Here is a 57,671-nt window from a genome sequence, read left to right as displayed (position 1 = left end):
AATCTCTTTTTTGAATAAGGAATGGATCTGGGAAATGGAATAAACCTCTTTGATCTGAGGATTATGGATGAAGTAATCCATCTCGTTAAAGATCTCAATGATCCGGTTTGCCGTTTCCGCATTTGAAAATAAAAGTTCTATCAATGTTGAAGGAACTTCATAATATTTTCCGTTCAACTTTGCCTTCTTTTTGAGAAGTCCGATTGCGGAAACTAACGCGCCGAATCCGGAACCTTGGCTTAAGGAAGTCCTGATATTTGAAATTAGATATGCACTTTTAGTCTGAAGATCCTTTCGGATCAGATCTTTTCGAAAAGAGTTCCAGTCTAGATCTCCTTGGATCTTATTAAACCTTTCCGTTTCCAGATCATCCTGAAGTAGATCCAATTCCCAATTCTCCTTCATATGCATCAAGGTCTCTGTGATCTCACTAGGAGAAGTTTCTTGGATTGCAATACAATCGAAGGCACCTAAACGTAATGCTTTTACGATCGTTCTTGCATTCGGATTTTCTAGACCCAAGATGAAGATCGGATTCCTTTTAGAGTTGGAGAATTTTTTTGTAAGAGTCTCGAAATCTGAGATACTTAATTCACAATAAACGATCCCGAATTCAACATCCAACTCTAGGCGATCGACAGAGTCAGAATGGAAGAATGTAAGTCCCACTCTCTCGCAAATTTTTGCAAGAAGATCCGTTCGTTCCGGATTTGTTCCAACCAACAAAATATTTTTTTTAGCACGCCTTTCAAATCGACGTGCTTCTTTGTTTTCTATTCCAACGTTCGTCATAGACGAGATCCATCCAAAAAGCGTTTCCTAAATCGGAAAAATTTTATATATCGGCTTTTTATTTGATCCTAACTCTAGAATAACGTAGAAAAATGAAATATTAAATTTTCTACGTTTTGTATACTAAGATAAGAAAAACGAAAAAAAATATATTTATAAACAAGTATATCGAATTTTCTTAAAATAATTTTATGTAAAGTTATACACGATAATTCTTTCGGTGTATATTAAAAAATTACAATAGAGAGAATGTGTTATTCTATTTTTCTTATTTCGTAATAAAAAAATTATACATAAGTTGATAAAAAAAATAGGATTGGCCGCCTTTCGGCACAGATCATGAATTCAACTTTCTCGGGTTTGGCGAAAGGTTCGATTGAATTTGGAGCGCATTCTAACGAGAATTATACGAACGAGATAGATCCGTATATTGCGTTATATCGAGGTTTGGTGAAGATTTGGAAATAAAAAACGCCGTTCCCTTTCGGAAAACGGCGTTCGGAAATTCGAAAAAGAAAGAAATTAGATTTTTTCGATCACTGTTGCGATTCCCATTCCCCCTCCGATGCAGAGGGTGATGAGTGCATAACGTTGATTTCTTCTTTCCAGCTCATCTAAAGCTGTCCCTAAAAGGATAGCTCCTGTAGCTCCAAGAGGGTGGCCGAGGGCAATAGCTCCTCCATTCACATTGATCTTTTCCAGAGGGATCCCTAGGCTTTTTTGAGTATAAAGGACCACGGAAGCGAATGCTTCATTGATCTCCCAGATGTCGATGTCTTCTACTTTTAACCCCGCCATTTGAAGCGCTTTTTTAGAAGCGGATACCGGACCTGTAAGCATGATTGTAGGATCTTCGCCTGTAGCAACAGTAGATAGGATCTTTGCTCTTGGTTTAAGTCCGTATTTTTTTACTCCTTCGTCATTCGCGATCAGAACGGAAGCTGCACCGTCCACGATCCCGGATGAATTGCCGAGGGTATGGATATGATTGATCTTGCCTACGTCCGGATAGGATCTTAGAGCGATCGCATCTAATTCTCTTTCGCCTACGGTCTTAAAAACCGCTCCTAAGCTGGAGAGGAATGCATAGTCGGACTCGATCCGAGGGTTTTCATCGGTATCTACGACCGTACCATCTTCTAATTTAATTGGGATGATGGATTTTTTGAAAACACCTTCTTTGATCGCTTTATCCGCTTTTAATTGAGAGGATTCTGCGAATTTATCAGCTTCTTCTCTGGAGATATTATATTTAGTCGCGATCAAGTCTGCGGAAATCCCTTGCGGAACAAGATTATAATGTTTTTGAATATTAGGATTTCCTATATTAAAATCTCTATCCCCTAAATCTGCTCCCATTTTTACGCGGCTCATGGATTCAACCCCACCGCCCAAACCTACGGCCATTGCTCCGGACTGTACGTGGTTTGCGATATTGTTTACTGCTTGTAATCCGGACCCGCAGAAACGGTTTACAGTATAACCTGGAACGGAATTCGGCCATTGTGCAGCCATAACCGCATAACGTGCGATACACGCGGCTTGGTCATCTACTTGGGAGACGCATCCTAAAACTACTTCTTCTACTATTTCGGGTTTTAATCCATTTCTTTCTTGGATCGCGTTTAAAGTAGAAGCGGATAGTTCTTGTGGATGAACTGAGGCAAGGGTTCCTCTTTTTTTACCTTTACCACGAGGGGTACGGACCGCATCGATTACGTATGCGTTGGACATAGTATTTCTCCTATAACGAAAGCCGTTCGGTTATTCTTGAACCTATGTTCAAAAACGAAATATGCTTCCGGCTTGAGTTTAGTAGAAAGGGGGGAAATGCAAGTCGTTTTGTTAACCGAAAATCACCCGATCAAAAACGCGGAAATACCAACAGTCTCCTTTTAGGTTTTCGTAAAATCCGTTATGACCGCCGTATTTTTGGATAAATATTTTGAGCTTCGAACCTTTAGGAATTTCTTCAAATTCATCCGGACGAATGATCGGATCGTCAGCGGAAGTAACGATTGTAAGATCCACTTTTAATTTTTCGAAATCTTTCGGGCCTAAGGTATAAGAATTAAAATAGTCGTCCGTATTCTTGAATTGGGACGTGGAAGCTACAATACGATCCGTCATTTCCATAACCGATTTACCTTCCATGATGCTTGGATACGGATGAAGATCCGGATAATGCACATTCTTCTTTGCTAGGGATTGTTTCCATTTATCCAAGAAATATTTTCCGATGATCAGTTTTGAATCCATCATTTCTGTAGCTGACTTTGGATGAAGAGGTGGGCTTACCGCGATACAATGTTTTAGATTCGGGACCATCTGCTTATTTCTAGAATGTTCTCTTGCAACCCGGATCGTAAAATTTCCACCCATCGAAAATCCTGCAAGATATACCGGCAGTTTCTGTCCGAATTCTTTTGCGATCTTACGAACCGCTTCATAAGTTTCTCTAATCAAACTACCATTGAATGGTTCGGGATTCAAATGATGAGTATCCCCATGGTCTCTTAAGTTCAGTCTAAAGATAGATACTCCCTTATCATAAAATCTCCGAGAAGTTCTTTGGATATAATTTGAATCCATACTTCCTTCCCAACCATGAATGAGGATCAATAAAGCCTTATTCTCGGAAGATTTGGAATAATGCCCTAATAGTTTTACTCCTTTGCCTGCGTCGATGACGACTGCCTTGGCGTTCTTATCCATAGGATGATCAGGTGCTTTTTGTCTCATCAAAGAAGCGAGAACGGTTTGGATGAAAGGATGTCTGAGATGAAATGGCGGTTTAAAAGGATGGAGTGTATCCATGCCGACATTTTTTCCGAGCTCTGCTTTCGAAGGCAAGCGATTCGTTAGAGAAAATCGGAAAGAACTTTATAGAGTTGTTTCGGTTGGAAAGGTTTGCCGATAAAACCTTCTATTCCGTGTTGAGTACATTTTTCAAAAGTTTCGGAGAAGGAACTCGCGGTCACTGCGATGATCGGGATCTTTGAATTAGAAGAATCTAAAGAATGTATTGCGTCTGCAGTTTGGTATCCGTCCATTTCAGGCATTTGAAGATCCAATAAGATCAGATCGTATTTTTTTCCTTCTGTGTTTAACAGTTCTAATGCTTCTTTTCCGCTTAACACAGTATCAGATCTTAATCCTGTCTTACTGATCTGTTTAGATAGGATTTTGAGATTAATTTCGTTATCGTCTACGATCAAAACAGAGCCGGAAGGAAATACAGGCGGGGCTTCCGGTTCCACTTGAGAAACGTTTTTGCTTTTATCCACATCCAATTTTAAAGGAAGTATTACTGAAAATTCAGAGCCAAATCCAGGTTCTGAATCTAATCGGATCTCTCCATGCATGACTGAAGTAAGCCTTTTTGCAATATAAAGCCCGAGCCCTACGCCTTTATGTTTTCTTGTATCTGCTAGATCTTCTTGATGGAAAGCGTCAAAGATCCTTTGTCTTGCTTCTTCTTTGATCCCAATTCCAGTATCCTTAACCTTGAATATAATGGAATTCTCTCCTTCCAGATCTACGCTAACTGAGACGGATCCAATTTCCGTGAACTTTAGAGAGTTTGTAAGAAGATTTAGAACGATCTGTTCTATCCTGGTCCTATCCCCGATGATCTTTGGCGGGACTTTCGGAGAGATGGAAAGTATGAGATCTATATTTTTTTCTTTTGCTCTCGGTTCGGTAAGTATTTGAATGAGATCCATCATCGCCTTTATATCGAAGGTCTCTTCTCTAATTTCCATTTTCGCGGAATCTAAAGTAACTACTTGTAAAAGATCATCTATTAACCTGGAAAGGATCTCAGTAGAATCTAAAAGATCCTTCATATATTCTTTTTGTTCAGGATCCAGATCCGAAGAGGATAGAAGGGAGGCCATTCCTGTGATACCGTTCAGAGGAGTTCTCATCTCATGAGAGATCATTCCTAAGAACTCGGATTTAGCCTGGTCAGCCTTTTCTGCCTTTTCTTTTGCTTCTTCCAAAGTTAACTCGGTCCTTTTAGCTAAGGAGATATCTGTATGAGTTCCTACAATTCTAGTAGGATCCCCGTTCTCATCTTTCAGAATAAGAGCTCTGGAGCGGATGAACATATATTCTCCGTCCTTTCTTTTAAATCTTAGGACCTTATCGAATCTTTCCGTCTGTTCCGTTCTATGTCTTTGGAATGCGGAGAGCGCGATCCTAAGATCGTTTCGATGTACTAATTTTCTCCATACCTGAGGATCGTCGGAAGAGACCTCCTCATCCGTATAACCGAGCATTGTTTTCCATCTCTCCGAAAGGAAAAGTTTTTCGGTTCTCATATTATAATCCCAGTATCCGTCAGTGGACGCAAGGTATGTAAATTCTAACTGTTCTTTTTGGATCCTAAGTTGGTTCTCTACATTCCTTACTTCGGTAATATTCTTATTACTGATCACTAAACCTTCATACACTCTGCTGATCTGAAGTAGATAAAATCCCGGGTTTCCGTTCTTGGAATTTATTTCGTATTCTTTTTTCTCAGCCTGTTCAGTTAGATAAACTTTCTTATATAGATCGAAGGTCCCCATTTCCAAGTTTTGAGGAAATAATACGCATAATTTTTTGCCGATCGCGACATCTTTAGACATTCCGATCTCAGCTTCCGCTGCCGGATTTAGATCCTTATAACAGAAATCTGTAATATTTCCATTGCTGTCAAAGAGGGGCTCTAAGTAATAGATCGCATCCTCGTTCCTATAAGCGGCTTCTCTAAAAATATCCTTTTCTTTGATCTCTTGGTTTAAGTCTTTTGCTATAGAGATGACCCAATCGTCCTGAGGACATATGATCGTAGAGTCGAAATATTTTCCTGAAATTGCAGATTGGCGGATGCCTCTCCATTCTGAGCCAGCTTTACTGATCGTATCCATAAACTGGCCTAGTTCTGGCTTACTTTCGAAATGGCCCGGTTTTATCTCGGTATAATTTTTACCGATGAGTACATCCTTCTCCATTTTCAAAAGTTTTGCACCCTGCTCGTTGCAGTAGTTCAACTTCATGTCTACGATCTTACCATCCTCGTTCCGAATGAGGTGGTTGACGAACACAGAGGTTCCGTCTGAATTTTCAAAAAATTTAATAAAGGTAAGAATATCTGTCGGGATCTCGGTCGTTATCATATTCTGAACCAAAACGCGCCGGCATGTAAATTAGGCCGGCGGATTCGCTTTTATAGGACGTCCCGAATCCTAAAAAATGCCCGGGATTTTTTTTGTCCTAAAACGGCATTAAAGTGATCAGAATTTTTGGATTTCGTCTCGAACGATTTATGGTTGGAAGAAGTATTTTTGTAGGAAGAGGAGAAGGACCTTGGCTATAGAACTTCTCCATCTAACTCAGAATTTATGCCTTCTAGTTCCGAGTTTTTGGATGGAAGATTCCAAATTTCATTCCGAGAGGGATACGATTCCCTAGGTTCGACTTCTTTTTGTATAGATTCCAGCTTCCTGCAGAGGTCCAGAAATGGATGGCGGAGGGAGGAGGCACCACGTATGCTCATGCACAGATTTTTATATAATGAGACTCAATATCAATAAATTCTCGAGATTTTTGAAATTTTTCTGTTGACGTGGGAAACAATAAAATGGGATTTTGTTTCCTATGGGTGGGAAACAAAATATACTATAAATGTTTCCTATTGAATCTTATGAAACAGAAACAGAATCAACCGTCATTTCGTTCCCTTCTTTTTGTAGGGATATTCCTGAGCTCCTTCTCCGTTTATGGAGAAAGCCAGGAGGAGTTGGAGAGAGAAGGAGTCTGGACAACTACTTCTCTAATTCGTTATTCGTTGGAAAATTCAGTGCAGGCAAGGATGAGCCGCATGGATTTGGATAACTCCGAATACGATTGGGAAAAGGAGAATGGTAAGTATAATTTTATCGGGACATTAACTGCCAATACCCAAAAGACGAATAACTTACCTCTTCCTCAATATACCTTACAAGGTAGAGAGATCACAAGTAATACACTTTCGGCAGGTCTTTCTAAACAGTTCAGCACAGGGACTTCTGCAAGCCTTACCGTTTCGGATAATAGATACGAGACTGACGCAGGAAAGAGGCCTGAACAACAGGGCACGATCGCACAACAATTTGCCCAGCCTAGTTTACATTTTGCGAATCTAGGATTTACGCTCAAACAGGAATTGCTGAAAAACATTTTCGGGTACCAACAGAGAAGATCCTTAGAGATCAGCAGGAGAAGTTCCGCAGTCAGAAGATTGGATGCGATGAATAATCTCTCCAGGAATGTTGTTCAATCTTTATTAGCATTTTGGAATTTATCTTTAGCGGACGAGAACCAGAAAACCGCTGAACTTCTGGTAAAAAGTGTGAAGAATGTAAAAGAGATCACTTCTTCCAAAGTTCGCTTGGGTGTGGCAGAAGATTATGAGTCCGGACAATGGAATGCTCTTCTAATTACTGCAGAAAATCAATTAAGACAGACAAAACTGGAGAAGGACAGAGTTCGCAGGGATTTGCTTGTTTCTTTGGGAAAAGATCCTGAAACCAAAGTGGGATTTTCCCTGGTTTTGGACGAGGCTCTTCCCGTTTTAGGAGCGGAAGAATCGGAAACTGAAGAAGCTTTCAAACATAGATACGATTTCAAAAGTCTTGCATTACAAAAACAGAATGCAGGGGCCGCTTTGGAAATTGCTAAGAACGGACTTTTGCCTTCTCTTTATATCAGTGGAACATATAATTCCAGGGAATACGATCGGAATTTTCCGAATAGTTTTGATGGGATTGGGACCGGTAGATATACTCAGAATTCTGCAGAGATCAAAATGGATTATCCTCTAGGCAATGATACTGCAAGAGCGGAATTCAGGAATTCACAAACACAAAGTAGAAAAATGGACCTGCTGATGGAACAAACCAAGGAGCAGGTTAAAACGGACGTAAGACAAGGACTTCAGAAGATCCGTACGACTCATGAAATTTTAGAAGAATCCAAGAAGAATCTTTCTCAAGCGGAGAAGTTTTATGCAGGAATTCTTCCAAGATATAGATACGGAAGAGCCACATCCGTAAACGTAAAGAACGCATTAGACCTGGTAGCTCAAGCTAGATACGGACTGATGCAGGCAAAAGTGAATTATAACTCAGCGCTAGTGCAATACGAACTCTCCAAGGGTACCTTATTCCGTAAATACGGAATGGATTCCGAGGAAGTTCTGAACCAAACCACCGGAGACCAAAAATGAATTTTGCAGAATTGTCGATCAAACGACCGATATTCATCACTTGTACGGTCCTCATCATACTTGTTTCAGGTTATCTTTCCTTAAACAAGTTGGGAGTAGATCTTTTTCCTAACGTAACAATTCCGGTAGTCACAGTGACTGTGCCTTATCCGGGTGCTGCTCCTAACGAGATCGAAACCTTGATCGCAAAACCTGTTGAGGATGAGCTTTCTACGATCTCCGGAGTAAAACGGATCCGTTCCACTTGTAGTGAAGGTTCCGGAACAGTAGTCTTAGAATTTACCTTAGAAACAGACGTTAAATACGCGGAACAACAGGTAAGAGATAAGGTCTCTGCAGTAAAACCTAAATTACCGAATGATATCAAAGAACCTGTTATCAGAAGGATAGACCCTGCGGACCAACCGATCATCATTCTTGCATTGAATGCTGACTTGAACGAGGCTCAGATCTACGATATCGCGAATGAAGAGATTAAACAAAATCTTCTAACTGCTAAGGACGTGGGAAATATCACGATCTATGGTGGAAGAAAAAGAGAGATCCATGTAGCCTTAGATCGACAAAAACTAAAACAACATATGATCCCTGCTTCCGTGGTTTCTAATCGTTTAGCTTCCGGTGGAACGAATATCCCGGCAGGAAAAGTAAGTAAGGCTGATTCTGAGTTAGTTTATAGGACCATTAATGAATTCAAATCCCCTCAAGAGATCCGAGATACTCCTATTTCCTTATTCGGGAATGAGGTTCCTGTTCGGATCGGACAATTAGGAGAGGTCGTAGATACTTTAGAAGATGAAAGCACTCGCGCGTATTTTAACGGTAAAAAAGCGGTCTTCTTGTTAGTATTCAAACAATCCGGTTCCAATACTGTTGCGGTTGCCCAAGAGGTGAAAAAAAGGATCGAAGATCTGAACAAGGAACTCGCGAGAAGAGAGGGAGGAGCAGTTCTTTCCATCGCAAACGATAACTCCATTCAGATCGATGATAATATCTACGACGTAAAAGAGACAATCATCATAGGGATCGCGCTTACGATCGTTGTGGTGTTACTCTTCTTAGGAAGTGTTCGTTCTACGATCATCACGGGCCTTGCGTTACCGAACTCACTTTTAGGTGCATTCATTTTGATGGCGGTTGCTGGCTTCACAGTAAACGTGATGACACTTCTTGCATTGAGCTTGGCGGTAGGGCTACTCATCGACGACGCGATCGTTGTTAGGGAGAATATTTTCCGCCATAGGGAAATGGGAAAAACCGCAAGAGAAGCTTCTACAGAAGGAACGAAAGAAGTTACCTTGGCAGTAATCGCAACTACTATGACAGTGATCGCGGTATTCTTACCGATCGCTTTCGTAAGTGGTGTGGTGGGACAGTTCTTAAGAGAATTCGGGTTAACAGTCTGTTTTGCTCTTTTGATCTCTCTTTATGATGCGCTAACCATCGCTCCTATGTTATCCGCATACTTTGGTGGAAAAATTTCAGGATCTCATGCAGCGAAAACTTCTCATGGTTCTGCGTCTGCTGAATTCACAAGTCTTCCTGAGAGTGGAAAAAAGAGAAAGAAAACTGAAACTACTCCTTTGGAAGAGATCGCATTCTCTAAGATCAGAGCTCAAGAAGCTCCTAAAGGAATTGTGGCTCGTGCTTTCGGGGCATTGATCGAACTTCTGAAACTTGTCCTTAGGGTTTTGGGTGCAGTTCTTTCTCCAGTGGAAAAAGGTTTAGATTCAGTATTATCCTGGTTTAACGTATTCCAAACTTGGTTGGAGAATATATATGCAGGAGTTCTAAAGTTCACTTTAAAACGACCTGTATTCATTTTGAGCGGTGCGGTATTAATTTTCGTAGCGAGCTTGATGCTGACCAAATATATCCCGAAAACTTTCTTACCTGCTCAGGACCAAGGAAAGTTCCAGGTAACCTTGGATATGCCTCCTGGTACTTCAGTTCAACGTATGGCAGATATCGCTCAAGAAGCGTACAAACAGATCGCCGCTCATAAGGAGATCAAATTGGTTGCGATGTTCAATACGAACAGAACGACCACTATGTTCGTAGAAATGGTCCCTGCGAAACAAAGGAATATGAACACTTCTCAGTTCAAAGACCTTATGCGTAAGGAATTAGAGAACTTCTCCTACGCGAATCCGATCGTAAAAGATATAGATAACGTAGGTGGAGGGCAGAGACCTTTTACCTTAGTAGTTAGCGGACAAAACGGTAAGGTTGTAGAAGAATATTCCAGAAAACTTTTCAATAAATTAAAAGAATCTAAAGCTCTTTTAGATGTGGATACAAGCTATAGAGCGGGAGCTCCTGAGTTCAGAGTTGTGCCGGATCGCCAAAGAGAAGTTTTACTTGGGATCCCTGGAACAGTGATCGGAACAGAGTTGAGAACTCTTGTCGAAGGAACTACTCCTGCAGTATATCGCGAGAACGGAGTGGAGTACGATATCAGGGTCCGTTTGAAAGAAGGGCAAAGAGATCTAAAGGAAAACTTCTATAGTTCTTTTGTTCCAAACTTCAATAATATGATGATCCCGATCCAAAACGTTGCGAAAGCAGAAGAGACAACAGGTCTTGCGACGATTAACAGGATGAACAGAAATCAATCCGTGGAAATTTACGCAGACGTAAATCCGGATGGGCCTGGAATGGGCGGGGCAATGGAAGAAGTTGCAAAATTGACCCAAACAGAACTTCCTCTTCCTCCAGGCGTTCGTATCGGATATACAGGGCAGGCGGAAAACTTCAAAGAGATGGGAACTTCTCTAGGGATCGCAATGGGGCTCGGAGTATTATTCATCTACATGGTACTTGCTTCCTTGTATGAAAGTTTTATCACTCCGATCGCGATCATGTTGGTCCTCCCACTTGCGCTTTGTGGAGCGTTTATCGCTTTATTCATGACCCAAAAGTCTTTGGATATTTTCTCCATGATCGGGCTAATCATGCTCATCGGGGTGGCTACCAAAAACTCGATCCTACTCGTGGACTTCACGAACCAGTTGATACAGAAGGGTGTAGAGATGAAAGAAGCGATCATAGAAGCGGGAAGAGAACGTCTTCGTCCGATCTTAATGACTTCATTCGCTTTGATCGCAGGGATGGCGCCGATCGCTATCGGGTTGAACGAGGCTTCTAAACAAAGAACTAGTATGGGAGTTGCGATCATAGGTGGTTTGATCTCTTCTACCGTCCTGACTTTGGTAGTGGTTCCGGCTGCATTCTCTTATATAGAAAAATTGAATCAGATGGTCCGCAGGAATTCTCCGAATCCGGATGCATGAGAATATCATGAAATTCTCCGAGAAAAAAAACAGGCTCCGCTTATTACGCGGGGCCTCTCGGGTCTTTCTCCGGAAAGGATATGCGAAAACTCGAATGGAGGACTTTGTAGAAGAGTCCAAGATCGGAAAGAAGACCTTATACGAATATTATTCCAATAAGGAAGAAGTTTTAAAGGCGGCTGCCGAATACCGTCAAAGTAAGGCCGCCTTTAAGATGCAAAGGATCCGAAAAAACCGCTTCTTGGACTTTCCAGGGCGATTCATCAGGATGAGGATAGAGCTATTGGATGTTTGGAAACCAAGTCATTTCTCTCTTTGGAAAGAATTACAGGATCAAATCCCTGAAATTTGGAGAATGGTGAAGGAGAAAAGGGTCCAATTAATAGATAGGGAAATTACATACTTATTAGAAGAAGGGAAAAAATTAGGAGAATTCAGAGCGGACTTGCACCCTGACTTGTTCATTATGGCTTTATTAGCCTGTTCAGATGCAGTCTATCAGTCGGGAGAATGCCCGACCGATCGTCGGGCAGGAATATCCGAACTGGACAATATTTTCCTTTATGGCATAATACGCAGAGGAAACGAAGATGTTTAATCGTCTTCAGATTGAAAAATCGTTTCCTAAGCGGAAGGGGGATAATAAAGTGCATAGCGCCGTGGAACAGGAACTAACCCAAGAGAAGGACGAAGTCCGTCAGAGAATATTCGAGAAATCGTTCGAACTATTTTTGCGATACGGTTTTGCGAAAACTCGAATGGAGGAGATCGCCCGTACACTTCGGATTAGCCGCAAAACACTTTATAAACATTTCGCTAACAAACATGAATTGTTAAAAGAAGTGATGACTGATAAACATCTCAGGATCCACGGTCGTATCGAAGGGATCTTCCAAGACCCTGAAAAATCCATTAAAGAAAAGATCGCGGCTATGAGAGGTTGTCTCTCTTCCGAGATCCCTCACGGAATGAACGAATTCTTAAGAGAGATCCGCGACCAAGCTCCTGATATTTGGAAACAAATCCAGTCTCTAAAAGAAAAAAATATAAATAGAACAATGAGAAAGATGATCGAGACCGGGATCAAGAACGGTGAAATTCGTTCCGAAGTAAATCCGGATATCGTACTTTTGATCCACTCAGCGGCTTCAGAAGCTATGTTTGATCCGAACTTTCTTGCTCAAACACCATATTCAATCCGAGATCTAGTCCAGGAATTGGATAATATCATCTTCTATGGGATCGTAAAACGGGACGATATTTGAGTTTTTAACAAAAACTCGGACGTTAGGTTTTCATTCCAAAATATATCTTCTTTTTTCAAAAAGATTCGCCTAGTTTTGAATTCTTTCGGAATATACCACTTATATCCGATTGAAATCATATGATCGTTCTTTTATTCTTCTTAGGCTGGATCTTCTCTTCTATTCCCTTCTATTTCCTTTTTTCTCGATTAAAAGAACTTAAGAGGATCGGGCTTCTTCTCTTATCCTTCATTTGCCCGTTATTATATGTAGGGCTTATCGCTTTAACTCTTACTGCCTTGGGGATATACAGTATCCAGAAAATACTGACCTCCTTGTTTTTACTTTCCGGATCAGGATTTATTTTCAGACAGATCTTAAATAAAAAAATATATCGAAAACAATCCAATTCATCGCAACGATCCGAGTTTGGAAAAATTGAGACTGTTCTTTTAGTCGTTTTCGCCTGCTTTGCGTTTTATTTATATTCCGCTTTTCCTACTTATTATTTGGATGGCGGAAGGGATCAGGGACAGTATACAATTTTCGGGATCGTAATCGCTAAGACCGGCGGATTACATTTGGAAGTTCCGGACACTAGATTGATTGAAGATATTTTCGAAGATTCGGTTTTAGTGGACTATCAATCCATTGCATCCGAATTCCAAATCGGTTTATCAGATTCTGAAACTTACAGGTCTCCTAGATTTTTTCATCTTTTGCCTGCATATCTAGCGCTCGGTTATGATCTGTTTGGTTTGGACGGTTTATTTAGAGTTAATGCAGTATTTGCGTTTTTGTCCGTTTTTCTATTTTACTTAATTTCCAGAAGAATGCTCGATCCTTGGTTAGGATCCGTCGCGACGGTTTTATACGTATTAAATCCTGCTCAATTATGGAACGTAAGATCCACTCTATCTGAAACGATTTCGCAATTTTTAATATTACTTACGGTATATTTGATCCAATTATTTTTTAGAAAAAAAAGTCCGATCTACATGTTAATGGTCGGATCTGTTTTCGGGATCAGCTCATTCGTAAGAATAGATAGTTATATATATTTTCCCACACTAACTTTATATTCGGTTTTTCTGTCTTTGTATACAAAGGATAAATATAAGAATTTTCTGTATTTTCTTCTCTCATTTCTTGTTATATCCTTTCTATCTTTAATTTACGCTTATTTCTACTCTAAGTTGTATCTATTTAATTTATGGGAATTCGGTTTTCTGAAGATAGTTCTTATCGCTTGGATCCTTTCTGCAGGAATTTTAATAACTCAATACGTTATCCATACGAGATATTATTTCTTGATAGACCGTATCAGGATTACCTTAAGTAAGAATAAAAAAAACTTAAGATATATTTTATTTTCCCTTTTTATATTCGTGTTTTTGTTCGCCTACTTCATAAGGCCAGGGCTTAAGATCGATATAAATGGATCCGGAAATTTGAAATATCTGGCGGCAAATTCTTTATCGATCTTCTTTTGGTACGTTCCGTTTTGGTTATTCTTTTTCCTTATCTTTGCCTGCGACTTATTTCTGATTAGAAAAAAGAATATAATCTCTTCTTTCATATTTTTTATCGGAATATTTTTACTCTTAGTGTATTTGTTAGATCCGGGGATTGCGCCGGACCATTTTTGGGCGTCTAGAAGATGGATGCTCTTTTCTATCCCGTTTGCCATTTTAGGAGCTTTTATTGGAATTCGTTCTTTAGAGATCCGTAATGCGATTTTTAAACTAACATTGGTTTTTTCACTTTCGATTCTCTCGATTATTTATACAATTTGGAGATCAGAAATGATCCTATTTCAAACAATGATGGAAGGTTATCCGAAAGGATACGGATCCTTCGCAAGTGTAACTCCTAACGAAAATTCTTTTTATTTTACTACAAAACGTTCGATAGCAAGCCCTCTCAGATACATCTACGGAAAGAATATTTATCTTATTAATGACACTGAAGAGTTTCTGAAGAAGGTCCCGAAACTTTTGCAATTAAACAAACAAGTTTTTATCATTCAAAACGGAGGTTTTTCCGGAGCTGATCGTGATCTTAAATTCACTCAGATTGCGAATTTAATTCTAAACGGGAAATTTCCGGTGGAATCCATTCATAGATATCCTGAATTTTTATATCATAAAAACTTAAATCTTCAGACTTTCAGGATCGAAAAAGCGGACCCCAAGGTTTCCCCAGAACCGATCGAATTTGATTGGATCCCTGCAGGGGGTGGGTTTTTGTCCAGAGTTGGGAAGATCGAAGAAGACGGGACGATCTCCGCGACTAGACATCAAGGGCCTTTAGTATTTGGACCCTTTCTGACTCTCCCAAAAGGGAGATACCAGATTGAATGGATCGGCCGGAATATAAATAATGCTGAATTCGATATCACTTACAACGGCGGATCCTCCCTTTTGCATCCGAGACAAAAAGGAAAACTTGCAGATTCTGAAACCTTAAATTTTGAAATTCAGGATCCGGTTATAGACGACCTAGAGTTTAGAGTATTTGTAGAAGGAAAATCTGGAGTTCATATTCAAAAAATCCGATTAAAAAGGATCCTATGAAGTCCGTATTTGTTCCTAGCTGAATATATTAAGTAAATCAATAAGATATTAGGGACTGAAAATGAAATACGTTTATCTTTATTTAATTTTGATTCTTTTCTCTTTGAATTTATCCGCCGGTGATAAGGGAAAGGGAGACAAATGTACGATGGATATTCAATGCGGTTTTGGACTTCAATGTAGCGGCGGAGTTTGTACGAAAAAGCAAGAGTTTGATCATGGAAGTTCAGGAAAATCCGGAAACCAATGCAATTCGGATGCCGATTGTATCGGCTCTGGGTCCTGTGTCTCCGGTACTTACGGAAAAAAATACTGCTCCGGCAGTTGATTTGATCCGACCGGAGAGGATTTCGTAAAATGATTTGAAGCCTGGAAGAGTTGGCAAGTATTAGCGATTCTGCAAATACTTGTCCTTTGGACTTTCTAAAGCTCTCAACTTTTCCAATTCGGACTGAATTTCCTGAATGGATAATTCACCTCCGCCTGAATTCTCTGACAAATTTTTCAAAACAGGCTGAAGTTTCGCGGCCTCTTCTTTACTTATAGAGATCCCTGATTGCATTAGGATTTCATAAACTGCGGATTTACCGGATTGGCTTGTAAAAGCGATCCTATCTCCTTCGGGCCTACCGATCAAGTCAGCATCAAATGCTCTATACGCTCCTTTTTTCAGATCTTTCGTCTTAGATACGCCGTCTTGATGAATGCCACTTCTATGAGCTACAACGTCGTCTCCTACCAATGGAGCCTTTTCCGGAATAGGAACACCGGACATACGGGAAACGATCCTAGAAGTCTCATAGATGGATTGCAAATTTAAGTCCACTTTCACTCCGCAATTATGTAAAGCGATCGCGACCTCGTAAGTGTTTGTATTCCCGGCTCTTTCGCCCAAACCGTTTAATGCAGTCTCTAGTTGAGTTGCACCTGCAAAAAAACTTTCCACAGTGGTTGCGGTTGCCATTCCCAAATCGTTATGAGTATGCACCGAAATCTTACTGCCTTGGGGAAGTGCTTCCGCTACTTTTCTGACCATTGCTACAAAAAGATAAGGCCTATATCTTTCCACAGTATTCGGAAGATTGACTACGTCCGCGCCTGCGTCCAAAGCCGCCTGAAACGCTTCCACGGCAAATTCCATATTCTCCAAAGAATCTCCGAAATGTTCACCGGAAAATTGGACCTCACCGTAATTTCCTGCAAGTTTACGGGCATAGGATACGGAACGTATTATATTTTCTTTAACTTCTTTTTCAGAAATTCCCAAAACATTCCGGATCGTAAAATCGCTGATCGGATAAACGATATGTATTCTCGGTTTTGGAGCTTTTCTGATCGCTTCCCAAGAAAGATCTATTTCTTTTTCTACGGCTCTAGAAAGGCTTGAGATGGAAACATTTTCGGGAGCTAAGGATGCAAGATACGAACATGCCTCGAAGTCTTGGCGACTTGCGGAAGCAAATCCAACTTCTATCCCTTGTACTCCTAATTTCAAAAGTCTTTTGAAGATGATCTCTTTTTCTTCCAAGTTCCAAGGTTTACGAAGAGCTTGGTTCCCATCTCTTAAAGTCACGTCCATAAAGAAAGGAGACACCGGAGGAGTTTTTAAACCTTGCCCGGGCACGATCATGTCTTGGATGGATGGGTATTGGGTCGCGTTATTCGCGTTTATTATTTGTTCCATGTGGCCTCTTTTTTTCCGATCTCTCCGAGAGGGATTTTGTCCGGAAAGAAGCCCAGATACAAAAAAACCCGCTCAGAGGAGCGGGTTTTTGCTCACGCAATATCCTATGCCCCTCTAACTCCAAAGTAGGAGAAGGAGGAGTCCGAGCAAGTTTGCTTGAAAGGAATTCTGCGCCATAACTATACTTTTAGACTCGGCAAATCCAGAAAAGAAGTCAAGTATAAAAGAAAAAAGAATTTGGGGTCAGCTTTTAAAAGTTCGGGGCGACTTCTTCGCTACGCTCGAAACGCGCTGCTTCCGGGCTTCGCTAGCGCTTCGGTCTCTTCGAGACTTCCCCTGCGCATCGCTGTCGCGGTTCTTTGATCAGGACTCTTCTTCTTTTTTAAGGAAACTCCAGATGCCGCCTTGTTCGAATTGTTTCTCTTCTAATAATTGTTTTAATTGAAGATATTCTTTTTTGACCTGATCCGGGACCCCTACGATCTCTAATTTGCGAAAAGTCTCTCTTGCTTCTTCGAAACGGTTCGTTCTTACATAACAAATCGCTAATGCATATAATGTGGGAGAATCGGATAATTCAGACTCAGGTAGATCCTTTAGTAGATCCAGTGCTCGATCGAATTTAGAGGCTCCTGTATAAACCGCAGCAAGATTCTTTTTAGCAAAAACATCCGTATCATCCAATTCTAATGCCTTGGATAGATGGAATTCCGCCTTCGGTTTATCTTTTTTGCGAGCGAATAAAACACCTAAACCAACCCAAGCTTGGACATGGGCAGGTTCTAAACGGATACATTCTTGGAGAGCCGATTCTGCGGGAGCCATTTCTCCTAATTGAGAAAGGCACATTCCTAAATGAAAAAAAGAGTTCGGATTATTAGGTTCCGATTCCGTCCAGGAGATCAATACGGACTTTGCCGAATTCGAGTCTCCTCTTTTCAGATAATCCAACGCGGTTTTCAATCTTGGATCCATTCTTTTTCCATTTCTTTTCTTCCTTATGGATACGACTATCTTTTTCCTCTTTAGTTTCTCTGTTACAATGTTGGGCGGATGCTTTCCATTCCCAATCCGCGTTGATCTTGATACGTTCTTTGTCTATCTGATATTTTTCCATAAGAGTATCCAAAAGCCGAACGTCTTCCCAATCATCTGCGTTTACGAAATGGTTGGATTCTTTCATGAATTCTTCTTTCCAATTGGAAACGAATACGTCCAAATGATCTTCCTTAAAATCTTCCAAGCTGTCTTCGGAGTTGGAGCATTCATTTATCAGAAATTCGACATGTTTCTTTCTCAGTTTTTCTTCTGAAGTTTCAGTTATTTTCTTATAACTCACATAAATAAGTCCGACGGTCAGGGTGGTTTCGAATGCAAAAGGTACAGGAGTAATTGCCGCGATCGCTAAGACCCCGCCTAATCTTCTCACAATAGAGCTACTATCTTTCTTTAATTCAGAAGTATAAAGGGAGACTTCTTTGATCCGATCCAAATATTTTTGTTTTTGAGGCTCTATGAATTCCGATTCGAATTTTTCAAGATCAGACAACGCATCCTTATATTTCGTTTTAAGACTTAAACTTGCGTGATAAACATTCCCGTCTTCATTCGTATAAAATAAGGAATATTGATGCTCTCTAGATATCAGTGACTTGTCTTTTCTGGGAAAAGAAGAACAGTAAAATGACATTAGAATGAAAATGAACGGAAGATATTTGGATCTTAATGGAAAAAACATTAAAAGAATATAATGATTTGATGATAAAAAACGCATTTGGCGCCGCCTTAGGCATTAGCCTATTTATGCAAACCTGAAATATATCTGGGGTCTTTTACAATCCGGACACCTGAAATAAATTTCTTATGTCGAAATTGGGTGAAAGCTTTTAGATTGGCTGTCCGTCTAACTCCGCTTTTTGCTGGACAGAAATTCTTTAGAGGCTTTCATAGAAGGGCGGAATTAAATATGAACTCTTTTCTAAAATATACTTCTATCCACCTGGTCTCAACTTTTGTGTTTATTCTCTCCTGCTCAAGCGCCGAGAAAAAAAAGGAAGAAGTTCAGGTCCCTGCTTCGGGAGAACTAAGAGCCGAGATGCCAATTCTGATCCAGTTTGAAGAAGATCAGGATTATGATGTAAAAACTTTGATGGCTACTTTTGCGACCGGAACGGAAGGCAAGGATAGAAGATTAGATAGGGAATACGCAAAATTCCCGATCTTAGTCGGAACCGGAGCAAGATCCAAAGAGCTGGAATTGGAAGGCACTGTAACCCGAAGGATATCATGGAGTAGATCCGAAAAAAAAGAAGTACTGATCTCAATAGAAGGAAATAAGATCTCGCATAATTGTGGTTTGGGGATTACTGATAAATCTCTTAAAGTTTCAGATCCTGGCAAAAAACCGTTTCGTGCAGTTCGTATCTATTTTAAAGGAACAGGAGAAAGAGACTCCTCTTCTACCGGACTTGCTTGGGTCTTAGGAGCTGGAACTTATCTATTATATCCTCTAATTTATAGCGGATTCGTGGTGGAAAAGTTGGATTGTGGCTTGGTTCTCGAAGGTTAATTTTGCTTTTCTAATTCGTCTAATTAGAAGAATATAACAGAAAGGAAGAAGAATATGCCGTATATGGCTGTCGGTTCCCGACAAATCCTGTATTCCGATTCTACGGCTCCTGCGATGGTGGGGGACCAACCTAGAGAAGTAGCTTCCGTTTCGGACAATCCGATTGTCCAACCACAAACATTAGTGGTTCCTCCTGGCGGGTTGCCTCCTCATCTAGGACAGTTCCTAGATTCTACAGTTTAAGGACATTGATGTACAGACTGCTTTTCTCCATTTTACTTCAGTCTCTGGTTGTTGTATTCGTTTTCCCTTTGATCGATTCCGGTTTTAGGATCAGCAATAGTGTTTGGGACGTAGTAGTAATCGTTCTATTTTTTGGATTCCTGAATTTTCTTTTAAGATGGTTCTTAGTGATCATGACTTTGGGACTTGGATATCTTGTGTATCTTCTCTCTTTGGGGCTTGCAGGACTCGTGGTAAATGCGATCGTGCTTTCTTGGATCGGAGATATATTCCCGGATAAGATCGTAGTCCCGGGATTTTGGCCTGCGTTTTGGGGAGGAGCAATCCTTGCTTTAGCCAATTATGTGGCTAAGAAGGAATCCCAGGACAGCGGACATCATCGTTCCGATCGTAAAAAGAAAAAGTAATATTAAATTTCTATAATGATTCGGGAAATCCAAGCAATTTTCAAGAACGATCCTGCCGCAAGGGGAATGGAATTTATACTTTATCCAGGTTTACATTCCATTCTAATGCATAAGTATATCGCTTACCCTTTGCATAAAATAGGCCTGAAGTTTATCGCACGTTTCATTTCTCAATTGAACCGTTTTTTGACAGGAATAGAGATCCATCCCGGAGCAAAAATCGGAAAGGGACTTTTTATCGATCATGGTATGGGAATCGTGATCGGGGGAACAGCTGAGATCGGAGATGATTGTATTCTCTTCCACGGAGTAACTTTGGGCGGGACCGGAAATCATCAAGGCAAACGTCATCCTAGCGTGGGAAATAATGTTCTGATCGGAGCTAGGGCCACGGTACTCGGTCCGGTAAAAGTAGGGAATAATGTTAAGATCGGAGCGGAAGCAGTAATTATAGATCATGATATCCCGAACGATTGTACCGTCGTAGGAGCACCGGGAAAAATAGTGAGACTAAAGGGAAAGAAGGTAAGGAAAGCTTTACTTAAGACTAAAATAGTTTAGATCTTTATAATATATTTTTAAGCTGGGATAACATCTCTTCTTCTAATTCTATAAAATATTTAGGATCATGGGTCATCACATAAAATTGTGAATTTCCTTGAAATAATTTCAAAAACAGTTCCGCTTTACTTCTAGAATTGAAATTTTGAGGTAATAAAAATTCCTTTTTACTTTTATTGAAATAATTCTCTAAACAAGAGATCCAGCTCTCTAATACATCCGAACTCTGTCTTGCCCATTCTATATCGGGTCTATCCAAGCTTCCCATAAATCGAGCTAAGGGGCATCCGAAATATTTTCCGGATTTCACCTGCTTCTTTAAAAGTGCCATCCAACGATGGATAAACTCTGTTGGATTTTCGGATCTTTCCATAAGTCTTTCCCAGGCCTCTCTAAAATCTCTACCCTGCCTATCTATGTATTCTTTTCCTAAGTCTTCCTTCGTTTGGAAGTATCTATAAAAACTTGCCTTATGAGATTCGGATTCATCGATTACCTGATTGATAGAAGTTCCGGCATAACCTTGAGAATACATAAGCCTGACAGCAGTGGATGCAATCCTTTCAAAAGGACCTTCCGACTGGTGGTTTTCCGGTTTTCGTTTGCTCATCAGGCTAAAATAAAATGATAGACTAACCGGTCTATTCTATTTTTATAAGGCAGATTTGCTTATAGACCAACTGGTCTATTGAGGTGAGATTATGCAACAATTGCAGTTTATAAAAAGAAATCAAATAAATTGGGTAGAAGTTCCCGATCCTAAAATTTCTGGCAAGAACCAGGCCTTAGTGAGACCCCTTGCAGTCGCTAGATGCGATCTGGATCTTCCTATTTTAAGAGGGCAGACATTGTTCCGACCACCTTTTCCATTGGGGCACGAGTTTGTGGGAGAAGTTATAGATATTAGCGAAGATCTTTCTTCTATTTATCCGAAAGGAACAAGGGTAGCGGTTCCATTCCAGATATCCTGTGGACATTGTGCGAATTGTGAGACTGGCCTTACTAAAAGTTGTAGCACAGTTCCTCATACGAGTGCCTACGGAATGGGGAAGGGTGCAAAAGAATTCGGAGGGGCATTATCCGATTCTGTTTTGATACCATATGCAAGTGAGATGCTTATACCTTTCTCTACTAAAACCGATCCGGCAGCGATCGCAAGTATCAGTGATAATATAGTAGAAGCCTGGAAACTTGTAGGAATACATTTAAAAGAAAATAAAAACAGATCGGTATTGGTATTAGGAGGATTTGCTTCTAGTATTGGGCTCTATACGGCTGCTCTAGCAAAACATATGGGGGCTGCGGATCTGATCTATTTAGATACGGATAAAAAACGTTTAGAGATCGCTGAGTCTTACGGGATAAAAGTAGAACAGATCGATCAATTCCCGAAAAGTTTCGGTAAATTCGATATCGTAGCAGATGCGAACGGAACAGCGGAAGGTTGGGATTGCGGTCTTCGTTCTCTAGGAATAGAAGGAGAATTCGGTTCTGCATCCATCTTCTGGACCAATACTGTGCCGATCCCTTATTTAGAATTATATAATAATGGAGCAACGATCCGTTTAGGAAGAGTTCGATCCAGAGAATGGATCCCAGAAATTTTACGCTTAGTCGAAGAGGAAGGATTTGATCCTTCTAAGGTTACCACAAGAAAAGCTTCTTGGTCGGATGCGGCCGATGCGTTTTTGGAAGAAGAAACGAAATTGATCGTAGTGAGATAAAAGCCTATCTAGGCTCTTGAAGCCCGTGACTTAGTATTACTCGGTGCTCTAAGTTTTCGGACGAATTATAAAGTACATTGGCTTAAGGACGAGGAAACTCGTCCTTGTTTTTTAATATAGTCCGATAGATCTGAAATAATCCCCTAAAAGGCCGTCTACCTCTTCAAAGGAAGAGTATCCTTTCGTTAATATTCCTCGATCCAAACCATCCGAAAATACTAAACAAGGAAATCCTGAGACCCCTAATATGTATCCGTAGTTAAAATCGTTTCTCGTTTCCAATAGGGTTTCTTCTCTATAGTATAATTCTTTGAATTCATCCTCAGGCAGGGAAAGTTCTTTTGCGATCTCAGCGTAAGTCTGGAAATCATTCGGATCCTTTCCTTTCGCGTGAAAACTTTCTAATAATTTATCTAAGAACGAAAAAGTGAGAGAAGGATTTAATCTTTGGGCAGTGATGACTGCCCTGGATCCGGGTTCCGAGTCGTAACGGATAAATCTGTCCTTAAGTATTTCATATTCGAAATTTCTTTTGGATGTCCTTTCCACTTCTTTCCATAGGTATTTAAGCGTTTCTGTAAAACCTTCCGAAAATACTTCCGTATCTGAGCCGTATTTTAATCCACCCAGCACTAAGGTGAAATCGATCTTGTCAGAATATTTTTCCCGGATCTTTTCGAAAACCGGGGCGAAGCCGTAACACCAGGCGCAGATCGGGTCGGCGACATAGATGATGGAATGTTTTGTATCCGGACGTTTTACTTCTAGACTCACAGATACATGGATAATTCTTCTTTTATCTTTTCCAACTAATAAAAAAGGCGGGAACTAAGTCCCGCCTTCCATTCCTTTTCAAATAGGAGGATCTTTTTTAGATTTCGTTCGGGTGTTTGACGTAGTAGAGCGACAGCCATACTACCCCGAAAAGTACCCCCGCGTAAGCTAGGATCGCAGTTGCGATGTCTATCATCGGAAGAACAGCAGCAATTGGTGTAACTTTAGCTGCTGTGATCTTCGTAGCTTCACCTAGAATTAGGAAAAGACCTCCTAATCCGATTAAGTGATAGCGATTCATCGCATCCTTGGATACTCGGGCAAACCGGGCAAACACAGGAACAGCCAAAAGCGCTAATGCGAAGATGGTCACTGTATCCATGTTCATACCTCCTTAAGGTACTAGGTTAGACCGCTCGATGGTTCTGCACATTTCATATCTTTCTGAAAAATAGTTTAAAAAAACATCATGTAATATAACGAGCGGTTTAAAATAAAAACTACGATGTAGTTCTTAAGGGTTAAATTTATTTTTTATTCTATTTATCATGAAAGTGATAGTTTATCTTATTTTTTAATAATATTCATTAGTATATTATAATAATTTAATTATTAATGAGCGAAGTCTTCGGATTGCGGGACATCACCTATTTTTGGCCGGGTTCTGTAGGAAGAAATCGAGAGTAAGAAGTGATAAATCGAGCCATAAGATTCATCGAATCGTAATCTAAAAGAAAGAATTTTTTTGGACCGGAAAGCCCCACCCAAAGTAGACATTATAAAAGTGGATGTATTATCATACTATTTGGAAACATACGAAGCCTGTAGAAAGGCCTTTCTTTCCTATAAAAAACAATTAAAAGCCAAGTTCTCCCGCTTCGAATATGATCGTCTGGAAATCCCTAAAGACGGTGGGGAAGTTGATATCTTCTATTTAGGCGAAAAGAAAAAAAGCGCCAAAAGGCTTGTGATCATGAGTTCTGGGATTCATGGAGTAGAGGGTTATGCAGGTTCTGCATTCCAACGCAGATGGATTGAGGAGTTCCTACTCGATGATAAAAACCCTTATCAACTTCCCAAAAATTCGGATTTTCTGATCCTACATGGGATTAATGCTTTCGGTTTTAAAAACTTCCTCAGGGTGAATGAGAGAAATGTGGATTTAAACCGGAACTTCGCTCTTAAGAGAGAAAAACTCCATAAAAAATTTAAGAATAAGAATTACAGAAAGATCCAATCCTTCTTAAACCCTGCTTCAGAATTCGGAGGATTCTTTTTCGAATATATTTTCTTTATCATTCGATTCATAGGAGTGGTGCTTAGATTCGGAGCGAAATACGTTTTGGATGCCGCCGTAAACGGACAATACGAATTTCCGAAAGGGATCTATTACGGAGGAAGAAAACCAGAACCTGTTGTAAGGACCCTTAGAAAGTATTTCAAAAAAGTTTTAAAACCTTATGATCGTATTTTGATATTGGACTTTCATACCGGATACGGAGCGAAAAACGGGATTAGTCTCATGCAGAATGCGGAGAAAGGCTCTAGAGAAGATAAAAATTTAAAAAGAGTATTCGGCGATTTCGGTTTGTTATTAAACGAAGGGGAAGAAGACTTTTATAGAACTTCCGGAGATTTTACAGACTTCTTCGGAAAAATATTAGCAAAGGAAAAGGACCTATTTCCGATTACTGTCGAGCTCGGAACATTCGGTAACTTGAGTTTTCGGGGCGCTATTCGAGGAAGTTTTCTAATGATCAGCGAAAATCGTATCCGATTTTTCGGCGCGAGATCCGAATCTGAGGCGGAAAGAGTTAAGGAAGAATTTAAGGAAATGTTCTATCCTAGTAGAGAAGATTGGAGACTCGCTGCGATGGATCATGTTTTTGGGATCCTTCCAGAAACGATCACTCGATTTTCAAAATTATAAACTTATTTTATTTCTAAAGAATGAAGTCCGATCTTCTCTTCTAAAAATTGGGAGAATTTTCGGACTCGTTTCGGTACATTTTCGGAAGGAAACAGGATACATCCCATTGTTCCCGAATCCAGGATTACATTCGGTAAAACTCTTTTTAGTTTTCCGGAACGTAGATACGGCTCTACATCCCAATAAGATCTGAATAGAATACCTCCGCCTCCATTTGCCGCGTATTCGCAAAGAAAAGTGGCATGGTTCGATTTGATTTGCCTTTCTCCACTCAAGTCCTGCAGTCTTTTTTTAGTTTTTGGAACTTCGATCCTAGAATGCTCTTCTACATACATGATTTTATGTTTGGAAAGGTCGTCCAATCGTGTCGGAACTCCAACACGATCCAAGTAATTAGGATTCGCTACTGCAATTACGGGATTTTCTAATACTGTAAGACATTTTGATCCTCCGTTAGGTTTCATGATCCGAAAGGCAAGATCCAATTGTTCCGATATTAAATTGGATTTTTCGTTAGCGAAGATCAATTCTACTCCGATCTCAGGATATAAATTTGAAAACTCGGAGATACATTCGGGTAGGATCCGATACGCGAAGGGAAGAGGTGCAGTCATTCTGATCTTCCCCTTCATTTCTTTTTCTTTACTCGCTTCTTTTTCCGCTTCCTTGATCTCTGAAAGTATCCTTTCGCAGCGGATCAAAAAGTTTTGACCTGCTTCTGTGAGCTTCATAGATCTAGTAGTTCTGTTGAATAGGATTACTTTTAAGGATTTCTCCAGTCTAGAGATCCGTTTGCTAACCGACGGAACGGAGTTACGGGTTTTTTTAGCTGCCTTTGCAAAACTACCTTCCTTGCAGACTGCTTCGAAAATTTCCAGATCGGATAGGTTTTCCAGGTTCATTCTTTCCATTTTGGAAAGAATCTCTTTCAAATGCAAGGTATTGTGGAAAATATAGTTTTTGTTATTATCTATATTATCCGTGAGTAAAGCATGAAGCCGATCCAAGACCAATAGTCTTAGAAAAACTCCAGACGGATTCTTATATAAGGAGAATGAATTTGAAAGCAATGATAATCCAATCCTTCGGTGGGCCCGAAGTGTTCCAAATGGGAGAATTGCCAAAGCCGAGCCTGAAAGAAGGCCATGTTTTGGTGAAAGTAAAAGCGACTAGCGTAAATCCGGTAGATTATAAAATTCGAAAGTTTGGACCGCCTATTTCTCCGGAGTTGCCCGCAGTCTTACATGGGGATGTATCCGGTATTATTCAAGAAGTGCCTTCTACTGAAAAGTTTTGGAAAGTGGGAGATGAAGTTTTCGGATGTGCAGGAGGAGTTGCAGGTAGCGGTGGTGCATTAGCCGAGTATATGCTTGTAGATTCCAAATTGATCGCGAGAAAACCGAAAAATATCAGCTTTGAAGAAACAGCAGTCCTTCCATTAGTTTCTATCACTGCGTGGGAAGGTCTTTTCGATAAAGGAAAACTTTCCGCAGGAAATACGATCCTAGTGACTGGAGGTGCCGGCGGGGTTGGACATATCGCAGTTCAATTAGCGCGTTGGGCTGGAGCAAGAGTGATCTCCACTGCTACTGGAGAGTCCAAGAAAAATTTGGTTTTATCTTTGGGTGCAGAAGCAGTTGCAGATAGAGGAATAGATTCTATTCGTGAAACAGCGAATCGGATTTTCGGAACTAGTGAATTCGATTTGGGTTTAGATACTGCAGGAGGAGAAGGTTTCCAAACAGTGATCCAATCGGTTCGAATTAAAGGAAAAGCGATCACTATCAATGGAAGCGGATCATTCGATCTATCTACTGCTCATTCTAAAAGTTTGGATCTAAGTATAGTCTTTATGCTTCTTCCTTTATTGAAAGGAGTAGGAAGAGAATATCATGGAAAGATCCTTACGGAAATATCCAGACTTGTGGAAGCGGGAATTATAAAACCGATTGTGGATCCTGAAATTTTCGATTGGACTGAAATTGGAAAGGCCCATCAAAAATTAGAAGAAGGTAAAGCAATCGGAAAGATTGCAGTCAGAGTAGGGAATTAAGATCCTAAACTCGATCAACGATCAGAAGTGTGACATCGTCTTCAAAATCGGATCTATGGCAGTATGTTCTACATTCCTTCAATAAGGCTTCTGCAGCTCCTGCCGAATTTGATTGAGAGTGAGTGCGCACTGCCAATGTTAAAAGATCTTCGCTGTATCTTCTTGTTCTTTCTGCATTTGAATGTTCAGTGATACCGTCGGTATAAAGTACCAATCTATCTTGCGGTTGAAAAGAAGTAACATATTCCTCGAAGAATAGATCCGGGATCACTCCCACCAGTTTTCCTTTCGTTTCCAAATGTAAGGATGTTCCTTCGGATTTTCTATAAAGGATCGGAGGGTTATGGCCCGCGTTCGTATAAGACAAAGTATTGGCAGAAGTGTTTACGATCCCGTAGAATGCGGTCAGAAAATTTCCGGCCAACTTATTATATAAAGCATAATTGAGAGCCGTAAAAAATTTAGAAGGACTTGATAAGGTATCCGGATCGAAAGTCCCAACAACCGTATGAATGACCGTGGCTATAACTGAGGCGGAAAGTCCGTGACCGGAAACGTCTGCGATCAAAATTGCAGTAAGATTCTCATCTAATTTTATAATATTATAAAAATCTCCGCCTACGTTATCGTATGGAATATGTTGTACTCCAAACTCTAATCCCCCCACATAAGGAAGACTGGACGGTAGGATCTTATGCATCACTTCTCGGGCACGTTTGAGTTCTCTGTCAGTATCCAATACTTTATGGAATAAATTCGCATTCTTGATCGTGACACTTAGTCTGTTTGCGATCGCTCCTAACATTTCTAGATCCGCTTGAGTGAATGCAAATCCGGAATACTTGTTGTTCACGCTGATCACTCCCAATAATTCCCCTCTGAATAATAGAGGGGCGGAGATAAGTGAATTTGCTTCGAACTTATATTTTGCGGATTTATCGTATCTAGGATCTTCGTCCAAGTTTTGGATGAGTAAAGTTTGTTTCTCCTTTGCTACCCAGCCTGAAATTCCTTCTCCGTAAGGGACTTGTATATTGTGGATCGCTTCTTCAGGAATACCTCTTGCGGCAAGTACGCGTAGGACTTCCAACGTAGGATCCGCGAGATAAATTGTTCCCGCCTTTGCTTCTAAAAATTCCAAAACTTTATCTAAAAGCCAATTTCCTAGCTCGTTGATACTCTTCTCTGCTACAGTTAATTTTTCGAATTCGTAAAGAAGTCGGAGTTCCAACACTCTCTTTTTTAAGGTTTCGTGAGCCTGAGCGTTCTTGATCGCGATCGCAGCCATCTCCGAAAGTGAATTTAACACTTCTATATCCGAGTTTTCGAAACTACGATTTTGGGATTTATTCAGGATCTCTAAAGTTCCGATCACTTTATCCTGGATGAATAAAGGCACACATGCAAGAGATCTGGTGCGAAATCCTGTCTTTTGATCTAATGCAGGATTAAAACGAGGATCCGTATAAGCGTCTTCGAGTAGGATCGGTTTTTTTTCTTTTGCTACCCATCCTGCGATACCTTGGCCGGGCTCCAATCTTGCGTATTTTTGGATGATCTCTCCTTTTTCTCCCAAAGCTACTTCGCAGTATAAGAATCCGTCTTTTTCTTCTAATAGAAATAGGGAGCTTGCTTCCGCTTCCAATAGATCCTTGGAATATAACATAATAAGAGGAAGTAGTTGGTATAGGTCCAGATTGGCGTTTAGGATAGTACTCGTGTTCAGTAGGCTTTTGTATTTTCTGGCTTCCGAGTCAAGATTGGACATAGATGGGGCAAGACTCTCATGGATCGTTAAGTAAGTCAACGGATTGTCGTTTTCTGTAGGAACAAAATCAAAGAAAGACGGAATTTCGAGGAACTCCGAGCATTTTTTTCGGTCGGATATAAGAGTTAGTGAGTATGGAGTTCGATTTGCAAAGGCTCGTTGTTTTTCTCAGCATTTTTACATGCATTCTTTTTCTAGGTTATTCGTACGCGACAAGTCGTTTGATCGCTCCCTTCGAACTGGGAACTCTTCAAAAAGTCTTTCTTTGGATTGGAGTGGTTTTTTTGGTCTTACTCACTCCGAGTGCATATATTTTGAGCCTCTTTTATAGAGAGACTTCATGGCAAAAATTTTGGGCATATTCCGCATTCACAACTTTGGGATTTGCCACCATCTTGGTTTCTTTCGTAATTTTTAAGGATTTAGGAAATCTAGTTTGGAAGTCTGCAATCTTTCTCTCAGATCTATTTCAGTCCAAAGGTATTCCTAGTTCGGAAACTACTAGTATTTCTTCTGAAGTGGAGAAGTTTACAAGAGGAGATTTTTTATCTAGGATCTCTTCTTTTGCTCTATTAGGAATAGCTGGAGGAATGACTGCATTTGGTTTTTACCAAGCGAAAAAAACTCCTTCTATCAAACGAGTAAGTATTAAAGTAAAAGATCTTCCGGAAGGATTGCACGGATTTAAGATCGCACAACTTTCGGATATTCATATTGGCCCGACGATCAAGGGGCATTTTTTAGAAGGTGTCGTTCAGAAGACAAATTCGTTGGAGCCGGATCTAGTCGCTATCACCGGAGACTTGGTAGATGGTACAGTGAATATGCTGAAACATCATGTTACTCCATTAAAAGATCTAGAATCAAAATACGGTACTTTCTTTGTGACCGGAAACCATGAGTATTATTCCGGAGTGATTGCTTGGATCCGTGAGTTGGAAGATCTAGGCATTCAAGTATTGCTAAATCAGAATAAATTAATAGAGCATCAGGGAGCTAAGATCGCGGTTGCAGGAGTGACTGATTATAAGGCCCATACCATCATCCCTGGTCATAAAACGGATCCGAAACAAGCTTCTCTTGGAACGGAAGATGCACACTATAAAGTATTACTCGCCCACCAACCAAATTCGGTTTTTGAAGCTGCTAAGGTCGGATATGATCTGCAATTATCCGGCCATACTCATGGTGGACAATATTTTCCTGGAAACGTGTTTATCCATTTATTCCAGAAATTCGTAGCGGGCTTAAGTAAGTGGGAAGATACCCAATTGTATGTGAGTAGAGGTACCGGATATTGGGGCCCTCCACTTAGGATAGGAGCTCCTTCTGAAATCACTTTGCTAGTTTTAGAAAAAGCCTGATTCGAATTGACATCCCGACTTTTATAAGCTCCTTTGACGGGTATCTAGGAGTTGGGATGTTCAAAGAAGTATTTTCGTCCGGGTTTTCAGTATTTTCGATTTTTAGTTCTCAGAACAAAATAAGCTCCGGACATAAGGGAATACTTCTTAGATCTTTTTGCTTCATTCTTCTTTTCTTTTTTGTTTCTTCTTCCCTCATACATTGTTCTAAACCAAAACCTAAATCCAACTCAGAGATAGAAAGGTTAAAGCCTAAAAAGAAAGCGGATGATCGGGACCAAGATTCGGATCTTTCCAATCGAGAATATTTCGACGAGGACGCGGAAGGAAAACCGATCGAACGAAAACCCGAGCCAAGTCCAGGAGTAAATTTAAGATCTTATGCAAGCGGTTCTTCCGGATGCAAGAAAGGAAATTGCAAGAATGGAGAAGGTATCTATGTGTATGATACTAAAGACGTTTATTCCGGAAGATTCGTGGACGAGATGAGGGAAGGTTGGGGGACTCTTGCATATTCCGACGGAGATAGATACGAAGGAAATTGGTCCGAAGATAGAAAGTCAGGTGCAGGACGTTATGTGTTTAGAGACGGCTCCGTATTTAGCGGTGCGTTTTCTGGAGAAGGAAGTGGAAACGGGAAATATATAAAGGCCGGAAGAGCCCTGAAATGTAAATTAGAGAATCGTAAACTGTTCTGTAAGTAGTATGGTGATAAAGAACGGACCTGATTTTACTCGGAGAGATTTGGATGGAAAAATGGGTTTTATACGCAATTCTTTCGATGTTAGCCGCTGGAGTTACGGCGATATTAGCTAAGGTCGGTATCCAAGATGTCTCTGCAGAAACCGGACTATTAGTCCGCACTACCGTTATATTTTCTTTACTTATGGGTTTGGGAATTTACGGGAACTATTTCCGAGAATTGCCAAGTATATCTATATCTCAATGGTGGTTTCTGATTATATCAGGGATAACTACTTGTATAAGCTGGTATTTTTATTATAAGGCAATGAAAGAGGGACTCGTCTCTTATGTTTCCGCGATCGATAAAGCAAGTATTATAGTAACCTTAATTCTATCCTTTTGGATATTGAAAGAACCGATTACGCTTCAAATATTAATAGGTACCGGATTGATTGGAGCGGGATTATTCGTATTAGTATGGAAATGATATAATCTCAAAGAGTTATTTTCCTTCTTTAATAAACGATTGTTCGATTATAAGCTTATTCTTTTTTACAAGAGATCTTGATTTTCATTTAAAGAAAGATAGAATGTTCCATCGCTGGGCGGAGGTCCGTATGGAAAGATGGCATGATTGGTTAGAGACCCATCGAGATTGGTGGATCGATATGGTTCGAGTTTATCTGGGTGGAGTTTTAGTTTATAAAGGACTTGAATTCCTTACTGATACGGGTGCTTTGATCCGAATTATGGAATTGAATAATGCTCCATATGCATCCACGTTGCTCGCTCATTATATTGTGATCGCGCATATTTGCGGAGGTCTCTTGCTAATGGTGGGACTTTTAACCAGATTTTCTGCGATGTTGCAATTACCTGTGTTAGTAGGAGCGGTTCTCTTCATCCATTCTAAGGAAGGGTTCGTATCTCCAGGATCGAATCTACCTTATGCTTCGATGATACTTCTTCTGCTCTTACATTTCTCTTTGTATGGATCAGGTCGTATCTCAGCGGATTTTTATATAGAAACACATAAGAGTGTTTGAAAGTGATTTTGTAAGCTCTTTGTTCTCTCAAAGAGCTTACAAAACTGTTTATCAGGTTAGAACTGCGACTTGATCTAACAGACCGACCCAATCCGTTCTTTCCGGTTGTCCCGGTTTTCTTTTTCCGAAAAACTGCACGATGAGTTCTCCGTTGGAATCGTATACTTCCATGGAATGGATCACTCCGTCTTTGGAAGGTTTGTCTACGATGTAAGTCTCTGCGATCAGATCGGATCTTAAATGTAGATTGAATTCAGGATCTAAAACATTCCACCAATGTTCTAAAACTTTAATATTAGTCACTTCTCCTGTATGGATCTGTATGGATCCGGCATTTCCTACGAATACCATGATAGGAATTCTGTCCAAGGAAGCTCTTTCCAGCATTTTTAAGACTGCCTTAGACTCGACAGCCTTGGTGAATTTTCCTTTGGCCAATTCCATGGATTGTATCCTGGATACTCCATGTTTTTTTAATAGAGAGAAAAACTCGTGTGTATCTTCCAGTTTTCCCCAATCGTTTAAAAATTCTGCCTTCGTTTCGGAGCTGATCTCTTTTTTCTCGGGAGCCGCCTCTTCCTTTTTAATTTCGGTAGAGAATAGAGAGGAAAGATCGGCAGACTCGTTCTTAAATTCTGTCTTAAGTTTTTCCCAAGCGGAAACATTCGATTTATCCGTTAGGAAAATTTTGAAAAGAGCTCCTCCTTTCTCGCAGAAAAACTGAAAGGATCTTTGAGTGGAGTCTTGTTTAGGTTCTTCTACAGCAAATCCGAATTTCCAAACTCCAGGGAAAAGTCTGAGATCTATATCTGCGCCCACTACTAGGATATGACCAGGGCCAGAACTTACTTTTTCAAAGATCCCTTTTCTTTCATGGACACAGGCTTCGTTCCTGGTTAATACCATTACGTGTCCCAGTTCTCCTAATTTGGAAAATAATTCTCCCCAATTGGTCTGAAGAGATTGTACTTTCGGGAATCCTTCCGCTTTCGAAATTTCGGAAGCGGCTAATAATCCTCCTTCCGATGTTTTTAATTCGGAGGCGATTTCTCTCATTCTTAAACGAGGCTGGGTTTCTTTAATATTTTTCCAGTCTTTGATAATTGTTTCGATCTCTAACGATTCAGCGATGGACATTTTCTTTAACTCCTTTAGCATTTGGGGAATAGGGCATATGATTCGATTCCGGTTCTGCGGGACCTAGGGGGATCAAATAAGATCCTCCCTCCGGAAATGGGACCTTTCTGGTCCTTAATTGGAAATGTTGTAGGACGAAATTTTCTTCTAGGATGGATTCGGGAGCGCCTTCCGCGAGAAGTTTACCTTCTTTTAATACTGCGATCCGATCCGCATATCTTAATGCTAAATTCAGATCGTGTAATATACATAGAACTCCTCTTCCTTCCTTACTAAGCTGTTTCGCTTTTTCCAAAAGTGTATGGATACGATTCGGGTCTAACGATGCTCCTGGCTCATCCAAAAGAACATAACTTTCTCTTTGGGTCGGCTCTTTGTCTTGGACTAGTACCCTTGCCATTTGGGTCCTCTGTTTTTCTCCACCAGAAAGTTTATTGTAAATCTGGAATCTTTCTCTTTCTCCTAGATGCACTGCTTTAAATGCAGAATCGGTGATCTTATCTTCCAAAGGTTTTGGAACTCTTAATTTGGAAGAAGATCTTCCCATTCTGACTATCTCGTCCGAAGTGAATGGAAAATGAATATCGGATTCTTGGGAAAGTACACTTCTTCTGATCGCTAATTCTTCCGTATCATATTTTGATAATGGAATACCATCTAGTAATACGATCCCTTTATCGGGTTGGATCTCACCGGAGAATAGTTTGAGTAAGGTGGATTTTCCGGCACCATTCGGGCCAAGAACGATAAGAAGTTCTCCCGGATATAAACTTAAACTTACTCCGGATAATAAAAATCTTCCTCCCCTAGAAAGAGAAATGTCTGATAAAACCAAACTCATCTGAATTCTCCTTCTCTACGTTTTGCTTGTAGGATCAAGAATAGGAAGAAAGGGCCACCGATCCCGGCTGCGATAATCCCGATCGGAAGTTCGGAGGGAAATGCAACTGTTCTTGCCGCGAGATCTGCAGTCGCCATTAGAAATGCTCCACCGAATAGGGATGCAGGTAATAAGATCCTATGGCCTGGGCCTAAAACCATTCTAAGAATATGAGGGACAATTAAACCTACAAAGGAAATGTTCCCACAAATAGAAATACTTACGCCCACTAGAAGGCTTGCGAGAACGATGGTAAGATTTCGAATCCTTTTGACTTTAAATCCGGTATAGAATGCTTCCGCTTCTCCTAAGGATAATGCGTCTAACCCTCTGGATAAAACGGGAAAGAAGAATGTGACTACCATTAACACAAGGCCTAATAGATAGATCTTATGCCAACTTGCTACAGCCATACTTCCTAAACTCCAAAAAGTCAGGTTCCTAAGTTGTGTGTCATCTGCTAGATAAGATAAAAATCCTAAAAGAGAAACGACGGTGGCGTTTACTGCGATACCAGCTAAAACTAAAACGAGGGAAAATCCTCCTCCTTCTCTTTTGGAGACTACATGTAAGAAGAAGGAAACCGCGAGCGCTCCACCGAATGCGCATAACTGTAATATTATACTTTCTTTACCTTTGAATTCCGGTGGTAGAAAGGTAAGTATTTTTTCGGAGCATACGATCCAGACGGATGCAGCAAGTGCTGCTCCAGGACTAACTCCTATAAAACCCGGCTCTACTAAAGGGTTTCTGAATAGACCTTGGATACAAACCCCTGCGGATGCGAGGCAAGCGCCTACGAGCATCGCAAGGATCAATCTAGGCATTCTTAAATTCCAAATTATAACAGAATGTGGGACTTCCAACTCGGAGAGAGCGTCTTGTCCTAAAAATAAGACTTTCAGGATCTCTTCTATTGAAAGTTGTATGGATCCGAATTTTAAAGAAAGTACACCGATGCCGAAAAGCCCGACGATCAATATGATGAATACTAGGATCGGCGGGACCTTTCGCCCTGTTTTCTTTTTAGTCTCTTCTACTACCGGTTCCACCGGAGAAGAAGTTTCCGGAGAGGATACGATCATTTTTTATCTGAGGTTTTTGGATGAAGTGAATTGTACAATTCTTCTATCCCGAGGCCAAGTCTTGGTCCGAATCCTAAGAGAACTAGATCGTCGATCGCAACTACTCTGGAATTTTTTCCTGCAGGAGTATCTTTTACTCCAGGAAGAGAGAATACTCCGTCCTTTCCGCCCAAACTCTCGAATCCTCTAGTAGGGATCAGGATCACATCGGGTTGAGCTGCGATAACCGCTTCAGGAGTGATCGGCTTAAAACCTTTGAATCCTACGACTGCGTTAGTCCCACCTCCAAGACGGATCATTTCGTCCGCTGGCGTTTCAGTTCCGGAAACTTGAGCAAGGCTTGTTCCTCTATGATATACGAACAAAACTTTCGGTTTGGATTTAAGTTTGGAAATTTTGCCTGCGATCTGTTCGGATCTTTTTTTGATGTCCTGAACGATTTTTTGGGCTTCTTTTCCTGCTCCGATCTCTTTTCCAATCGCAAGAATATTATCTAATGCAGGTTGTACTCCGGGAAGTCCAGGATAGATGATAACTTTTAGGCCGGCTGCTTTTAGTTGCTCGATCACTTCCGGAGGTCCTGCGTATTCTAAACCTAATATCAAATTAGGCTTTAAGGAAAGAATTCCTTCTGCTGAAAGAGCTCTTTGATATCCTACTTTAGGAAGAGCTAATGCTTCCGGCGGATATAAGGAAGATGTATCGTTACCTACTACTAATTTTCCTTTTCCTAAAGCAAAAACGATTTCGGAAACGGTTCCGTTCAAAGTAACGATCCTTAATTCTTTGTTTTGTGCAAAGACGGAACTTGCGGGAAGGCAAAGGAACAATGCCAAGACCAGGATTTTTTTCATATCGGTTCTCCGAATTTTAAAAGGTTTTTATCAGGGTCCGAAACATAGAATTCCCTCATCCCCCATGGTTTATCTTCCAAGGTCCCTTTGGGATGAATCGCGGATTTATATTTTGCGAAATAGGAATCTATATTTTGAACACGAATATAACAGCTAGATACTTCCGGGATTTTCGGATCGTCACAACCCCATAAATGGAGTTCTTGTCCTTCCAGGAATAATATTAATAAATTAGAATATTCAGACCTTAACTCGAAACCCAAAAATTCCACATAAAACTTCTTACTTTTTTGGAGATTTAAAACCGGAAGTTGAGGAATGATGGATAGTAGTTTTGGGTCTTTCATTATTGGCTACCGAATTGTGGACGGAACCGCCGTCGGAGATGTAGAAGGCATTGGCGATGCGGAATAATCGACAGGACCGGATGAAGTAGCATTAAATCTTCCGTCTATCCCCACATAATAGAATCTTGGCTTTTGTGGATTATAAGTCAGATCGAATGTATCTAAAACGTTGTCCACACCTGCAAATATTTCAAAGGTGCCCAAAACTTTCTGAGATACCCTGAAATTCAAGTTGGTATGAGGATTCACCATACGAACTCCGTAAGTAGCTGCAGTCGTACAGTAGGATAGGTTTCTTTCTGTACAATATTCCTGAACTCCACCCGGGATATTTCCAAATAGAGCATTGATCGTATTTGTTGCTTCTGCGGTAAGTTGTGCGGATATTGCTGAAAATTCGCTCGGTAGTACTGGATCACACCAAAGAGGATTTTTCGTACAGTAGTACGGTTGTTTGCCAAAGATCACCGCAAACAAAGAGAAGCTGAATCCACTCGGTTGATGGTCGAAACGAATGTTTGCATTCCATCTATGATATCCTCTTCCTTCCAAAGGTAGATTCGTAAGCTCGTCTCTAGTATCCGTATAAGTATATCCTGTTCCTACGGAGAAGTTTTGATGAACACGAAAGGTCAAAGAAGACTCGAACCCTTTTGTAAGAGCTTTTTGATAGTTGGAAGTATTAAAGATCTGTAATCCGGATGCATCCCTTTGAGGGTTCGTCCTGAACCCGATCAAGTTATCCACATTATTGTAGAAGAAGTTGAAGCTGAACCAAACAAGTTTATTCGGTTCCCATTCCCCTCCTAAATTATAACTTCTGGAAAGTTCGGGTTTAAGGTCCGGATTTCCCGCTACACGATAGCCCACACCAGGATTTATGAAATTATAATATAGATCCTGGAAGCTTGGTGCTCTATAACCTAGACCGTTTGCGGCCCTGATCTTGAATTTATCGGTTACATCGTACCGGATCGCAAGTTTCGGAAGTGTTTGTCCTCCGTAAATGGAGTCATGGTCGGAGCGAATTCCCGGGACGATTTGGATCCTAGGAGCATTTGATACTCTCCATTCATCCTGAATATAGATCGCATTTCTTTGTCTTTGCGCATATCCATTTTGGGTCTGATAAGTATCAGAGGAACCTAAAATATCACTAGCGCATATATTCGGAAAATTCCGTTTACAATCCGGAGCGATCCTCGCAGAAGAAAACTGATCGATCAAAGTTTCCGCTCCGTAAGAGATCACATGGCCTTCTGAAATTTTATGATCTAAACGGGTCCTAACTTCCGTAACCGCGTTGTCCAGTTTTTCTCTTTTATCCTGGGCATCCGATTTTCTCTGATCATATGTGTATGTATCGAAGAATCTGGCGTAGTTCGCGTTTACGTTCAAATTTAGATTTTTAGTAACTTCCCAGTCCGCATTTATTGCGCCCATGAAGTCATGGGTTTTATTACTTCTATCGTAGACTGCTCGAGGAGGAACGGCGTCTACAGCGTTTTGATTTAAGTATCTATAATAGAATTGGAATCCTAATTTAAAAGTTTCCGAAATATCGAAAGTAGTTTTATTGGAAACGTTTAAGTCTTCGAAAGCGCTTCCGGATGTGGATTCTAAAGGACCTTCATACGGAAGTTTTTTGCGATAAAGATAAACTTTTGTCCAGAGAGGTGTATCTACTGGAAAGGGAGAATAACTTGGAGAAAGGCTTTCTATCCTACCGTTCTTAGGTCCAAGAGTTGCATCAGGAGTAAGATCGTATCCATCTCCTCTATGCCATCCTGCAGTAAAAGTTGTAGAGACGATTCCTTTTCGTACTCCTGCAGAAGCATAATTCCTGAATTCGAAACCTGTTCCATAATAAGTAGGATTTCCTCCTCCCATAAACGTTCTGAAGTTTCCGGTATAAGGATCCTTTTGCTCTTTGGTGATGATATTGATCACACCTGCGATTGCGTCCGATCCATAAAGAGCGGAAGAGGCTCCTTTGACGATCTCTATCCTTTCGATATCTTCCGCTTTAAATCTTGTTAAATCGATTGAACCACTGAATCTTCCTGTAGTTCTTTGTCCGTCGACTAAGATCAGAACGTTTTGTCCGGAGAGACCTTGGAGACGAACCGTAGCGCCACGTTCTCCCGCTTGAGCAGGGCGGACTTCTATACCTGGAACGTTTCCTAAGGTTTGGGAAATATCCCTCGCACCCATAGCATCAATATCTTTTCTTGTGATCACTTCTGTAGTGATCGTGGAATCTTTTAAGAAACCTTTTCTTCTGGTACCAGTTACTGTAATGATAGAGCCTCTATCATTTGTTCCGTTACCAGCTTCTTTATTCGTTTCCGGAGTTGTCTTTTGGCCGTCCGGGTCTTGTTTTTCTTCTACCTTTTTCTCCGGAGCAACTTCTCCTTGGGAAAAAATAGGGACCCCGATGATACAGAGTCCGGAAAAAAGGATCAGATATAAAGTTTTAAGAAGAGAAAATGGTCTCATCTTCTCCATCAGAGAGGCTTCCAAGTGATTTTAGGAAATCCGCTTGTACCTGCGCCGTCGTAATAATCGACTACTTCTAATGCAAACTTAGATACACCATCCGAGCCTTGGATATAATATCCGATCGGATAAGGGCTGAGAACATGTGTAGTTCCGTTATAATTATACCAGGTCCAAAGAGCAGGGCTTGCACTTTCTGTGGCGGTCCCGAAACCTCCACCACCTGTTTGAGATTGAACTGCGTCAACTTCGAGACCGGGGCTAATACAATCTCCAACGCCCGTTACATCATTGATGCCGGTCACAGGATCTCCATCTCCGACCCTACAAGAGCCACCGTCTCTTGTTCCGCTATCGCCGCTGTTTGTTCCTATAATGAATCTTTTAAATCTTAGATCCCAGGTTCCGGATTTAGTAGTCTCTACTCCGCCGGCTTTAAGATCTAAATAAACCCAACAACCACTTGCGGTTGCATTTACTTGAGTAGTTTTAGTGCCGGATCCTGTTGTAGTAGTTTCTCCGGGGGCTTTGATACATCCGCCTGCTCCTCCGTCTTCCAGCGCAGCCAAAAGAGCTAAGCCGTCCTCTCCTCCGTTAGATGGGCCGCAAAATGCGGTAGAAACCCCGATAAGAATAATGAAAAATGAATATAATATTTTCATTATTTAGAAACCCCCGTTTTCAATAATAATTACAGTAGGCGGCCGAAATTCGACCGCCAAATTTTTTAAAGAGCAGTAGTACTATAAGTTACTACTTTAGTTGCAGTTACTCCGGTTGCAGAGCTTCCGGTCTTATAGTAAGTGCTTGTGCTACCTGTAGAACCGATCCCGGCTCCATTTGTCCAATCAGCTTTGTTAATGATCGCGTTTGAGGAAGTTAGGGTACATCTCTTCTTACAATTTGCACTTTTGTAACCAGTTGCCCAAACGGTAAGTCTAGGAGTAGTGTCTCCTGTGATATCGTAACAAATATCGCTTGCGCTAGTTGCGAAAGCCGAGAAGAGGCTAGTTCCTGTTCCGCCAAGAGCAGTCGGAGCGTCTCCATTATCTGTTCCGTATACGGTGACTCCAGAATAACCGCTATATACCAGAGGTCCGCCTTGGTACAGGTTCAACACGTGTCTTCCGTCTCCGGCAGTATTGCTCACGGTAGCAGTGGTTCCTGCTAAACCGTCAGTGTATCCAGTTGCTAGATAGATGGTTCCATGTCCGCTTGGCGCTTGAGTCAGAGCTCCTTCAATTCTTATATGTCTTGCTGCACCTGCAGAAGGAACGTTGATCAATTGAAAAGTATTGATCCCAGCGGTTATAGCAGTTTCCGCGGTTTCATTACTTGCAACTGCTGCATCTACACAAGAGCTGTTCAATGCTCCAAGGATAAGGGCAGCGTTCGACTCCTTCGAGCCTGAGTCGCAATTCGTTAAGAAGCTTAATCCTAAAATCATGATCATTAGGATCTTGGTTGTGTTCCGTTTCATGTATACTCCTGTTGAGACTCAATTCTCATTAGTAGGAGTCATGTTTCTATATTTTTACTTCGAAATGAGTCTAAAACTCAAAATCAAAATGTCATCCAATATGTCAACCAAGATTGAGAACAATTCTCAGAAGAAGAGCTGAAAAGTCCAGTAAAGAATTCCAGAAACGCCCTATATCCGACCGGAGTATAGATTGATATATGTCTGCAGAAATGACTGAGTGCAGGGATAAGTATGTTCTATCGCCAAACAATCTAGGAATAGTTTGGATCTATATTGAATTTTTCTAATCCTTTGTTCTTAAAAAGGTGAAACCTTGTCCTAACATTCGTTACGGCTTTATTATACAAAAAATGTTTCTATCGCTTTCTTTTTCAGAAACGAATGCACTTCGGGAAAAGTTATTGATAGGCTCTTCTACTTGGGTTAAAACTACTTCGCCGAAATCCGAGCCGTCTGGTAAGGAGAAGTTTCATAAGTTAGGAGGGTAATATATGAAAAAAAAATGGGTGGTGGTTGCGAACCGAAGCGAGGCGAAAATTTTCGAATACCAAGGACCGTCTAACGGTTTGAAATTGGTGCAATCGATGGAAAATCCGGAAGGAAGGCTTAGGAATTCGGATCTAGTAACGGGTGCTGGACAAGCCTCCCGATCCGACTTTGATTTTTTTCATGAACCTAAGAAGAGGGTGGCTGCAGCCTTTGCAGGTAAACTTTGCGATTTTGTGAATTTAGAAAGGAAGAAGGACTCTTTTTCTAATTTTATATTAGTTTCAGAGCCTGGCTTTATGGGAATGATCCTTGGCAAGTTGGATGATAAATCCAGAGAAAGGATCTATCATAAGATGCCTAAGGATATAGTGCATGAGAGAGAGTCCAATTTGATGAATCATTTAAAAAGTGTTTTGGTCAGCGAAGCTTAAAGAGCAGAAGATCCAAATCGATTTTTATAGAACCGCCTTCGGGCGGTTTTTTTATGCTTAAACGATAAGGGTAGAAGATTGATACTGAACTTCGTTCGACTTTAAAATCGCGAATACTATTCACTTGACGAGACCGAATCTCCAAGGATTCTACCTCAGAAAAAAGGGAGAGAGGGTCCATGGCTGCCTCAAAAGAGAAATTCATTCTTTCTATCGATAGCGGTGGAAGCGGAATACGAGCGATCGTATTCGATAAAAAAGGTAGGATCGTTTCCCGTCAGTATGAAAAGACTCCGCCTATCATAAGTGAGCCGGGTGCCCTCGAGCACGATCCTGAAAAACTTTGGCAGGCACTTCTATCCATTCTGAAAAAAACATTTAAGAATAAAAAATACCAACCTGCAAATATAGAAGGTCTCGGTATCTGTAACCAAAGAGGCTCTTTTTTGCTTTGGGATAAGACAACAGGAAAGCCTCTTACTAAACTGATCAGTTGGGCAGACGTAAGAGCTGGAAAAACTTCCTCTAACATGAATTCGAATACGGTTTGGAAGATCCTACAATTCGTTTCCAAAATTTTGGGTAGTATCACCGGTCATCCGATGTTGATTGCTACCTACATGTTGAAGTTTACGACCGATCATGCATCGGTTCGTTTAAAATGGGTTTTCGATCATCATCCAGAATTGAAAAAAAGAGCAAAGAAGGGAGAGATCCTATTTGGTACCCTAGATACATGGTTTGTATATAAACTTAGCAAAGGAAAAGAACATGTGAGCGATCCTTCTAACGCTACAGTTACTGGTATGTTCAATCCTTTTCAGCTGCAATGGAATGCTCCTCTTTGTGGGATCTTCGGCATACCTATGAAAATTTTTCCGCAAGTCAAAGATACTGCTGCAGATTTCGGGAATACGGATCCTTCTCTTTTTGGCGGAGTTGCGATCCCGATCCGCGCAGTAGTCGGAGATCAAATGGCTGCGTTATTCGGTCATGCATGCTTTGATAAGGGTGGAGTAAAGATCTCCCAAGGTTCAGGTGCTTTCGTAGATATGAATATGGGAGATAAACCTAAAATTTCTAAGAGAGGTTTATTCCCCCTAGTAGCTTGGAGATTGAACGGTAAACCTACATATATGTTGGAAGGTTTTACCGGAACTGTAGGAACTCTTATAGATTGGCTTGGAAAGGGGATCGGACTTTCGGACACTCCGAAAGTTTTGAACGAACTTGCATCCCAAACCCAGGACACTGAGGGAGTCATCTTTGTGCCGACTGCTTCCGGTATGAGATTCCCTCATTTTAATCCGAATGCAAAGGCATCCGTTTTCGGACTTTCACTTGCGACACATAGAAGGCATGTTGCCCGAGCTGTACTGGAAGGAATTGCATTATCTTTATTTGATATTCTAGAAGGGATCAAAAAAGACACCAAGGTCCCCGTAAGCGCGATCATGGTGGACGGAGGAGTTTCTCAGTCGGATATTCTATTACAATGTTTGGCGGACTTCTGCCAAGTAGATGTGAAGAGAGCTCCGGAGCCGGATATGACCGCTACAGGCGCTGCTTATCTTGCAGGTTTAGGTTCCGGTTATTGGAAAAGTTTGGAAGAGTTGAGTAAACTTGAAAGAGGTTATAAAATTTTCAAACCTAAGATGGATCTAAAAACTAGAGAAGTAAAACTGGAGCGTTGGCATAGAGCTGTACAATCCACTCTTAGGATAGATTAGATCATTCCTGGATACGAATGGAGCTGACTACGGTGGTAATTTGTTCTGCAAGTTCTTCCGTAGGGGCTTCGTCCCCATTATAAGTGATCAGGATCATTCTTTTTTTTGCTGAAATTGAATACACCATCCAATGCCTTCCGTCTTCTTTCAGGAATTCACAGGCGATAATTTTAGTACCTTCATTATTCTCAAAAAAAGCGGCCTTATCCGATTCATATTCTATCTTGTGAGTGGTTAGATATCTTTCCATCTCTTGTTCCGGATCGAATGTGCCTTCCTTGTTCTCGAAAGCATATACCTGCATCGCACCTGCGCCATTCTCCTCGAAAAAAGCAGGAATCCCTTCGATTACAATATTTTGCCAATGACCCGGGATCACCATACTGTACCAGCCGGAAGGAGAACGATAAAGTCTGTAGTCTAGTTTTTTATCCATCGAAGAAACTCTTTTGTCATTTTAATCCGATCAAAATTCCATGCAAGCATGTTTGGGAATACTTGACATTCGTATTGTCTAAGACAATCTTCTCAGTTGTGATTGCGATCCTGAAAAATAGAAGAGGTCCTTTTTATCTGATCACGACTTTCTTCGCGATCATCTTTTTTGCTGTGTTCGCTTCTTCATTGGCGATCCTGTTTTCCCTTTTTCTGATCGCAGTTCTGATCTTATATCCCGTTCTTTTAGACTGGTTTTCCCGTTTATACGGTCAGGAAGATATTGCTGACGAAGTCCATTATGCAAAAACAAAAGACGGATGGAATATCGCCCTCCATAGACATATTCCTCCGATCCCGAATCCTGAGTTAGCACCTGTAATTGTCGTACATGGGATCGCAACAAACAAATACGTCATCGATTTGGACAAAAGACATTCTCTTCCCTATTATTTAAAGTTAAGAGGTTACGAGGTTTTCGCTGTATCTCTTAGAGGTGCCGGGAGTTCCTACCATGAAAGCAGGGGAGGCTACGAGGATTTTACTTTTGACGATTTAGTAAAATATGATGTTCCTGCAATCGTTTCCAAGGTGCTTTCTTTAACTGAGAGTAAAAGAGCGACTTGGATCGGACATTCTATGGGGGCCATGATCTTTTATTCTTATTTGGGAATTGCATCCAAGGCGGAAAAAGAAAAGATCTCATGTTTCGTTTCTTTGGGTGGTCCCGGAAATTTAAATCATTTGGGTTTAAGTTTGATCGGCTTACTTTCCAGATTTCCAAGAGCACGAAAAGTTTTGGATCTAAAATTCGGAGCTTCTATGCTCGCTCCTTTGGCAGGAGAAATTTATACTCCGATCGATCAGATCTTATATAATCCAAGAGCAACCCGTCCTAGAACCGTTAAAAAAGTAATGAAGAATGCGATCGAAAATATCAGCGAAGGCCTTATAGAACAATTCATGTCCTGGATCGAAACTAAAAGGATGAGTTCTTTGAACGGATTTTATGATTATATAGATCTGCAAAAAGAGATTACCGTTCCTAGCCTTTTTATCGCAGGTGCAAATGACGCGATCGCTACTCCTGACACGGTTCGTTTCGTTTACGAAAGAGCTGGAGCCAAAGTCAAAAAATTCCAAGTGATCTCAAGAGAAGAAGGGGCAAGCGACGATTACGGACATGGTTGTTTGATCCTAGCAGAAAGAGCAGAAGATGATGTCTTCCCTAAAGTCGAAAGCTTCCTGAGAGAGTTTGGAACCTCTAAAAAGTTAGGCTGGTTCTTTAAATTAAAAAGGAAATTCCGAAAGAAAATCGGAGTCTCCTAAGACATAATCCTTCAAATACTACCTCAAAAGAGCAGCATTCTTCCTTTTATATCACCAAGTTGAAAGCATGCTCCAAGATTTATATGCCTAATTAATAGGCATTCCATATCACGCATCCCAGAAAATAGGCATTATTTCCCTCTATGAGGAATTGGTACGCTATTTGCATAAGATCTTGGTAGAGCGAAACGGATCCCAAGAAAAATAGAATCAGATTCGTAGAGGTGCTTGACCATGATAGAACTCAAATTCGGGCAAAGAAAAGTCGTAAGTTTTCGCGGAGCAAGGAAGGTCGTAGGCGGTTTAACCGAGAAGAACAAGATCGACATCCTTCTCTATATTAGTAAGGAATTCGCAAACGCGGATAAGGAAGAGGAACTTTACGATATCGTAATAAGCCTCTGTAAGGATATCTTCGAATGCGATAATACCACTCTTAGGATGTGGAAGGGGAATTTTCTAGTCCCTTCTCGCTTCTTAAAAGAAACTATACCGCCTCGCAGAGATCTCAGTCAGGATGAAGGTTATTCAGGGTTCACATTTAAGACCCGTATGCCTCTTCTGATCCAAGACTTAACGCATCACGCGGAATACATAGACGAGGGCGAGACAACTCGTGCAGTTATGTGTGTTCCGATCATGTATAAGGAAGATTGTCTCGGAACGATCGCGGTAGAATGTGATACCGAATTTTTCTATAGAGAAGATGACCTGGAGATCTTAGAAGCATTAGGTTCCCAGCTTGCATTAGCAATCACTAGTGTTCGTTTGATCCAAGGTTTGGTTCACGCGAACGAAAGAGAGGCCCAGATCCTAAAACAATTGGAATGGGACATGAGAATGGGCCGTAACGTCCAGAGCCAGATCGTTGAAACTACGATCGCTCCTTGGAACGGTCTTCATTTCGGAACTTATTACGAGCCGATGACCGAAGTTTCAGGTGACTATTTTAACGTAGTCAGACAAGGAAACTCGATCACAGCTATCATAGTGGATGTGTCCGGACACGGTATTCCTGCCGCGTTAGTCACGATGTCTATCCACTATCAATTCCAACGTTGTACATCCCTTGGTATGGGACTATCCGAAACTTTGGCCGAGTTGGGTGAATCCGTTCGGCCACAGCTTCCGGATGGCACTTATTTTACTGCGTTCATTCTGAAAGTATACAGTGACTATACTTACTCTTATGTAAATGCGGCTCACCAGAAGATGCTTCATTACCATAATGGTCATGGAAGAATTGAAGAGCTGGATACCCAAGGAGTTCCTCTAGGGATTTTCGAAGTGGAAAGAAGTAACTTCGAAGAAAAACACGGACGGATCCTTCCGGGAGATATTCTATTCTTACCTACTGACGGGATCACTGAACAGAAAAACGACCAACGCCAAGAATTAGGAAACCAAAGATTTATAGAATGGATCCGCCAAGAAAAGGCAACTATCGAGGAACAAAGAGATAAGATCTATGTTTCGGATTTAGTCGGCTCCTTGATCGGTAGATTCAAAAGATATAAAGGAGATGTTCGTAACGGAGACGACGTTTCTCTTTTAGCTCTTCAATGTAATCCGGAACTTGGAAAAGCAAAGACCTTATTATCTTTAGCTAAGTCAGCTGCAAAAGCTAAGAAAGACCAAGTAGCTTACGACAAAGCCCTGGAAGTATTCTCCATGGATGAGTCTTTAAAAGACAGTCTTGTTCTTCTTGGAAAGATGTATTACAGAGATAGAAATTTCGAAAAGAGCGTTCAGTTCCTCGAAAAATATATCAGGACAAGCGGAGAAGAATCGGAGCATATCCATTATCTACTCGGAAGAGCTTACTACGAGTTAGAGAATATTCCGGAAGCGAAGCGCGCCTTAAAACGTTCTCTCGCGATCGACCACACCTACGCAAAATCCAGTTTGAGACTGGCAAGATGTTATTTGAAAGATAACGAAACCCCTAAGGCGATCAAGGTACTTCAACAAGGTATCAAGAGTGCGCCTACGAATGAGTATCTGAAAATTTCCCTCAAAAAATTGGAAGAACTCGTAAAAAGAAAATCCGGAGAAGTCTCTTCGGAACAAAGAAAAGAAGCGGTTTAGTTAATAAGCGAAGTTCAGGAATCACGATTTAGAAATATACAGGAGATTTAGGAAAAATATGCGCATACTGATATTACTAATGCTCGCGTTTGTCTCGAGCGGAATTTGGGCCGACGAAGCAGCGCCGGTCACTGCGGAGGCGGCATTACAAGCCGTTAACACTTTAAGAGATGAAACAAACTGGTTATGGACCTGTATTGCAGGGTTCTTAGTATTTTTTATGCAGGCCGGTTTTGCTTTGGTCGAAGCAGGATTTACCCGCGCAAAAAACACAGTAAACATTTTGATGAAGAACTTCATGGACTTTGCTCTGGGTTCTTTGGCCTATTGGTTGATCGGATTCTCGATCATGTTCGGACCTCAGATCATTAGCGGTATTGGATTTGGTTCCATCTCGCTTGCGGATAGCCTTCTAATGGTAGACGGTAAACCGGATCCAAGTAAGTTTACTTTCTTTATCTTCCAGTTAGTATTCGCAGGAACTGCTGCGACTATCGTTTCAGGAGCAATGGCGGAAAGAACTAAGTTCGTAGATTATGTGATCTTCTCCGTTCTTATTACAGCTTTCGTTTATCCGTTCTTCGGATCTTTAGCTTGGTCTAATCTTTTCAACCCGGACAATAAAGGTTATTTAGTAGAGATCGGTTTGATCGACTTCGCAGGATCCACAGTGGTTCACTCCGTTGGTGGTTGGGCTGGTCTTGCCGGAACCATTGTGCTTGGGCCTCGTATAGGTAAATACCAGGATGGGAAAGTTCTTCCGATCCTAGGTCATAACATGACGATCGCAGCTCTTGGGGTTTTCATCCTGTGGTTAGGTTGGTTCGGATTTAACCCTGGTTCTACTACTTCAGTGGGCGGGGGAACGTTCGCAGTCATTGCAGTTACTACGAATTTCGCGGCTGCTGCAGGTGCTGTTTCTTCTATGATCGTTACCTGGATCTTATTCAAAAAACCGGATATCGGTCTGACCCTGAATGGAGCTTTAGCAGGTCTTGTTGCGATTACTGCTCCTTGTGCAAACGTAAGCATTAGTTCCGCGATCATCATCGGTTTGATCGGTGGGGTGCTTGTAGTATTCAGCGTTCTGTTCTTCGATAAGATCAAAGTAGACGACCCGGTTGGTGCAGTTTCCGTTCACGGAGTTTGCGGAGCTTGGGGAACTATCGCTGCAGGTCTTTTTGCAGAAGAAGCTTTCGGTGGAGTAAACGGTCTATTCTTCGGTGGCGGAATTAGCCAATTATTAGTTCAGCTACAAGGTGTAGGTTTAGGTTTTGTTTGGGCGTTCGGAGCAAGTTTAGTTATCTTCTTGGCCCTCAAATTCACCATCGGTCTAAGAGTTTCCGAAGACGAGGAAATCCAAGGTTTGGATATCCTGGAACACGGAAACGAAGCGTATCCTATCTCCAAATAAGGATCCATATCCGAAAACCTCCGTGGGAAACCTCGGGGGTTTTCTTTTCCCGTTGACGAAAAGTTAGGATCTACCCGAATTGAGAGTATGCGTTCGGGTTTTTCCAGCCGCTTTTTCAAAAAATTCCTCATTTGTTTTTCTTTTCTTTTTTTCGGTTGTTTCGAATACGAAGAAACTCTGAATATCAATGCGAACTTAAGCGGGACTTTGGAGATCACCTATGTGGTTCCCACCAAACGTAAGTCCGACGAATCTCTGATCAAATTTCTTCCTACAAGAAAAGAAGAGATCCAGAATAGATTAAATAAAGGTTTTTTCTACAAAAGCCTCGTACTCAAAGATTATACCTTCCAAAAACTGGAAACTTCCGAAGCGGAGCCCGGAGCTTTCAGAGAAAAAGCTAGGGTCAGTTATAAACTCGAATTCACCGATATCTCTCAGTTGGAAAATATCCTGATCGGGAATGTGCAGATCAAAAAAGAAAAGGCAAATACGATCTATATCAAAAGAGAATTTCCTTCTATCAGCAAATCTCTGGAGTCAATGCAAATGGATGGAGAGAAAAAATTGATGAGCGAAACTCTTAGATTGATCCGTGGGAATGCTTTAAATTTTAAAGTGAACTTTCCTATCACTTCTGTCTGTTATACCAATCGGGGAGAACAAGGTTTGGGAAGGCTCGCTTACAGGCTGCCTCTTGCGGATACTGTGGAGAAGTTCGGGAACAAGTCCTGGGACTATCGGATTACCTTCGTCTACTAATCTAGTGGAGAGGGTTTTTTAGTTGCCGCTGCGCTGCGAGTCTCGCTTCGCGAGCTCTTGCTTGGCCTTCGGCACATTGCCCTTCGGGCAACGTCGGCAACCTTGTGCTGAGTGGTTTTTGTTGTAGATGTGAATTTGGTGGGGTTTAGGAAGAAGGGCCGCACGTTGTTTGGTTGGGCGCTGTTTTCTAGAGGATTCCGAGGTCGTTGCAATATTTTCCGAATAGTTCGAATCCTTTTCGATCGCTTTCAGTGATTTCGTAATGTAGTTCTTCGGTAAGGTAGGTTCGTACTAGATCCGAGGGAAGTCTTGTTTCCTTTTCGATGATCTCTTCTATATGTTGTAGTCCGTAATCCAGGGATTCTTGATAAAAACTATCCGGGAGTTCTAAGGGTTTTTTGGACGCCCAGAGTGCGAATATGAATGAGGTGCCTGTGGTTTCATACCACCATTCTGCTAGATCTTTTACCTCGTAAGTTTCCGGGTCCCAGTCGGCGAATAACGCATTGTCCCCGAATAACATATGGGATCCTCTTCCGATGCTGATCTCTTGTTTGATGATTTTAGGGTCTGTGGGGGCTACTTCCGGCAATTGTCCGGAATCGTTATGCACCAATACCCGGACTAGGGCCATGCTGGTTCGGGATCCGTTGTCTGTTAGGATTCGATATGGCGGATAACTTTCTTTTTTATTTTTGAAAAACTTAATAGAACGTACTTGTTTTGAGGCGCAAACTCCGACTTTCATCGATACGGAGAGCACGTCTTCATTTCGGAGGCATTCGATGGAGGAGATCAACCCTACATCGACTAATCCCCGCAATAGGTAATCTTTGAGTAGGGAAGGGTTTTCCGGTACGACTTTATGTTCGGAATTTTGCTCGAATCCCCAGGTTAGGGGACGTGCATTCAAATGTTTGACGATTCCGATTCTCACTTACCGTTTTTTTTCCAGGAAAAAGTTCTGTTTTTTTCGCCTATTTACCAGAAAATCGATGCTTCTCTTCTAAGCCAGAAAAATTAGTTTTTCCTTTCCTTTTCCAGCCTCTTTCCCGACTGTATTCCGAGGTAGGGACCAATTCGTCCAATCTATGGAATGAGTCCATCTGAACCGATGCTGATCAAAGTAGATTATGAGATCCTAAACGGAGATCATGAGGCTTTGCGCGCCTATTTGAATTCTCATGTGGAAGGGAATCCAGGATCCATTATTTTGGACCTGGACGATGTCCAAGTGATTACCTCGGTGGCCTTGGGTTCTTTAGTTGCATTCGCAAACAGACTTCGGGGCCAGGGGGTCGTTTTAGAAACGATCAATGTGAGCCCTAAATTATTGGAAATTATCAAATTAGTTTCTCTAGACCAAGCATTGGGTATTCGCTGATTTATGGATGACCATCTCTCCAATTTTTCCCAGATCACAGACGAAGAGTTTAAGTTCATCAAGGATTTGATGTATAAGGAGACCGGAATATTCTTAGCGGATCATAAAAAGATTATGGTCCAGTCTAGATTGAATTCCAGGGCAAGAATGCATAAAATGCAGAATGTCTCGGAATATATTCGAGGCCTCCAAGCGGATCGGAAATTTTTCCAAAGTGAACTTACGGAACTCATCAATCGTATCACTACGAACAAGACCGACTTCTTCCGTGAGAACCACCATTTCGAATTTTTAAAAGATACTTTCTTCCCTTCCTTGGAGGAGAAAGCTTTAAAATCGGGAAAGAAAAGTGTGAGGATCTGGTCAAGCGCCTGTTCCACAGGAGAAGAGCCGTATTCTATCGCGATCACTTGCGCTGAATATTTCCTACATAAGCCGGGCTGGGATATTAAAATTTTTGCATCCGATATCGATACCAATGTGGTGCAAACCGCTCACGAAGGTATTTATAAGGCGGATCGTTTGGAGCCTGTAAGTGAGTCTTTGAAAAAAAGATATTTTCTAAAAGTGAAAGATCTTTCTGGTAAAAATCAGGATACGTATCAGGTAAAACCGGAGATCAAATCAATGATCGAGTTCCATAAGGCAAATCTTTTGGAAACTCCTTATCCTGTTAGAGAAAAGATGGATTGTATCTTTTGTAGGAATGTGATCATCTATTTCGATAAACCTACTCAGAAGAAAATTTTTGAAAATTTCGAGAATGTCCTAAAAGATAGAGGTCTTCTTGTGATCGGTCACTCCGAGACTCTTTTCGGTATTTCTGAGGCTTATAAATTTTTAGGTCATACTGTGTATCAGAAGAAGCCTAAGATCTGAATTCATTCCGAGATTTTTATGCGTCCTAAACTTTGTTTTCTTTTATTTCTTCTTTCCTTTAGTCTTTACTCCTGCGGTAAAAGTAACTCCGATAAGGAAATTTCGGATTGGGTGGAGAATGGCGCTCTTGTCGTCGACGTTCGAACTCCTAAAGAATTCGAAAGAGAACATTTTCCTGGCGCTATCAATATTCCTATCGATAGTATTTCTTTAAGACAAGACGAGTTAGGCCCTAAGGACAGACAAATTATTCTGTATTGCCAATCCGGTGGAAGAAGTTCAAGAGCTGAATCTTTTCTTTTGGAAGAAGGTTTTACGAAAGTGAAGAATGCTGGCGGGATAGAACATCTATTCTCCGCCACTTCCAAATAATTATAATCTGAATTTTTCGGATATATTCTTCAGTATTTCCGCGGTATTCGACAAGTTTCTGGCAGAAGAAGACATTTCTTCCGCGCCGGAAGCAGTATTGATCGTATGCTCGTTGATTTGTGTGATCACTTGAGCGATCTCTTGGACCGCTTTTTTTTGCTCGTCTGTGGATAGTTTTACCGACTCTGACTCTGTTCTTACTCTTCCCGCGTTATCCGTTACTGCTCTGTTTATATCGGTTTGTGAACCGGTAATTGCGTATAATCTATCCATCGCATCGGAGACCTGGTCCACATTCTTAATGATCGCGTGAATGATCTCGGTAGAAGCCTGGATCCCTTGGGCACCGCTATCCAATTCTCCTGTGTTTTTAGTGATCATCGCAGAGATGGATTTGATAGAAGAGGCTGTCTTTTCGGAAAGTTTGGAAATCTCTTCTGCGACTACTGCAAATCCTTTTCCAGCTTCTCCTGCTCTTGCAGCTTCTATCGCTGCGTTTAATGCAAGTAGTTGTGTTTGATCGGAGATATCATTGATAATCCCTACGATCGCGTTCATTTCTCCCGAAGATTTTAGAATATTCGAGATCATTGCATTCATTCCGGAAAGCTACTCTTCTCCTTTTTTCGCCTGGAGGGAAATGGATTTTGCCATATTCAAAGTGTTTTGGATCTCTTCTCCGATCTGATTTACACTTTGGGAAAGTTCATTGATCTTGATCTGGAACTCGGAGATATTTTTGTACTGATTGTAAATAGAACCGGAGATATTTTCCATACCGGCGGACATTTCTTCTACTGTTGCAGACATTTCTTCAGTCGAGGCTGCAGTGGACTGAGCGCCGTTCGAAAAGTTTTCTGAACTGGAGGAAAGTTCTTCCGCAGAAGTCGCCAGTTCTTGGGAGATCTTTTGGATGTCTCGTACCGAATTTCTTAAACTTTCCAAGAATGAATTTGTGTCCTTGCTTAGATCCCCGATCTCATCCTCATGATAAATTTTGAGATTGGAACTTAGATCTCCGGAAGACATGGAACGGAACAATTCTCTTGCTTCCTGCAATGGATGTAGTCTTACGTTTACGATCCTATAGATGATGAATATGGAAACGATTAAGAAGACGATAGCGAATCCGATAATTCTATATAACATCTGATGAACGACTGCAGCAAGTTCATCTTTGGAAACTACGGATGCGATCCTAAGCCTATATTCAGGAATATCGTAAGATGTGGCGATTTTTTCTTTTTTGAAAAAATACTCCATATGTTCTTCCGAAGGAAGGGTCATGAGTTTTTTTCCCCAATCCGTTTTGCTTAGATCTAAATTCAGGATCAAAGATTTGTCCGGATGTCCTACGACTACTCCATCCGCGTCCGTAACTGCTATATACCCGTCTGAACCGATCGTGATGCCGCTGACTACAGCCTCCGTCATTTTACTTAAGGAAATTGCGAAGCCTAGAATACCTACTACCTTAGTTCCGTCTTTTACCGGGACTGTTAATACCGCGACCGCTTCTCCCGTTACAGGGGATTTGTTGACCTTACTTAGGTAATTTTTTCCTTCTAACGCGGCTTTGATATTATCTTCAAAACCTGTTCCTCCCCATCTGAAACCGATTGCTTTGCCGTTTGCATCCGCAAATACTAAAGGATTCGTTTCGGGAGTGGATAAGAATACGTTTTCGTAAGTATTATATTTTTTGAATACATTGAGAAGTGTCGGATCCAGGTTCCCTCTGTCCTTTGCGGCTGTCGCTCTTACGAAAGGAGCGTTGGAGGATACGAATTCGGCCAAAGTGGTTTGTTGGTCGAAGAAATATTTGATATGTTTTCCAGCTAGTTTGGAGATTTTTTTCATCTCGTCTATATAAGCTTCTTCAACGTATTTTTTGGCAGTAAAGTAGGCGAATGACGTGATCCCGATCGTAAGTAATACGATGGTTATTGTGCTTACCGCGAGTATAATAATTTTAAGACTGTTTCTTTGCATGTGTGATCGAACCGGATCGAGTTATATTTTAAACTTTTCGGTTATGTTTTTTAGTATTTCCGCAGTGCTCGCCAGGTTCTGAGCAGAAGAAGACATTTCTTCCGAGCCGGATGCGGTATTCAATGTATGTTCGTTAATCTGAGTGATCACTTGCGCGATCTCTCTGACTGCTCTTTTTTGTTCGTCTGTGGATAGTTTTACCGCTTCTGCTTCTGTTCCTACGCGATCGGATTGTTCGTCAACAGATCTATTCACGGACTCCTGTGCGGATGTGATCTCGAAAAGATGATTCATCGCGTTACCTACAGAATCCACGTTTTTGATGATACTATGTAGGATCTCCACGGAAGAACGGATCCCTTTTGCGCCCTCGTCCAATTCGGAATTATTCTTATTGATCATTTCTCCGATGGATTTGATAGAAGAGGCGGTTTTGATCGAAAGTTTGGAAATTTCTTCCGCAACTACTGCGAATCCTTTTCCTGCCTCTCCAGCTCTAGCAGCTTCTATAGCAGCGTTTAATGCAAGTAGCTGTGTTTGGTCGGAGATATCGTTGATAATTCCTATAATGGATTTCATTTCTCCGGAAGATTTGAGAATATTTTCTATCATATTACTCATTCCGGTAAGAGAGGATTCTCCTTTTTTTGCTTCCGTTGAAATGGAATCAGCAATCTGAAGAGTGTTTTTGATCTCTTCTCCGATCTTTCTTACTCCGGAGGAGAGTTCTTTGATTTTAGTATGAAATTCTAATATATTCGAATATTGTCTATCAGTGACTGAGGATATGTTCTCCATTCCCGCAGACATTTCTTCTACAGTTGCCGACATTTGTTCGGAAGAAGCGGCTGTGGATTGGGCTCCGGTAGCAAAACTTTGAGATGAGACCGTCAATTCTTCCGCAGAAGATGCGAGTTCCATTGCGATCCGTTGGATGTCCCTCATGGAGTTCCTAAGACTTGCGATAAACGAATTTAGATCCGCGCTCATCGCTCCGATCTCGTCGCTATACACTACTTTGATATCCGAGGTAAGGTCTCCCTGGGCCATTACTTGGAAAAGTTTGCTCGCGTTTTCTAGAGGATCCAATCTTTTCTTTAGAAGAATATAAAGTAGGAAAACGGAGATAGACACTGTGACTATGCTTGTTAATCCTATGAAAAGTAAAAGTTCTGTGAGTGCTTCTCTTACTTCCGTTTTTGGTTGGATCGCGATTACGGACATTCTCCATTGGTCCAATCTATAAACAGTGGAGTATCTATCCGCGCCTTTGAAGTTGAACTCGAATATTTCTCCGCTTTTTAGTTCCAACATTTTCTGGCCGTAAGGTTCTTTCGCGACGTCCAGATTCATGATCATTTCTTTTTTAGGATGGGCGATCACGAGACCTGCCTGGCTCATTACAGAAACGTAACCTAGTTCTCCTATATGGATCTTGTTGGTTACTTTTTCGGAAACGTCTTCGAAGGAGAGCGCTATGTTCAGCATTCCGACAAGTTTTCCCTTATCGGTGATCGGGACAGAAATGACTGCGACTGGAAGTCCTGTGATCGGAGATTTTTGAGGAGGACCTAAATAATGTTTTCCTTCCGCAACTGCAGTGAGGTTGTCCTTGAGTTCGTCACCTTGGGCCTTATATCCTAAGGACTTTCCTCCCAAACTATCTGCTAAGATACTTTTGTCGCCGGTAGTACTCATCACGAAAATATTTTCATAGATCCCGTATCGTTTATGTACTTCCGAAAAGAAGTCTCCGGCAATCGGCTTTCGAGTGATCGCAGTTTGGATCACTCTCGGATCTGCGGCTAAAGTTTTTGCAACGTTAGTGTGTGAAGTTAAGAATGCATCGAACTCTTGTGCGACTACCGACACGACGTTTTGCATTTGGTTCAGATAATTTTCAGTGATCTTCTTCTGACCGAAATAATATGCAGTGCCTGCGATCAATAACGTTAGAACTGTGAGTATAACGATTCCAGTACCTAAAAGAATAAACTTTAAGCTGCTCTTTTGCATATGTATAAAAAGGCCTTCCTAAAAAGGGACAGGGTATATGATAATTCGTCGGCTGAATGGAACAAATCCTTTCAAGCCGAATGCACCAGGACGGAATTTTCTCTATGAAGAGGACGAAATCAAGAAGAGGCCGATAAAGGTCCTTCCTAACCGGGGGCATTGTAGCTTGGAAAGGCCCGGAGTCAAGATCTTTAGCTTCTTATTACGAAACAGTTGGTTACATACCCTAATAGGATTATATATTCGAATTGTTACGACTAATGTAGGAATTCCCACCTATGTCTTGAAAGAATCTATATTCGGAAAGGTTCTTAGTTGCCTTTTGGATACCCGGGAAGAATTTGGAAAATGAATTGGAACCTGTCCATTATTCGGTACTATACCGGGAGATCCTTTCCTTCTTTCTTTCCGTATTCGACGGAGATAGGGAATTCCTTTTTTTGGACGGAACCGCAGGAGAGGGTGGTCATAGTCTTCTCCTCTTAGAAAAATTTCCCAAATCAAAACTTGTACTGGTAGATCGCGACTCCGTGATGTTATCCAGGGCTCAAGAAAGACTTTCCTCTTTTAGTTCCAGAGTGATCCCGATCGAAGCGAACTTTTCGGATCTAGACATGGAGTTTCTGAAAGGTTTTGGAGTTTCGAGTCCCCCTGACGGTATCCTATTGGATCTAGGAATTTCCACATTTCATTTATTACATGCAGGAAGAGGTTTCAGTTTTAGAGAGAACGAGCCCTTGGACATGAGACTTTCTTCTTCCGGTGGGATCTCCGCAGAAGATGTGATTAACACTTATCCTGAAAAAGCATTATCAAAGATCTTTTACGAATATGGGGAAGAGCGTTGGACTAAAAAGATCGTGGAAGCGATCCTTGAAAGAAGAAGACATACTCGGATCGGATACTCAGGTGATCTGGCTCAACTCGTTTCCAGAGTGATCCCTAGAAAATTTTGGCCTCCTGGAAAACATCCAGCGACTAGGGTTTTTCAAGCGCTTCGAATAGAAGTGAATCAGGAACTTCTCCATATAGAGATCGGAGTAAAAAAACTTTTGGATCTTCTTGCTCCAGGAGGACTTTTACAGGTTATCTCTTTCCATTCTTTAGAAGATCGAATTATCAAAAATTTGTTTAGGGATTATGCAAGATCGGGTGAAGCAAAACTTCTGACTAAAAAACCTGCTCTTCCTTCCGATTTGGAAACAAAAGAAAATCCTGCCTCCCGTTCCGCAAAATTACGTGTCATTCATAAATCGGTTCCGACCGATAATGATATGGAAGAGGAGGAAGACGGATCATGAGTAGAGTTTCCGAATTTTTATCACTTCGTCTTTGGCCCGATATGGGATACTTATTTCGAATTTTCGGATGGGTCCTAGTTCCTTTTACGATCGCACTCTTATTCGTATGGCAGAACGTTCAAGTATCCAGATTGAATCGTGAGCTTGCGATCGCTTCCCAAGAAAAAGAAAAACTCCTAAAAAAGAACGACGATTTAAAGATCGGAATGGCTACTTATACTTCCGCTCGCAGGATCGAAGCATTATATCGTAAGACATATCATTATTTGCCGATCACTGTAGGAGATCGGATCATCACCGTGACTCTACCTCCGGAGAGAAACGAGGCGGAACTTGAAACTTTCAGAGCTCCTTGATCTTTATTCAGAGATTAAAATAGAACAAGGGTCTTATTCTCCGGATGAAAGGATACGTTTCGTGCGTACCGATTCTAGAAAGTTGGATAAGGACGATCTATTTTGTGTTCCAAATTCCTCTGGGGAGAAGGGGGCTGATTATGCTTCCGATTCTAATTCTCGTTTTATATTAATAAATTCTAATTTAAAGATCCAAAACTTAGAAGGGAAGGTCATCCTTAAAACGGCTCTGGATCCGGAAAGTCTCGCGGGGCCGATCGCTTCTTCCATATTGGGAAATCCTTCCGAAAAATTGAAGGTGATCGGAGTTACCGGGACTAATGGAAAAACTTCTCTAACACATATTCTTTCTTATTTAGGAGAATCCCAGGGAAAATCCTGCGGGATCATCGGTACTACCGGCGTTAAGTATAAGGGAAAATTATCTGACACAGGATATAC

52 protein-coding genes and 1 pseudogene (2 of these 53 cut by a window edge) are annotated in these 57,671 nt (G+C 41.1%); 29 read left to right on the top strand and 24 right to left on the bottom strand.

All coding sequences use genetic code 11. From position 1 onward, the window contains the following. The 4 genes from EHQ64_RS11050 to EHQ64_RS11035 form a co-directional block, all read right to left on the bottom strand. On the bottom strand, positions 1-792 hold the 5' portion of the coding sequence (locus EHQ64_RS11050) for a sensor histidine kinase (RefSeq protein WP_135649538.1). Its footprint begins 483 nt before the window's first position; 792 of the gene's 1,275 nt are visible here — the first part of the coding sequence; its start codon is at positions 790-792; the stop codon falls past the left edge of the window. A 522-nt stretch (positions 793-1,314) separates the two neighbouring features. Then, positions 1,315-2,526 carry an acetyl-CoA C-acetyltransferase gene (locus EHQ64_RS11045; protein WP_135649537.1) on the bottom strand — a complete coding sequence of 404 codons (1,212 nt, stop codon included), beginning with the start codon at positions 2,524-2,526 and terminating at the stop codon, positions 1,315-1,317. Between the two features lie 111 nt (positions 2,527-2,637). After that, complete coding sequence (locus tag EHQ64_RS11040) at positions 2,638-3,609, bottom strand: YheT family hydrolase (protein WP_135649536.1); 972 nt, start codon at positions 3,607-3,609, stop codon at positions 2,638-2,640. 44 nt (positions 3,610-3,653) lie between these two features. Continuing rightward, positions 3,654-5,885, bottom strand: coding sequence for a hybrid sensor histidine kinase/response regulator (locus EHQ64_RS11035; protein WP_246048722.1), 2,232 nt, complete (start codon positions 5,883-5,885; stop codon positions 3,654-3,656). Between the two features lie 599 nt (positions 5,886-6,484). On the opposite strand from EHQ64_RS11035, the gene EHQ64_RS11025 reads away from it, so the two are divergent. The 6 genes from EHQ64_RS11025 (at position 6,485) to EHQ64_RS11000 (ending at position 15,488) form a co-directional block, all read left to right on the top strand. Continuing rightward, on the top strand, positions 6,485-8,047 hold the full coding sequence (locus EHQ64_RS11025; RefSeq protein WP_210410847.1) for a TolC family protein: 1,563 nt from the start codon (positions 6,485-6,487) through the stop codon (positions 8,045-8,047). Beyond that, positions 8,044-11,340 carry an efflux RND transporter permease subunit gene (locus tag EHQ64_RS11020; protein WP_135649532.1) on the top strand — a complete coding sequence of 1,099 codons (3,297 nt, stop codon included), beginning with the start codon at positions 8,044-8,046 and terminating at the stop codon, positions 11,338-11,340. Before EHQ64_RS11025 ends, EHQ64_RS11020 begins: the two co-directional genes overlap by 4 nt. After that, on the top strand, positions 11,333-11,938 hold the full coding sequence (locus tag EHQ64_RS11015) for a TetR/AcrR family transcriptional regulator (protein WP_342775353.1): 606 nt from the start codon (positions 11,333-11,335) through the stop codon (positions 11,936-11,938). The genes EHQ64_RS11020 and EHQ64_RS11015 overlap by 8 nt, the downstream gene beginning before the upstream one ends. Positions 11,939-11,987: 49 nt before the next feature. Then, positions 11,988-12,605 (top strand): TetR/AcrR family transcriptional regulator, encoded by a 618-nt coding sequence (locus tag EHQ64_RS11010; RefSeq protein ID WP_135649556.1) that lies wholly within the window; start codon positions 11,988-11,990, stop codon positions 12,603-12,605. Between the two features lie 119 nt (positions 12,606-12,724). Then, positions 12,725-15,160 carry a glycosyltransferase family 39 protein gene (locus tag EHQ64_RS11005; RefSeq protein ID WP_135649530.1) on the top strand — a complete coding sequence of 812 codons (2,436 nt, stop codon included), beginning with the start codon at positions 12,725-12,727 and terminating at the stop codon, positions 15,158-15,160. A gap of 61 nt (positions 15,161-15,221) precedes the next feature. Then, complete coding sequence (locus tag EHQ64_RS11000; RefSeq protein WP_246048718.1) at positions 15,222-15,488, top strand: hypothetical protein; 267 nt, start codon at positions 15,222-15,224, stop codon at positions 15,486-15,488. A gap of 60 nt (positions 15,489-15,548) precedes the next feature. On the opposite strand, the gene leuA2 is transcribed toward EHQ64_RS11000, so the two are convergent. The 3 genes from leuA2 to EHQ64_RS10985 all read right to left on the bottom strand — a co-directional run bounded on the left by leuA2 (position 15,549) and on the right by EHQ64_RS10985 (position 18,618). After that, complete coding sequence (gene leuA2, locus EHQ64_RS10995) at positions 15,549-16,844, bottom strand: 2-isopropylmalate synthase LeuA2 (protein WP_135649529.1); 1,296 nt, start codon at positions 16,842-16,844, stop codon at positions 15,549-15,551. A gap of 363 nt (positions 16,845-17,207) precedes the next feature. Continuing rightward, on the bottom strand, positions 17,208-17,819 hold the full coding sequence (locus tag EHQ64_RS10990; protein WP_210410846.1) for a tetratricopeptide repeat protein: 612 nt from the start codon (positions 17,817-17,819) through the stop codon (positions 17,208-17,210). Next, entirely contained in the window at positions 17,722-18,618 is an 897-nt protein-coding gene (locus EHQ64_RS10985) for a hypothetical protein (protein ID WP_246048717.1), read from the bottom strand. The genes EHQ64_RS10990 and EHQ64_RS10985 overlap by 98 nt, the downstream gene beginning before the upstream one ends. Before the next feature lie 192 nt (positions 18,619-18,810). On the opposite strand from EHQ64_RS10985, the gene EHQ64_RS10980 reads away from it, so the two are divergent. Genes EHQ64_RS10980 through epsC form a run of 4 tightly spaced genes read left to right on the top strand, consistent with a single transcriptional unit; the run spans position 18,811 to position 20,624 of the window. Further along, entirely contained in the window at positions 18,811-19,413 is a 603-nt protein-coding gene (locus EHQ64_RS10980; RefSeq protein ID WP_135649528.1) for a hypothetical protein, read from the top strand. A 54-nt stretch (positions 19,414-19,467) separates the two neighbouring features. Then, positions 19,468-19,656, top strand: a complete 189-nt coding sequence (locus EHQ64_RS10975) for a hypothetical protein (RefSeq protein WP_135649527.1) — start codon at positions 19,468-19,470, stop codon at positions 19,654-19,656. An 8-nt stretch (positions 19,657-19,664) separates the two neighbouring features. Continuing rightward, entirely contained in the window at positions 19,665-20,063 is a 399-nt protein-coding gene (locus EHQ64_RS10970) for a phage holin family protein (protein WP_135649526.1), read from the top strand. Between the two features lie 15 nt (positions 20,064-20,078). Further along, positions 20,079-20,624, top strand: coding sequence for a serine O-acetyltransferase EpsC (epsC, locus tag EHQ64_RS10965; protein WP_135649525.1), 546 nt, complete (start codon positions 20,079-20,081; stop codon positions 20,622-20,624). Positions 20,625-20,628: 4 nt separating this feature from the next. Here the strand turns inward: epsC and EHQ64_RS10960 are convergent, their stop codons facing one another. Continuing rightward, the gene (locus EHQ64_RS10960) at positions 20,629-21,234 is read right to left on the bottom strand and encodes a TetR/AcrR family transcriptional regulator (protein WP_135649524.1); all 606 of its coding nucleotides are present in this window, start codon (positions 21,232-21,234) and stop codon (positions 20,629-20,631) included. Between the two features lie 91 nt (positions 21,235-21,325). On the opposite strand from EHQ64_RS10960, the gene EHQ64_RS10955 reads away from it, so the two are divergent. Continuing rightward, positions 21,326-22,348 carry a zinc-dependent alcohol dehydrogenase gene (locus EHQ64_RS10955; protein ID WP_135649523.1) on the top strand — a complete coding sequence of 341 codons (1,023 nt, stop codon included), beginning with the start codon at positions 21,326-21,328 and terminating at the stop codon, positions 22,346-22,348. 111 nt (positions 22,349-22,459) lie between these two features. Here EHQ64_RS10955 and EHQ64_RS10950 read toward each other — a convergent pair whose 3' ends face one another. Together EHQ64_RS10950 and EHQ64_RS10945 are read right to left on the bottom strand one after the other, a co-directional pair. After that, positions 22,460-23,122 carry a DsbA family protein gene (locus EHQ64_RS10950; RefSeq protein WP_167882386.1) on the bottom strand — a complete coding sequence of 221 codons (663 nt, stop codon included), beginning with the start codon at positions 23,120-23,122 and terminating at the stop codon, positions 22,460-22,462. 97 nt (positions 23,123-23,219) lie between these two features. Further along, complete coding sequence (locus EHQ64_RS10945) at positions 23,220-23,504, bottom strand: LIC10816 family protein (RefSeq protein WP_036089130.1); 285 nt, start codon at positions 23,502-23,504, stop codon at positions 23,220-23,222. Positions 23,505-23,867: 363 nt separating this feature from the next. Between EHQ64_RS10945 and EHQ64_RS10940 the strand changes: the two genes are divergently transcribed. Next, positions 23,868-25,052, top strand: coding sequence for a M14 family metallopeptidase (locus tag EHQ64_RS10940; RefSeq protein ID WP_246048715.1), 1,185 nt, complete (start codon positions 23,868-23,870; stop codon positions 25,050-25,052). A gap of 2 nt (positions 25,053-25,054) precedes the next feature. Here the strand turns inward: EHQ64_RS10940 and EHQ64_RS10935 are convergent, their stop codons facing one another. Continuing rightward, complete coding sequence (locus EHQ64_RS10935; RefSeq protein ID WP_135649522.1) at positions 25,055-26,122, bottom strand: LysR family transcriptional regulator; 1,068 nt, start codon at positions 26,120-26,122, stop codon at positions 25,055-25,057. On the opposite strand from EHQ64_RS10935, the gene EHQ64_RS10930 reads away from it, so the two are divergent. Further along, positions 26,122-27,105 carry a zinc-binding dehydrogenase gene (locus EHQ64_RS10930; protein ID WP_246048724.1) on the top strand — a complete coding sequence of 328 codons (984 nt, stop codon included), beginning with the start codon at positions 26,122-26,124 and terminating at the stop codon, positions 27,103-27,105. The two genes, EHQ64_RS10935 and EHQ64_RS10930, sit on opposite strands and share 1 nt — an antisense overlap. Before the next feature lie 4 nt (positions 27,106-27,109). On the opposite strand, the gene EHQ64_RS10925 is transcribed toward EHQ64_RS10930, so the two are convergent. After that, a complete protein-coding gene (locus EHQ64_RS10925) occupies positions 27,110-28,873 on the bottom strand; it encodes a GAF domain-containing SpoIIE family protein phosphatase (protein ID WP_135649520.1) in 1,764 nt (587 codons plus the stop codon). Between the two features lie 134 nt (positions 28,874-29,007). Here EHQ64_RS10925 and EHQ64_RS10920 point away from each other — a divergent pair, with 134 nt between their 5' ends. The 4 genes from EHQ64_RS10920 to EHQ64_RS10905 all read left to right on the top strand — a co-directional run bounded on the left by EHQ64_RS10920 (position 29,008) and on the right by EHQ64_RS10905 (position 31,967). Continuing rightward, positions 29,008-30,237 carry a metallophosphoesterase gene (locus EHQ64_RS10920; RefSeq protein ID WP_135649519.1) on the top strand — a complete coding sequence of 410 codons (1,230 nt, stop codon included), beginning with the start codon at positions 29,008-29,010 and terminating at the stop codon, positions 30,235-30,237. Between the two features lie 56 nt (positions 30,238-30,293). Beyond that, positions 30,294-30,941, top strand: a complete 648-nt coding sequence (locus tag EHQ64_RS10915; RefSeq protein WP_135649518.1) for an MORN repeat-containing protein — start codon at positions 30,294-30,296, stop codon at positions 30,939-30,941. 44 nt (positions 30,942-30,985) lie between these two features. Beyond that, positions 30,986-31,408: an EamA family transporter gene (locus EHQ64_RS10910; RefSeq protein ID WP_135649517.1), complete on the top strand. Its 423-nt coding sequence runs from the start codon at positions 30,986-30,988 to the stop codon at positions 31,406-31,408. A 130-nt stretch (positions 31,409-31,538) separates the two neighbouring features. Next, positions 31,539-31,967, top strand: coding sequence for a DoxX family protein (locus EHQ64_RS10905; protein ID WP_135649551.1), 429 nt, complete (start codon positions 31,539-31,541; stop codon positions 31,965-31,967). A gap of 51 nt (positions 31,968-32,018) precedes the next feature. Here EHQ64_RS10905 and EHQ64_RS10900 read toward each other — a convergent pair whose 3' ends face one another. The 8 genes from EHQ64_RS10900 to EHQ64_RS10865 all read right to left on the bottom strand — a co-directional run bounded on the left by EHQ64_RS10900 (position 32,019) and on the right by EHQ64_RS10865 (position 40,249). Continuing rightward, a complete protein-coding gene (locus EHQ64_RS10900; RefSeq protein ID WP_135649516.1) occupies positions 32,019-33,104 on the bottom strand; it encodes a hemin-degrading factor in 1,086 nt (361 codons plus the stop codon). Then, positions 33,091-33,945 carry an ATP-binding cassette domain-containing protein gene (locus EHQ64_RS10895; protein ID WP_135649515.1) on the bottom strand — a complete coding sequence of 285 codons (855 nt, stop codon included), beginning with the start codon at positions 33,943-33,945 and terminating at the stop codon, positions 33,091-33,093. The genes EHQ64_RS10900 and EHQ64_RS10895 overlap by 14 nt, the downstream gene beginning before the upstream one ends. Then, positions 33,942-35,069, bottom strand: a complete 1,128-nt coding sequence (locus tag EHQ64_RS10890; protein WP_135649514.1) for a FecCD family ABC transporter permease — start codon at positions 35,067-35,069, stop codon at positions 33,942-33,944. The genes EHQ64_RS10895 and EHQ64_RS10890 overlap by 4 nt, the downstream gene beginning before the upstream one ends. Next, positions 35,066-35,923, bottom strand: coding sequence for a heme/hemin ABC transporter substrate-binding protein (locus tag EHQ64_RS10885; RefSeq protein ID WP_135649513.1), 858 nt, complete (start codon positions 35,921-35,923; stop codon positions 35,066-35,068). The genes EHQ64_RS10890 and EHQ64_RS10885 overlap by 4 nt, the downstream gene beginning before the upstream one ends. Continuing rightward, positions 35,920-36,270 (bottom strand): bleomycin resistance protein, encoded by a 351-nt coding sequence (locus tag EHQ64_RS10880; RefSeq protein ID WP_135649512.1) that lies wholly within the window; start codon positions 36,268-36,270, stop codon positions 35,920-35,922. The genes EHQ64_RS10885 and EHQ64_RS10880 overlap by 4 nt, the downstream gene beginning before the upstream one ends. 6 nt (positions 36,271-36,276) lie before the next feature. After that, complete coding sequence (locus EHQ64_RS10875) at positions 36,277-38,778, bottom strand: TonB-dependent receptor plug domain-containing protein (RefSeq protein ID WP_135649550.1); 2,502 nt, start codon at positions 38,776-38,778, stop codon at positions 36,277-36,279. Beyond that, a complete protein-coding gene (locus tag EHQ64_RS10870) occupies positions 38,778-39,431 on the bottom strand; it encodes an HmuY family protein (RefSeq protein WP_135649511.1) in 654 nt (217 codons plus the stop codon). Before EHQ64_RS10870 ends, EHQ64_RS10875 begins: the two co-directional genes overlap by 1 nt. A 65-nt stretch (positions 39,432-39,496) precedes the next feature. After that, positions 39,497-40,249, bottom strand: coding sequence for a hypothetical protein (locus EHQ64_RS10865; protein WP_210410845.1), 753 nt, complete (start codon positions 40,247-40,249; stop codon positions 39,497-39,499). Between the two features lie 494 nt (positions 40,250-40,743). On the opposite strand from EHQ64_RS10865, the gene EHQ64_RS10860 reads away from it, so the two are divergent. Continuing rightward, positions 40,744-41,172 (top strand): host attachment protein, encoded by a 429-nt coding sequence (locus EHQ64_RS10860; RefSeq protein WP_135649510.1) that lies wholly within the window; start codon positions 40,744-40,746, stop codon positions 41,170-41,172. A 179-nt stretch (positions 41,173-41,351) separates the two neighbouring features. Next, positions 41,352-42,902 (top strand): glycerol kinase 5, encoded by a 1,551-nt coding sequence (locus EHQ64_RS10855; RefSeq protein ID WP_135649509.1) that lies wholly within the window; start codon positions 41,352-41,354, stop codon positions 42,900-42,902. A 1-nt stretch (position 42,903) separates the two neighbouring features. Here EHQ64_RS10855 and EHQ64_RS10850 read toward each other — a convergent pair whose 3' ends face one another. Then, positions 42,904-43,338, bottom strand: coding sequence for a hypothetical protein (locus EHQ64_RS10850; protein ID WP_135649508.1), 435 nt, complete (start codon positions 43,336-43,338; stop codon positions 42,904-42,906). A 98-nt stretch (positions 43,339-43,436) separates the two neighbouring features. Here EHQ64_RS10850 and EHQ64_RS10845 point away from each other — a divergent pair, with 98 nt between their 5' ends. The 4 genes from EHQ64_RS10845 to EHQ64_RS10830 all read left to right on the top strand — a co-directional run bounded on the left by EHQ64_RS10845 (position 43,437) and on the right by EHQ64_RS10830 (position 48,930). Next, complete coding sequence (locus EHQ64_RS10845; RefSeq protein ID WP_135649548.1) at positions 43,437-44,666, top strand: alpha/beta fold hydrolase; 1,230 nt, start codon at positions 43,437-43,439, stop codon at positions 44,664-44,666. 234 nt (positions 44,667-44,900) lie between these two features. Further along, complete coding sequence (locus EHQ64_RS10840; RefSeq protein WP_135649507.1) at positions 44,901-46,754, top strand: SpoIIE family protein phosphatase; 1,854 nt, start codon at positions 44,901-44,903, stop codon at positions 46,752-46,754. A gap of 58 nt (positions 46,755-46,812) precedes the next feature. After that, the gene (locus EHQ64_RS10835) at positions 46,813-48,168 is read left to right on the top strand and encodes an ammonium transporter (RefSeq protein WP_135649506.1); all 1,356 of its coding nucleotides are present in this window, start codon (positions 46,813-46,815) and stop codon (positions 48,166-48,168) included. Between the two features lie 87 nt (positions 48,169-48,255). Then, positions 48,256-48,930 (top strand): LIC11874 family lipoprotein, encoded by a 675-nt coding sequence (locus EHQ64_RS10830; RefSeq protein ID WP_135649505.1) that lies wholly within the window; start codon positions 48,256-48,258, stop codon positions 48,928-48,930. 187 nt (positions 48,931-49,117) lie between these two features. On the opposite strand, the gene EHQ64_RS10825 is transcribed toward EHQ64_RS10830, so the two are convergent. Next, on the bottom strand, positions 49,118-49,867 hold the full coding sequence (locus EHQ64_RS10825; protein WP_135649504.1) for a menaquinone biosynthetic enzyme MqnA/MqnD family protein: 750 nt from the start codon (positions 49,865-49,867) through the stop codon (positions 49,118-49,120). Between the two features lie 177 nt (positions 49,868-50,044). Here EHQ64_RS10825 and EHQ64_RS10820 point away from each other — a divergent pair, with 177 nt between their 5' ends. The 3 genes from EHQ64_RS10820 to EHQ64_RS10810 are packed head-to-tail and all read left to right on the top strand — an operon-like array spanning position 50,045 to position 51,565. Continuing rightward, entirely contained in the window at positions 50,045-50,314 is a 270-nt protein-coding gene (locus EHQ64_RS10820; protein ID WP_135649547.1) for an STAS domain-containing protein, read from the top strand. Positions 50,315-50,317: 3 nt separating this feature from the next. Then, entirely contained in the window at positions 50,318-51,193 is an 876-nt protein-coding gene (locus tag EHQ64_RS10815) for a CheR family methyltransferase (protein WP_135649503.1), read from the top strand. An 18-nt stretch (positions 51,194-51,211) separates the two neighbouring features. Further along, entirely contained in the window at positions 51,212-51,565 is a 354-nt protein-coding gene (locus tag EHQ64_RS10810; RefSeq protein WP_135649502.1) for a rhodanese-like domain-containing protein, read from the top strand. Here the strand turns inward: EHQ64_RS10810 and EHQ64_RS10805 are convergent. Both EHQ64_RS10805 and EHQ64_RS10800 read right to left on the bottom strand, forming a co-directional pair. Next, a pseudogene (locus EHQ64_RS10805) lies at positions 51,566-53,557 on the bottom strand (methyl-accepting chemotaxis protein). It lies immediately after the preceding gene. Between the two features lie 21 nt (positions 53,558-53,578). After that, a complete protein-coding gene (locus tag EHQ64_RS10800; RefSeq protein WP_135649501.1) occupies positions 53,579-55,573 on the bottom strand; it encodes a methyl-accepting chemotaxis protein in 1,995 nt (664 codons plus the stop codon). A gap of 341 nt (positions 55,574-55,914) precedes the next feature. Between EHQ64_RS10800 and rsmH the strand changes: the two genes are divergently transcribed. The 3 genes in view from rsmH to EHQ64_RS10785 are tightly spaced (at most 41 nt apart) and all read left to right on the top strand, a layout consistent with a single transcriptional unit that may run on beyond the window. Further along, entirely contained in the window at positions 55,915-56,874 is a 960-nt protein-coding gene (gene rsmH, locus EHQ64_RS10795) for a 16S rRNA (cytosine(1402)-N(4))-methyltransferase RsmH (protein ID WP_135649500.1), read from the top strand. Positions 56,875-56,915: 41 nt separating this feature from the next. Continuing rightward, complete coding sequence (locus EHQ64_RS10790; RefSeq protein ID WP_425460418.1) at positions 56,916-57,230, top strand: FtsB/FtsL family cell division protein; 315 nt, start codon at positions 56,916-56,918, stop codon at positions 57,228-57,230. Next, on the top strand, positions 57,208-57,671 hold the start of the coding sequence (locus EHQ64_RS10785) for a UDP-N-acetylmuramoyl-L-alanyl-D-glutamate--2,6-diaminopimelate ligase (protein ID WP_135649498.1). Its footprint extends 1,036 nt past the window's final position; only the first 464 of its 1,500 coding nucleotides appear in the window; its start codon is at positions 57,208-57,210; its stop codon lies off the right edge, out of view. Before EHQ64_RS10790 ends, EHQ64_RS10785 begins: the two co-directional genes overlap by 23 nt.

This window comes from Leptospira sarikeiensis (assembly GCF_004769615.1).
In the GTDB taxonomy this organism is placed as follows: Bacteria; Spirochaetota; Leptospiria; order Leptospirales; family Leptospiraceae; genus Leptospira_B; species Leptospira_B sarikeiensis.
This window is presented reverse-complemented; position numbering and strand designations above follow the sequence as displayed.

Coding starts and splice junctions, on each gene's coding strand:
- EHQ64_RS10815 (WP_135649503.1), top strand. CDS start 50,318: ATGGATGACCATCTCTCCAATTTTTCCCAGATCACAGACGAAGAGTTT.
- EHQ64_RS10985 (WP_246048717.1), bottom strand. CDS start 18,618: ATGCGTTTTTTATCATCAAATCATTATATTCTTTTAATGTTTTTTCCA.
- EHQ64_RS10865 (WP_210410845.1), bottom strand. CDS start 40,249: ATGAAACGGAACACAACCAAGATCCTAATGATCATGATTTTAGGATTA.
- EHQ64_RS11020 (WP_135649532.1), top strand. CDS start 8,044: ATGAATTTTGCAGAATTGTCGATCAAACGACCGATATTCATCACTTGT.
- EHQ64_RS11005 (WP_135649530.1), top strand. CDS start 12,725: ATGATCGTTCTTTTATTCTTCTTAGGCTGGATCTTCTCTTCTATTCCC.
- EHQ64_RS10835 (WP_135649506.1), top strand. CDS start 46,813: ATGCGCATACTGATATTACTAATGCTCGCGTTTGTCTCGAGCGGAATT.
- EHQ64_RS10905 (WP_135649551.1), top strand. CDS start 31,539: ATGGAAAGATGGCATGATTGGTTAGAGACCCATCGAGATTGGTGGATC.
- EHQ64_RS10955 (WP_135649523.1), top strand. CDS start 21,326: ATGCAACAATTGCAGTTTATAAAAAGAAATCAAATAAATTGGGTAGAA.
- EHQ64_RS10840 (WP_135649507.1), top strand. CDS start 44,901: ATGATAGAACTCAAATTCGGGCAAAGAAAAGTCGTAAGTTTTCGCGGA.
- EHQ64_RS10930 (WP_246048724.1), top strand. CDS start 26,122: ATGATAATCCAATCCTTCGGTGGGCCCGAAGTGTTCCAAATGGGAGAA.
- EHQ64_RS10925 (WP_135649520.1), bottom strand. CDS start 28,873: ATGTCCAATCTTGACTCGGAAGCCAGAAAATACAAAAGCCTACTGAAC.
- EHQ64_RS10880 (WP_135649512.1), bottom strand. CDS start 36,270: ATGAAAGACCCAAAACTACTATCCATCATTCCTCAACTTCCGGTTTTA.
- EHQ64_RS10850 (WP_135649508.1), bottom strand. CDS start 43,338: ATGGATAAAAAACTAGACTACAGACTTTATCGTTCTCCTTCCGGCTGG.
- EHQ64_RS10810 (WP_135649502.1), top strand. CDS start 51,212: ATGCGTCCTAAACTTTGTTTTCTTTTATTTCTTCTTTCCTTTAGTCTT.
- EHQ64_RS11040 (WP_135649536.1), bottom strand. CDS start 3,609: ATGGATACACTCCATCCTTTTAAACCGCCATTTCATCTCAGACATCCT.
- EHQ64_RS10860 (WP_135649510.1), top strand. CDS start 40,744: ATGAAAAAAAAATGGGTGGTGGTTGCGAACCGAAGCGAGGCGAAAATT.
- EHQ64_RS11045 (WP_135649537.1), bottom strand. CDS start 2,526: ATGTCCAACGCATACGTAATCGATGCGGTCCGTACCCCTCGTGGTAAA.
- EHQ64_RS10915 (WP_135649518.1), top strand. CDS start 30,294: ATGTTCAAAGAAGTATTTTCGTCCGGGTTTTCAGTATTTTCGATTTTT.
- EHQ64_RS11000 (WP_246048718.1), top strand. CDS start 15,222: ATGAAATACGTTTATCTTTATTTAATTTTGATTCTTTTCTCTTTGAAT.
- EHQ64_RS11015 (WP_342775353.1), top strand. CDS start 11,333: ATGCATGAGAATATCATGAAATTCTCCGAGAAAAAAAACAGGCTCCGC.
- EHQ64_RS10885 (WP_135649513.1), bottom strand. CDS start 35,923: ATGAAAAAAATCCTGGTCTTGGCATTGTTCCTTTGCCTTCCCGCAAGT.
- EHQ64_RS10960 (WP_135649524.1), bottom strand. CDS start 21,234: ATGAGCAAACGAAAACCGGAAAACCACCAGTCGGAAGGTCCTTTTGAA.
- EHQ64_RS10900 (WP_135649516.1), bottom strand. CDS start 33,104: ATGTCCATCGCTGAATCGTTAGAGATCGAAACAATTATCAAAGACTGG.
- epsC (WP_135649525.1), top strand. CDS start 20,079: ATGATTCGGGAAATCCAAGCAATTTTCAAGAACGATCCTGCCGCAAGG.
- leuA2 (WP_135649529.1), bottom strand. CDS start 16,844: ATGGAACAAATAATAAACGCGAATAACGCGACCCAATACCCATCCATC.
- EHQ64_RS10945 (WP_036089130.1), bottom strand. CDS start 23,504: ATGGATACAGTGACCATCTTCGCATTAGCGCTTTTGGCTGTTCCTGTG.
- EHQ64_RS10790 (WP_425460418.1), top strand. CDS start 56,916: ATGGGATACTTATTTCGAATTTTCGGATGGGTCCTAGTTCCTTTTACG.
- EHQ64_RS10870 (WP_135649511.1), bottom strand. CDS start 39,431: ATGAAAATATTATATTCATTTTTCATTATTCTTATCGGGGTTTCTACC.
- EHQ64_RS10970 (WP_135649526.1), top strand. CDS start 19,665: ATGTACAGACTGCTTTTCTCCATTTTACTTCAGTCTCTGGTTGTTGTA.
- EHQ64_RS10975 (WP_135649527.1), top strand. CDS start 19,468: ATGCCGTATATGGCTGTCGGTTCCCGACAAATCCTGTATTCCGATTCT.
- EHQ64_RS10920 (WP_135649519.1), top strand. CDS start 29,008: ATGGAGTTCGATTTGCAAAGGCTCGTTGTTTTTCTCAGCATTTTTACA.
- EHQ64_RS10980 (WP_135649528.1), top strand. CDS start 18,811: ATGAACTCTTTTCTAAAATATACTTCTATCCACCTGGTCTCAACTTTT.
- EHQ64_RS10820 (WP_135649547.1), top strand. CDS start 50,045: ATGCTGATCAAAGTAGATTATGAGATCCTAAACGGAGATCATGAGGCT.
- EHQ64_RS10990 (WP_210410846.1), bottom strand. CDS start 17,819: ATGGATCCAAGATTGAAAACCGCGTTGGATTATCTGAAAAGAGGAGAC.
- EHQ64_RS11025 (WP_210410847.1), top strand. CDS start 6,485: ATGAAACAGAAACAGAATCAACCGTCATTTCGTTCCCTTCTTTTTGTA.
- EHQ64_RS10910 (WP_135649517.1), top strand. CDS start 30,986: ATGGAAAAATGGGTTTTATACGCAATTCTTTCGATGTTAGCCGCTGGA.
- EHQ64_RS10895 (WP_135649515.1), bottom strand. CDS start 33,945: ATGAGTTTGGTTTTATCAGACATTTCTCTTTCTAGGGGAGGAAGATTT.
- EHQ64_RS10800 (WP_135649501.1), bottom strand. CDS start 55,573: ATGCAAAAGAGCAGCTTAAAGTTTATTCTTTTAGGTACTGGAATCGTT.
- EHQ64_RS10875 (WP_135649550.1), bottom strand. CDS start 38,778: ATGGAGAAGATGAGACCATTTTCTCTTCTTAAAACTTTATATCTGATC.
- EHQ64_RS10890 (WP_135649514.1), bottom strand. CDS start 35,069: ATGATCGTATCCTCTCCGGAAACTTCTTCTCCGGTGGAACCGGTAGTA.
- EHQ64_RS10855 (WP_135649509.1), top strand. CDS start 41,352: ATGGCTGCCTCAAAAGAGAAATTCATTCTTTCTATCGATAGCGGTGGA.
- EHQ64_RS10830 (WP_135649505.1), top strand. CDS start 48,256: ATGCGTTCGGGTTTTTCCAGCCGCTTTTTCAAAAAATTCCTCATTTGT.